Annotated in this window: 55 protein-coding genes and 1 pseudogene (2 of these 56 only partly in view); 26 read left to right on the top strand and 30 right to left on the bottom strand. The window is 59.9% G+C overall.

What is annotated here, in order from left to right; genetic code table 11:
* Positions 1-396, top strand: the 3' end of a protein-coding gene (locus ACR0LL_RS14025; protein ID WP_480587737.1) for a saccharopine dehydrogenase family protein. 747 nt of this gene lie to the left of the window's left edge; the window shows 396 of its 1143 coding nt (coding positions 748-1143); the start codon falls outside the window, past its left edge; it ends in the stop codon at positions 394-396.
* Positions 397-516: 120 nt separating this feature from the next.
* On the opposite strand, the gene fahA is transcribed toward ACR0LL_RS14025, so the two are convergent.
* From fahA to ACR0LL_RS14010, 3 genes and pseudogenes are all read right to left on the bottom strand, one after another.
* Complete coding sequence (gene fahA / locus ACR0LL_RS14020; protein ID WP_480587734.1) at positions 517-1776, bottom strand: fumarylacetoacetase; 1260 nt, start codon at positions 1774-1776, stop codon at positions 517-519.
* Positions 1777-1783: 7 nt separating this feature from the next.
* The gene (gene maiA, locus ACR0LL_RS14015) at positions 1784-2419 is read right to left on the bottom strand and encodes a maleylacetoacetate isomerase (RefSeq protein ID WP_480587732.1); all 636 of its coding nucleotides are present in this window, start codon (positions 2417-2419) and stop codon (positions 1784-1786) included.
* Positions 2419-2961, bottom strand: a pseudogene (locus tag ACR0LL_RS14010) (homogentisate 1,2-dioxygenase domain-containing protein); the annotation flags it as partial. The gene maiA and the pseudogene ACR0LL_RS14010, both read right to left, overlap by 1 nt.
* Between ACR0LL_RS14010 and ACR0LL_RS14005 the strand changes: the two are divergent.
* Positions 2927-3319 (top strand): hypothetical protein, encoded by a 393-nt coding sequence (locus tag ACR0LL_RS14005; protein WP_480587730.1) that lies wholly within the window; start codon positions 2927-2929, stop codon positions 3317-3319. The pseudogene ACR0LL_RS14010 and the gene ACR0LL_RS14005 overlap by 35 nt on opposite strands.
* Positions 3320-3507: 188 nt before the next feature.
* Here the strand turns inward: ACR0LL_RS14005 and ACR0LL_RS14000 are convergent, their stop codons facing one another.
* Positions 3508-4419: a PhzF family phenazine biosynthesis protein gene (locus tag ACR0LL_RS14000; RefSeq protein ID WP_480587728.1), complete on the bottom strand. Its 912-nt coding sequence runs from the start codon at positions 4417-4419 to the stop codon at positions 3508-3510.
* Between the two features lie 136 nt (positions 4420-4555).
* Between ACR0LL_RS14000 and ACR0LL_RS13995 the strand changes: the two genes are divergently transcribed.
* Complete coding sequence (locus ACR0LL_RS13995; protein ID WP_480587725.1) at positions 4556-5458, top strand: LysR family transcriptional regulator; 903 nt, start codon at positions 4556-4558, stop codon at positions 5456-5458.
* 337 nt (positions 5459-5795) lie between these two features.
* Here the strand turns inward: ACR0LL_RS13995 and ACR0LL_RS13990 are convergent, their stop codons facing one another.
* Together ACR0LL_RS13990 and ACR0LL_RS13985 are read right to left on the bottom strand one after the other, a co-directional pair.
* Complete coding sequence (locus ACR0LL_RS13990) at positions 5796-7451, bottom strand: FAD-binding oxidoreductase (protein WP_480587722.1); 1656 nt, start codon at positions 7449-7451, stop codon at positions 5796-5798.
* 69 nt (positions 7452-7520) lie between these two features.
* Positions 7521-8141 (bottom strand): glutathione S-transferase family protein, encoded by a 621-nt coding sequence (locus ACR0LL_RS13985; protein ID WP_480587718.1) that lies wholly within the window; start codon positions 8139-8141, stop codon positions 7521-7523.
* A 171-nt stretch (positions 8142-8312) separates the two neighbouring features.
* On the opposite strand from ACR0LL_RS13985, the gene ACR0LL_RS13980 reads away from it, so the two are divergent.
* Positions 8313-9200, top strand: a complete 888-nt coding sequence (locus ACR0LL_RS13980) for a LysR family transcriptional regulator (RefSeq protein ID WP_480587715.1) — start codon at positions 8313-8315, stop codon at positions 9198-9200.
* Positions 9201-9765: 565 nt separating this feature from the next.
* Here the strand turns inward: ACR0LL_RS13980 and ACR0LL_RS13975 are convergent.
* Positions 9766-10083: a DUF3775 domain-containing protein gene (locus tag ACR0LL_RS13975; RefSeq protein WP_209505065.1), complete on the bottom strand. Its 318-nt coding sequence runs from the start codon at positions 10081-10083 to the stop codon at positions 9766-9768.
* Between the two features lie 86 nt (positions 10084-10169).
* Positions 10170-10943 (bottom strand): DUF1365 domain-containing protein, encoded by a 774-nt coding sequence (locus ACR0LL_RS13970; protein WP_480587712.1) that lies wholly within the window; start codon positions 10941-10943, stop codon positions 10170-10172.
* 146 nt (positions 10944-11089) lie between these two features.
* Here ACR0LL_RS13970 and ACR0LL_RS13965 point away from each other — a divergent pair, with 146 nt between their 5' ends.
* Genes ACR0LL_RS13965 through ACR0LL_RS13955 form a run of 3 tightly spaced genes read left to right on the top strand, consistent with a single transcriptional unit; the run spans position 11090 to position 12857 of the window.
* A complete protein-coding gene (locus ACR0LL_RS13965) occupies positions 11090-11746 on the top strand; it encodes a sigma-70 family RNA polymerase sigma factor (RefSeq protein WP_480587753.1) in 657 nt (218 codons plus the stop codon).
* 10 nt (positions 11747-11756) lie between these two features.
* Complete coding sequence (locus tag ACR0LL_RS13960; RefSeq protein ID WP_480587709.1) at positions 11757-12407, top strand: ChrR family anti-sigma-E factor; 651 nt, start codon at positions 11757-11759, stop codon at positions 12405-12407.
* A gap of 45 nt (positions 12408-12452) precedes the next feature.
* On the top strand, positions 12453-12857 hold the full coding sequence (locus tag ACR0LL_RS13955) for a hypothetical protein (protein ID WP_480587706.1): 405 nt from the start codon (positions 12453-12455) through the stop codon (positions 12855-12857).
* Between the two features lie 3 nt (positions 12858-12860).
* Here the strand turns inward: ACR0LL_RS13955 and ACR0LL_RS13950 are convergent, their stop codons facing one another.
* The 6 genes from ACR0LL_RS13950 to ACR0LL_RS13925 form a co-directional block, all read right to left on the bottom strand.
* Complete coding sequence (locus ACR0LL_RS13950) at positions 12861-14090, bottom strand: DNA recombination protein RmuC (RefSeq protein WP_480587703.1); 1230 nt, start codon at positions 14088-14090, stop codon at positions 12861-12863.
* A gap of 52 nt (positions 14091-14142) precedes the next feature.
* Positions 14143-16005, bottom strand: coding sequence for a DNA mismatch repair endonuclease MutL (mutL, locus tag ACR0LL_RS13945; protein WP_480587700.1), 1863 nt, complete (start codon positions 16003-16005; stop codon positions 14143-14145).
* Between the two features lie 262 nt (positions 16006-16267).
* Positions 16268-17197, bottom strand: a complete 930-nt coding sequence (locus ACR0LL_RS13940; protein ID WP_267363489.1) for a metal ABC transporter permease — start codon at positions 17195-17197, stop codon at positions 16268-16270.
* A complete protein-coding gene (locus ACR0LL_RS13935; RefSeq protein WP_480587697.1) occupies positions 17194-18399 on the bottom strand; it encodes a metal ABC transporter permease in 1206 nt (401 codons plus the stop codon). Before ACR0LL_RS13935 ends, ACR0LL_RS13940 begins: the two co-directional genes overlap by 4 nt.
* 3 nt (positions 18400-18402) lie before the next feature.
* A complete protein-coding gene (locus ACR0LL_RS13930; RefSeq protein ID WP_480587694.1) occupies positions 18403-19206 on the bottom strand; it encodes a metal ABC transporter ATP-binding protein in 804 nt (267 codons plus the stop codon).
* Positions 19207-19209: 3 nt separating this feature from the next.
* Complete coding sequence (locus ACR0LL_RS13925; protein WP_480587691.1) at positions 19210-20163, bottom strand: metal ABC transporter solute-binding protein, Zn/Mn family; 954 nt, start codon at positions 20161-20163, stop codon at positions 19210-19212.
* 198 nt (positions 20164-20361) lie between these two features.
* On the opposite strand from ACR0LL_RS13925, the gene deoC reads away from it, so the two are divergent.
* The 3 genes from deoC to ACR0LL_RS13910 are packed head-to-tail and all read left to right on the top strand — an operon-like array spanning position 20362 to position 24587.
* On the top strand, positions 20362-21360 hold the full coding sequence (gene deoC / locus ACR0LL_RS13920) for a deoxyribose-phosphate aldolase (protein WP_480587688.1): 999 nt from the start codon (positions 20362-20364) through the stop codon (positions 21358-21360).
* 47 nt (positions 21361-21407) lie between these two features.
* The gene (locus ACR0LL_RS13915; RefSeq protein WP_267363494.1) at positions 21408-23741 is read left to right on the top strand and encodes an aldehyde dehydrogenase family protein; all 2334 of its coding nucleotides are present in this window, start codon (positions 21408-21410) and stop codon (positions 23739-23741) included.
* A 24-nt stretch (positions 23742-23765) separates the two neighbouring features.
* Complete coding sequence (locus tag ACR0LL_RS13910; RefSeq protein WP_480587685.1) at positions 23766-24587, top strand: SDR family oxidoreductase; 822 nt, start codon at positions 23766-23768, stop codon at positions 24585-24587.
* Positions 24588-24609: 22 nt separating this feature from the next.
* On the opposite strand, the gene ACR0LL_RS13905 is transcribed toward ACR0LL_RS13910, so the two are convergent.
* The 7 genes from ACR0LL_RS13905 to ACR0LL_RS13875 all read right to left on the bottom strand — a co-directional run bounded on the left by ACR0LL_RS13905 (position 24610) and on the right by ACR0LL_RS13875 (position 33081).
* A complete protein-coding gene (locus ACR0LL_RS13905) occupies positions 24610-25920 on the bottom strand; it encodes a M16 family metallopeptidase (protein WP_480587683.1) in 1311 nt (436 codons plus the stop codon).
* Positions 25917-27257, bottom strand: a complete 1341-nt coding sequence (locus ACR0LL_RS13900; RefSeq protein WP_480587680.1) for a M16 family metallopeptidase — start codon at positions 27255-27257, stop codon at positions 25917-25919. The genes ACR0LL_RS13905 and ACR0LL_RS13900 overlap by 4 nt, the downstream gene beginning before the upstream one ends.
* 81 nt (positions 27258-27338) lie before the next feature.
* Positions 27339-27854: a DUF3035 domain-containing protein gene (locus ACR0LL_RS13895; protein ID WP_480587677.1), complete on the bottom strand. Its 516-nt coding sequence runs from the start codon at positions 27852-27854 to the stop codon at positions 27339-27341.
* Positions 27855-27904: 50 nt separating this feature from the next.
* Positions 27905-28381 (bottom strand): signal peptidase II, encoded by a 477-nt coding sequence (gene lspA / locus ACR0LL_RS13890; RefSeq protein ID WP_267363500.1) that lies wholly within the window; start codon positions 28379-28381, stop codon positions 27905-27907.
* The gene (gene purH, locus ACR0LL_RS13885; RefSeq protein ID WP_480587674.1) at positions 28381-29970 is read right to left on the bottom strand and encodes a bifunctional phosphoribosylaminoimidazolecarboxamide formyltransferase/IMP cyclohydrolase; all 1590 of its coding nucleotides are present in this window, start codon (positions 29968-29970) and stop codon (positions 28381-28383) included. The genes lspA and purH overlap by 1 nt, the downstream gene beginning before the upstream one ends.
* A 22-nt stretch (positions 29971-29992) precedes the next feature.
* On the bottom strand, positions 29993-31732 hold the full coding sequence (locus ACR0LL_RS13880; RefSeq protein ID WP_480587672.1) for a heparinase II/III family protein: 1740 nt from the start codon (positions 31730-31732) through the stop codon (positions 29993-29995).
* 89 nt (positions 31733-31821) lie between these two features.
* The gene (locus ACR0LL_RS13875; protein WP_480587670.1) at positions 31822-33081 is read right to left on the bottom strand and encodes an RsmB/NOP family class I SAM-dependent RNA methyltransferase; all 1260 of its coding nucleotides are present in this window, start codon (positions 33079-33081) and stop codon (positions 31822-31824) included.
* A gap of 88 nt (positions 33082-33169) precedes the next feature.
* Here ACR0LL_RS13875 and ACR0LL_RS13870 point away from each other — a divergent pair, with 88 nt between their 5' ends.
* Complete coding sequence (locus ACR0LL_RS13870; protein WP_480587667.1) at positions 33170-33352, top strand: DUF1674 domain-containing protein; 183 nt, start codon at positions 33170-33172, stop codon at positions 33350-33352.
* Between the two features lie 4 nt (positions 33353-33356).
* On the opposite strand, the gene ACR0LL_RS13865 is transcribed toward ACR0LL_RS13870, so the two are convergent.
* Positions 33357-34211, bottom strand: a complete 855-nt coding sequence (locus ACR0LL_RS13865; protein ID WP_480587664.1) for a LysR family transcriptional regulator — start codon at positions 34209-34211, stop codon at positions 33357-33359.
* Between the two features lie 99 nt (positions 34212-34310).
* Here ACR0LL_RS13865 and tmpA point away from each other — a divergent pair, with 99 nt between their 5' ends.
* The 3 genes from tmpA to ACR0LL_RS13850 are packed head-to-tail and all read left to right on the top strand — an operon-like array spanning position 34311 to position 36699.
* On the top strand, positions 34311-35447 hold the full coding sequence (gene tmpA / locus ACR0LL_RS13860; RefSeq protein ID WP_480587662.1) for a 2-trimethylaminoethylphosphonate dioxygenase: 1137 nt from the start codon (positions 34311-34313) through the stop codon (positions 35445-35447).
* Positions 35444-36034, top strand: a complete 591-nt coding sequence (gene tmpB, locus ACR0LL_RS13855; RefSeq protein WP_480560513.1) for a (R)-1-hydroxy-2-trimethylaminoethylphosphonate oxygenase — start codon at positions 35444-35446, stop codon at positions 36032-36034. The genes tmpA and tmpB overlap by 4 nt, the downstream gene beginning before the upstream one ends.
* Positions 36031-36699, top strand: a complete 669-nt coding sequence (locus ACR0LL_RS13850) for an ureidoglycolate lyase (protein WP_267363508.1) — start codon at positions 36031-36033, stop codon at positions 36697-36699. Before tmpB ends, ACR0LL_RS13850 begins: the two co-directional genes overlap by 4 nt.
* Here the strand turns inward: ACR0LL_RS13850 and ACR0LL_RS13845 are convergent.
* Both ACR0LL_RS13845 and dapB read right to left on the bottom strand, forming a co-directional pair.
* A complete protein-coding gene (locus tag ACR0LL_RS13845) occupies positions 36686-37369 on the bottom strand; it encodes a DUF2306 domain-containing protein (RefSeq protein WP_480554406.1) in 684 nt (227 codons plus the stop codon). The two genes, ACR0LL_RS13850 and ACR0LL_RS13845, sit on opposite strands and share 14 nt — an antisense overlap.
* A 39-nt stretch (positions 37370-37408) precedes the next feature.
* Positions 37409-38218 carry a 4-hydroxy-tetrahydrodipicolinate reductase gene (gene dapB, locus ACR0LL_RS13840; protein WP_480554405.1) on the bottom strand — a complete coding sequence of 270 codons (810 nt, stop codon included), beginning with the start codon at positions 38216-38218 and terminating at the stop codon, positions 37409-37411.
* A gap of 91 nt (positions 38219-38309) precedes the next feature.
* Here dapB and rbfA point away from each other — a divergent pair, with 91 nt between their 5' ends.
* The 6 genes from rbfA to rpsO all read left to right on the top strand — a co-directional run bounded on the left by rbfA (position 38310) and on the right by rpsO (position 42474).
* Positions 38310-38705: a 30S ribosome-binding factor RbfA gene (rbfA, locus tag ACR0LL_RS13835; RefSeq protein WP_209505090.1), complete on the top strand. Its 396-nt coding sequence runs from the start codon at positions 38310-38312 to the stop codon at positions 38703-38705.
* Positions 38702-39445, top strand: coding sequence for a phosphodiester glycosidase family protein (locus ACR0LL_RS13830; RefSeq protein WP_480587658.1), 744 nt, complete (start codon positions 38702-38704; stop codon positions 39443-39445). The genes rbfA and ACR0LL_RS13830 overlap by 4 nt, the downstream gene beginning before the upstream one ends.
* A 54-nt stretch (positions 39446-39499) precedes the next feature.
* Positions 39500-40405 (top strand): tRNA pseudouridine(55) synthase TruB, encoded by a 906-nt coding sequence (gene truB, locus ACR0LL_RS13825; RefSeq protein WP_480587751.1) that lies wholly within the window; start codon positions 39500-39502, stop codon positions 40403-40405.
* Positions 40406-40426: 21 nt separating this feature from the next.
* A complete protein-coding gene (locus ACR0LL_RS13820; RefSeq protein WP_480587655.1) occupies positions 40427-40930 on the top strand; it encodes a DUF1643 domain-containing protein in 504 nt (167 codons plus the stop codon).
* A 95-nt stretch (positions 40931-41025) separates the two neighbouring features.
* On the top strand, positions 41026-42060 hold the full coding sequence (locus ACR0LL_RS13815) for a calcium-binding protein (RefSeq protein WP_480587653.1): 1035 nt from the start codon (positions 41026-41028) through the stop codon (positions 42058-42060).
* Positions 42061-42204: 144 nt separating this feature from the next.
* Complete coding sequence (rpsO, locus tag ACR0LL_RS13810) at positions 42205-42474, top strand: 30S ribosomal protein S15 (RefSeq protein ID WP_170329634.1); 270 nt, start codon at positions 42205-42207, stop codon at positions 42472-42474.
* 88 nt (positions 42475-42562) lie between these two features.
* On the opposite strand, the gene ACR0LL_RS13805 is transcribed toward rpsO, so the two are convergent.
* Both ACR0LL_RS13805 and ACR0LL_RS13800 read right to left on the bottom strand, forming a co-directional pair.
* Positions 42563-43462, bottom strand: a complete 900-nt coding sequence (locus ACR0LL_RS13805) for a hypothetical protein (protein ID WP_480587651.1) — start codon at positions 43460-43462, stop codon at positions 42563-42565.
* Positions 43463-43625: 163 nt separating this feature from the next.
* Positions 43626-45338, bottom strand: a complete 1713-nt coding sequence (locus ACR0LL_RS13800; RefSeq protein ID WP_480587648.1) for an adenylate/guanylate cyclase domain-containing protein — start codon at positions 45336-45338, stop codon at positions 43626-43628.
* 330 nt (positions 45339-45668) lie between these two features.
* Between ACR0LL_RS13800 and pnp the strand changes: the two genes are divergently transcribed.
* Positions 45669-47819 (top strand): polyribonucleotide nucleotidyltransferase, encoded by a 2151-nt coding sequence (gene pnp, locus ACR0LL_RS13795; RefSeq protein ID WP_209505097.1) that lies wholly within the window; start codon positions 45669-45671, stop codon positions 47817-47819.
* Positions 47820-47995: 176 nt separating this feature from the next.
* On the top strand, positions 47996-49000 hold the full coding sequence (locus ACR0LL_RS13790) for a Hint domain-containing protein (RefSeq protein WP_480587645.1): 1005 nt from the start codon (positions 47996-47998) through the stop codon (positions 48998-49000).
* Positions 49001-49012: 12 nt separating this feature from the next.
* On the opposite strand, the gene ACR0LL_RS13785 is transcribed toward ACR0LL_RS13790, so the two are convergent.
* Positions 49013-49648: a DUF1326 domain-containing protein gene (locus tag ACR0LL_RS13785; RefSeq protein ID WP_480587642.1), complete on the bottom strand. Its 636-nt coding sequence runs from the start codon at positions 49646-49648 to the stop codon at positions 49013-49015.
* 266 nt (positions 49649-49914) lie between these two features.
* On the opposite strand from ACR0LL_RS13785, the gene ACR0LL_RS13780 reads away from it, so the two are divergent.
* Entirely contained in the window at positions 49915-50604 is a 690-nt protein-coding gene (locus ACR0LL_RS13780; RefSeq protein ID WP_480587639.1) for an outer membrane protein, read from the top strand.
* 130 nt (positions 50605-50734) lie between these two features.
* Here ACR0LL_RS13780 and ACR0LL_RS13775 read toward each other — a convergent pair whose 3' ends face one another.
* Positions 50735-51385, bottom strand: coding sequence for a peroxiredoxin (locus ACR0LL_RS13775; protein ID WP_209598426.1), 651 nt, complete (start codon positions 51383-51385; stop codon positions 50735-50737).
* 214 nt (positions 51386-51599) lie between these two features.
* Here ACR0LL_RS13775 and ACR0LL_RS13770 point away from each other — a divergent pair, with 214 nt between their 5' ends.
* Positions 51600-53039, top strand: a complete 1440-nt coding sequence (locus tag ACR0LL_RS13770) for an aldehyde dehydrogenase family protein (protein WP_209505102.1) — start codon at positions 51600-51602, stop codon at positions 53037-53039.
* A gap of 54 nt (positions 53040-53093) precedes the next feature.
* Here ACR0LL_RS13770 and ACR0LL_RS13765 read toward each other — a convergent pair whose 3' ends face one another.
* The gene (locus tag ACR0LL_RS13765) at positions 53094-53975 is read right to left on the bottom strand and encodes a cation diffusion facilitator family transporter (protein WP_480587637.1); all 882 of its coding nucleotides are present in this window, start codon (positions 53973-53975) and stop codon (positions 53094-53096) included.
* A gap of 71 nt (positions 53976-54046) precedes the next feature.
* The gene (locus tag ACR0LL_RS13760; RefSeq protein WP_480587634.1) at positions 54047-54898 is read right to left on the bottom strand and encodes a bifunctional helix-turn-helix domain-containing protein/methylated-DNA--[protein]-cysteine S-methyltransferase; all 852 of its coding nucleotides are present in this window, start codon (positions 54896-54898) and stop codon (positions 54047-54049) included.
* 117 nt (positions 54899-55015) lie between these two features.
* Here ACR0LL_RS13760 and nth point away from each other — a divergent pair, with 117 nt between their 5' ends.
* Both nth and ACR0LL_RS13750 read left to right on the top strand, forming a co-directional pair.
* On the top strand, positions 55016-55660 hold the full coding sequence (nth, locus tag ACR0LL_RS13755) for an endonuclease III (RefSeq protein ID WP_209505105.1): 645 nt from the start codon (positions 55016-55018) through the stop codon (positions 55658-55660).
* Positions 55657-55927 carry the 5' portion of an adenosine kinase gene (locus tag ACR0LL_RS13750; protein WP_480587631.1) on the top strand. It continues 719 nt past the right edge of the window, so only the first 271 of its 990 coding nucleotides appear in the window; its start codon is at positions 55657-55659; the stop codon falls past the right edge of the window. The genes nth and ACR0LL_RS13750 overlap by 4 nt, the downstream gene beginning before the upstream one ends.

The following is a 55927-nucleotide window of genomic DNA, read 5'->3' as shown; positions in this document are numbered from 1 at the left end:
GATGCGTGGTCGGACGTGTTCCGTGAAATCGAAACCCTGTCGGGCCCGGAAGGGGATGCGCGTCTGAAAGAGATGTCCGACCAGTTCTGGAGCGAAAACGCCTATGACGAGGATGAGCCCGACCGCGTGGTGCTGTGTGTTGGATTGAAAGCCGAGAAAGACGGCGTTCCTGTCTGGCACAAGACCTATGTCATGGACGCCTGGGGCGACGAGCGCGGTACAGCAATGGCGCGCTTGGTATCGATCCCGGTTTCACTTGCCGTCGAGGCCGTTATGAACCGCGCCATCCCCGCAGGTGTTCACGCAGCCCCAAGCGACCCAAAACTGGTACAAGGCTGGATGGCCGAGATCGACCGGCTGGCCCAGCACTTGCAGATCGTGGATCATACGGCCTGATCGCACCCAAAAAGCCATTCCAGAGTTTCTGGAATGGCTTTTTTGAACAACATGATCGAGCAGGATCACAGGTTTTTCAAACGGCGGGTGCGGAACAACCGATGTTGCCCTGCTCGCCACTTACTTGGGCCAGTTAACAGCGGGCAGGATTTGCCCGACGCAATCGCCAAAGCCGATCTGGAAGCCTTCGCCCTTGGCCGCACCGCGCAGGGTCAGGGTGTCTCCGTCTTCGATGAAAGTCCGGGTTTCGCCGGTATCGAGCGTGAAGGGCTCGCGACCAGCCCAGCTCATCTCCATCAGAGAGCCGTATTCCGTCCTGGTTGGGCCTGAGATCGTGCCAGACCCCAGAAGGTCGCCCACATTCATCGCACAGCCGCCGATGGCGTGGTGGCAGAGCTGTTCGGCGGCCGAGTAATACATGCGGGAGTAGTTGGTTTCGCCAACGACGCTCGCCTTCTCGGCTCCATCAGGCTGCATCAGCACCTGAAGCTCAATGTCGTAAAGGCCGTCCTTTGAGCCGTCGAGGTAGGGCAGAAGCTTTCTCTCGCGTTCGGGCGTTGGCACACGGAACGTTTCCAACGCGGCGGCGGTCACGATCCAGGGGCTGATCGAGGTGCCAAACGCCTTGCCCTGAAACGGTCCAAGCGGCTGGTATTCCCAGCCTTGGATGTCGCGCGCGGACCAGTCGTTCAGCAGCACATAGCCGAAGATCATGTCGTCGGCTTCATCCACGGTGATCGGCTGACCAAACTCGGACGGCTTGCCAACAATGGCGCCCATTTCCAGCTCGATATCCAGACGCATCGAGGGGCCAAAGCTGGGCATCTCGGCGTCGGGCGCTTTGCGCTGACCGTTCGGGCGGTGGATCGGCGTACCCGAGATCACAACCGAGGACGCGCGACCATTATAACCGATCGGAATGTGCAGCCAGTTGGCCGGCAGTTCGGGCGAGCCGCGCAGGATCGCGCCCATGTTCGCGGCGTGCTGACGACCGGCATAAAAATCGGTGTATTCGGACACAAGGAACGGCATGTGCAGCTCCGCATCGGCTTGGGCGACCAACAGGGGCTCAACAGTGTCACGTTCGGTCGAAGCCTCGCCCAGCAGCTGTTCCAGACGGGCGCGCAGGGCGGCCCATGCGTCCGATCCCTGCTCCATCAATTCATTCCAGAAGGGCACGTCGAAAACGGGTTCATCACCAATCTCGATCAGGCCAGCTTCTTCGGCTGCGTGCATATCGAGGATCATATCCCCGATGGCCACGCCACAGCGCGGTGCGCTGTCTGAGGTCGAAAACACACCATAAGGCAGGTTGTTCAGGGGAAAGGGGGTCTCGGCAGAGTTCGCGCTGTCCACCCATGACTTTTTCAGTTGGCTCATGTGATCCTCACTCGGCATCCGGCTGTACCTCGGGTCGCGCATCGGCGAAGGCGGACAGGGCCAGACAGGTTTCTTCGATTTCGGTCAGACGCGCAAAGGGCGTCATGTCCACACCCCAGCGATGCCCGTTGTAAAGCTGCGATACAAGGCAGATATCCGCAAGCGATGGCATGTCGCCAAAGGCAAAGCGGGTGCCTTGGGGCAGCATAGCCTGAAACGCGGTCAGACCTTCGTTCATCCAGTGGACCATCCAGTCCACACTTTCCGCTTTGCTGTGCCCCATCCCGTCCAAATGTTGAACAACGCGCAGGTTGTTCACCGGATGGATGTCCAGCGCAATCACATGCGCCGCCGCCATCACCTTGGCCCGCGCAATCGGGTCGTCCGGCAGAAGCGCCGGGTCAGGATAGGCGCGGTCAAGATAATCAAGGATAGCCAGAGATTGGGTCAACTTGGTGCCATCCTCAAGCTCTAACACAGGGACGCCCTTGCCGGGGTTCATCGCTTGATAGGCTGCGCTTCTTTGCTCGCCTTTCACCAGATTGACCGGGCAGCTTTCGAACGGCACACCCTTCAGGTTTAATGCAATACGCACCCGATAGGATGTGGTCGATCTCAAATAGGTATATAACTTAAGACCCATCATTTCTTACCTGGTGTCCCGTCGAACTTCTTCTCAAGGCTGTCCCAGCAGTCGATGAAATTGTCCTGCAGCGGGGCTTCGTTCGCGGCGAAGGCTGTCAGGTGCTGCGGGAAGCGGGTCTCGAACATGAAGGACATGGTGTTGTCCAGCTTTTCAGGCCCAAGGTTCGAGTTCGAGGCACCCTCGAACGCGTCGCGGTCTGGCCCGTGCGGCAACATCATATTGTGCAGGCTGACGCCGCCGGGGATAAAGCCCTGCGGCTTGGCGTCATACTGGCCGTAAATGTTGCCCATTAGTTCGGACATGATGTTCTTGTGATACTACGGTGGGCGGAAGGTGTTCTCGGCCACTATCCAACGTTCACGGGACAGAACGAAGTCGATATTCACGGTGCCGGGCTGGCCCGAGGGCGCCGTCAGCGCAGCGAAGATCGAGGGATCCGGATAGTCAAACAGGATCGCACCAACCGGACAATATGTCGTCAGACCGTACTTATACGGCGCGTAGTTGCCGTGCCACGCGACCACATCCAGAGGCGACTGGCATCCCGTTCCTCCAGCGTTGGCGGATCATGACCTTCATGACCACAACCGACTAATTACTGCGGTCAGCATGAGCGCCGAGCAAAGGCGCGAGATGGCACGCACTATGTGCGCAAAACTTTCTGAAGCAACCGGCCCGACTGTTCTGCTTGTGCCGCTCAGAGGCGGTAACGAATGGGACAGGGCCGGGGCGATTTTGGAAGATGTAGGGGGACTTGCAGGATTCATCGAAGAGCTGAGCAAAAACTGTCCGGAAAACGTAACACTTGTGGAAATTGACAGCCACATCAACGATGTCGAGTTTTCAGACAAGACCTTGGAGATTCTGGATACCTGGCGCTCTGATCATGTGATCTGATTGGGTTGCCCGCCTATTCAACGTGAACGTCACAATCTGAACGAGCGCCCCAGCAAAAGCTGCGATATCCGCGCTCGGAGAGAGTTCGTTGTTTTGAAGGGGCGCGGCAAGATTTGCGTAAAACCGCTCTTCAACTTGCTCGACAAAGCTGCGCGCGATGTTACATGCCGCCCCAAACGCTGTTTTAGTCACACCGACAATTGAAAAGACCGCATGACTTTGCCTTGCCCGCCTGCCATTAGGCTGTCGATTGCGCCGTCACGAACTTCCAGTTCAACCTGAATCAAACTGGGCGAAGGGGTTTCCATGAACATGCCTTGTTCAATCAGAAACCCGTGCTGACGGCGGTGACCCAGGTCGTGCAGGACACAGGCCAGCGGCCCTGCGGCCATTCCCGTCGCGGCCTCTTCATCAATGGCATATCGGGGGGCGAACATGCGTGCAGTAGCGTCGCGCCCGTCCGAGCATTGGGCCGTTGTGAACACATAATATCCTATCAGGTCCAGACGGTCGCTGATCGTTTTGATCTGCTCGAAATCGGGTTTGATCGAAGCCAGAGTTTCCCTGTCGGCTACTCCGATCACGATAAAACTGTTGCCGGTATTGACCAGAGCGGGCGGCATTTCGTGATCCAGATTGCTCGGGGACAACCCCAAAGATCCCAAAACGTCCTGCAAACTGACACCCTGAGAGGTCCAATCTTCTGGCGTTTCATATCTAGGGGCCAACTGTTCCAAAAACGCGGCACCATCCTTGATCAGTATCCGGCGCGGGCCGTCCACAGTTTCTTTTGAAGTTTCAGGATCAGGAATACGGCCAAGTGCATCCAGATGGGAAAAAGCGGCAATGGTCGCATGGCCGCAATGCGCGATCCTGCGGTTCGGGGTGAAGAAGTCCAGTTTGAAACCCTCGGTCGCGGATTGCGAGACAAAAGCGGTTTCGGACAGGCCAACCTGTGACGCGATCTTCAGCATCTGCGCCTCGGTTAACCCGTCGGCATCCAGAACAACCCCAGCAGGGTTGCCCCCTAGCCCGTTGTCCACAAAACCGTGCACGATCTGGACAGTCACGTTTTGGCCGATGGCTTGGCTTACATTCACGGCATTTCTCCCATTTCCTGCGGGCGCTTTTGCCTTAGCGGAGTGATTGTGTCTTCGCCTGAGACATAGTGTGTTTCAATTGTTGGCAGAATAATATTAAACTTGAATTTATTATTCACTATTTTGGAATAATTACATGGACAAGTTTCGCGCGCTTCTGGTCTTTTCGAAGGTGGCCGACCTGGGTGGCTTTGCTGCTGCTGCGCGCAACCTGAACATGTCGCCACCGGCTGTGACGCGCACCATTTCGGTACTGGAGGGCGAGTTGGGCGCCCGTTTATTCGTAAGAACGACACGATCTGTCATGTTGACCGAGAGCGGGCGCAGATTTCTGGAAGATGCCAAGCGCATTCTCGTTGATCTGGAACTGGCAGAAAACGCTGCGGTCGGGACCTATGCGGAACCCAAAGGATTGCTCAACCTCACTTCGTCTGTGTTGTTTGGCAGATTGTTCATCACACCAATTCTTGCTGATTTTCTGGGGCACTATCCCAAAATCGAGGCGCGAACGCTGTACGTGGACCGGATCGTGAATTTAATAGACGAAGGTGTGGATGTTGGCGTCAGGATAGGTCCGCTTGCGGATTCCAGTCTTATGGCCGTGCGTTGCGGTTCTGTCAGACAGGTTGTTTTTGCAGCACCCGAATACCTTGAACAAGCAGGCGAACCCGAAAGCCCGGATGACCTGAACAGACATGTCCTGATCAATTCCCTAGCCCTGTCGCCGTCAGGCCAGTGGCAGTTTGACCACCTGGGCAACCCGAAACTTGTGCGTGTTCATCCACGGATCAGCATGAATACCAACGATGCTGTAATCGAAATGGCACTTCGCGGTCAGGGTCTGGCCCGGCTTTTATCCTATCAAGTCGCACCATATCTGGCGGACGGACGGCTAAAGGCTGTGTTATCTGATTATGAACCGGCTCGTGCACCGGTTCACATCGTGCACCACGAAGGGCGGATGGTGTCCGCAAAGATTCGCGCATTTGTCGATTTTGCCGCAAGCCGCCTGAAACGTGAGGCAGCACTGGAATACTGAAGCGTCGAACTTCGACCTGCCACTTTTACTGCAGCTTGGGGAGGTTTCTGTGTCGGCAGGCGGCCGAGTGCGTCGCACTTTTCCTAAGACGTATATGCAATCGTAGGAACGACTTAGGAATAAAAGCGAGAGGAACTGAGGAGTTGGTGTCTGACGCCTAAAAACTCGAACTACTCAAATACAAGCCGGTGAGTGTCGATTGAAAGCTGGAATGGCGAAATCATTCCGGCCGGTGAACGCTATCCCAACAACACAATGCAAACGAAACGAACCAAAGGCACGTATGTCCTTGCTCTGGTGGTTTGAGCTTCATTTGCCCACGCAGGATCACGTCAAATCACCCAGTGGGGCCAAAACTTTCGGTGTGAATATGTTCCGGAGAGATGCCGCGGCGTTCCAGATCGGCCTTGATCTCGGCCATGAAACTGACAGGGCCGCACAGAAAGTAATGCGCGCTGGCATCGTTGATCAGTTGCGCCAGAAGCGCCCCATCGACACGGCCATGCGAGTCATAGTCCATTCCGAACTCATCCTCTGACGTTGGTTGGCTATAGGCCACATGCGTCGTGATCCCCGGCCGTCTGGCGGCCAGATCGTGAACTTCACCGGCCATTGGATGGTGCTGACCGTCCCGAGCGCCGTGGATGAACCAGACAGGGCGGTTGCCGCGCTCGCCTGCGACCTTATTCAGAATGCTCAACATCGGTGTGATACCAACACCTGCGCTGACCAGAACCAATGGGCACCGGTCGCAAGTCATTGTGAAATCACCCGCAGGTCGACGGCTGTTGATGATTGCGCCTGGCTCCAAATGATCGTGCAGAAACTGCGATGCGATCCCTTTTGGCTCACGCTTGACCGTAATCCGATAGCGATGCTTGGTCGGTCCGTTGCTGAGCGAGTAGGTCCGGCGCACCGGTTCGGCGATCCCCGGAATTTCAAGCTCGATTGGCAGGTATTGCCCGGGCTCGAACCCAGCCAAGTGGCCACCGTCGCGGGCTTCGAATACAAACGAGGTGACATCGACGCTTTCACGGATCTTTTCGATCAGGCGGAGCGACCGGACAGAATCTGCATCCGAAGTCCATCTGAGGCTGACTGCCGCGCGGATTTCCACGACCTCGTCAATCTCCAGTGCCACCAGCCGCCGCGCCCCGGGGAAATTTGTGATCTCATCGCTGGCCCAGTCGATCGAGGCGACGCCGGTCAGTTGCAGCACGCTGCCGCTTTCGAAATCGACGAACAGAAATCCCGCCCTTGGGTCGAGCAACAGGTTGCCGATAGTGTTGAAGTGGTTATTGCCGGCATAGTCGGGAAACCGCAGCCGCCGGTTGTCCAGAACCTGCACGAAACCACGGTCGCCACCGCGATGGGACGCATCCATCCCGTAAGTCGGGCTTTCGCCCTCTTCGCGATAGCCGCTGGCGATAAAGAAAGTATCGGCTGTTTCGATCCACCGGACCTGATCCGGCGTCAAGTATTGGCCGAGTGTCATTGGTCCGGGCCTCGAGTCATCAACCCGGTGCCACGCGCGTTCACGGATATACTGCGGGCAGTTGCCAAAGGTCTGGTCAACATGAAAATCAAAACCGGTCGGAGTGACGCGTCCGGCGCGGCCATTGATACGGTTGCGCCGACGCGTGGCCAGTTCAATACCAAGGATGCCAACATCGCTTTTGGGGTGAAGGGCACCGTGCAATGCATCGCCTTGGGCTGGCAAGGCAGTAATGGAAAGCGTTTTGTTATCTGGTGCAGAGACGAACCCGTCTGGCCCTTCCAATAACGTAACCCAGGGCCGACCTTGCGCATCGCGCGCGGCCATCACAAAAAACGGCAGGGCGGTATGAAAATCCCGATGCTGTTCGGGCATGTGGTCGCGGACAACTTTCCGTGCCCAGTGTTCAATGTCGCGGACACCCAGCCGCGCCTGCGCCATGTGTTCACCCCGATGAAAAGGGGAAGTGCTGCTGTCGCTGGGTTCGATGGAAATCATGGGGTCTCTCCTGGGGCGGCACGGTTTGGACGCATGCGCCCGGTCCTGACGGCCGGGCGCGCTCTGGTGTCAGGCGGCGAGGCCGACCTTGGTGCTTTGCATGGCCACAAAGCCGGGCAACGCCTCAATCCGGGCCAGCAGGGCGCGGATGTTGGGATAATCATCCAATGAAACGTTTCCCTCAGGCGCATGGGCCGTATAGCTGTAGATCGCGACATCAGCGATGGATGGGCTGGTTCCGACCAGCCAGTCGCGTCCGTTCAAATGCGCCTCAAGCCGGTCAAAGGCGGATTTGGCGATGGCCTTGGTACGTTCTGCATCCAGTTGAGCGCCAAAAACGGTGATCAATCGCGCTGCCGCAGGGCCGTGGGCGATGTCGCCGGCGGCCAGCGACAAGAACTTCTGAACTTCCGCCTCGCGCACCGGATCAGTCGGCAGCCAATCAGGCGCGTATTTCCGCGCAAGGTACACGAGGATAGAGTTGGAGTCGGCGATCGCGATTTCACCGTCCTCAATCACCGGCACCTGCCCGGCAGGGTTCAGGGAAAGAAACGGCTCTTTCTTGTGTTCGCCAGACAGCAGGTCGACATCGATCAGCTCGTGATTGATGCCGCCAAGCTTGGCGAATAGTTCCACCCGGTGTGAATGCCCGGACAAGGGATGACGGTGGATACGGATGGCGTTTGGCATGTCAGTTTCCTTTCGGAGGAGTTTCTTGGGAGCGAGCTGGCGATGTTCGTCAGCGGTCACTGGCTAGAACATGGCAAAACCTTTTTTAGTTATAATCCTGCGTTTTATTCAGTAACTATGAACAAATTGGGTATAATTGACCAAACACCAACCTGACGAAGGAGCGCTGCGTTGGATACAATTGACACGATGCGGGCATTTATGGCGGTTGCCCATGAGGGCTCGTTCACTGCCGCGGGGCGGCGGCTGGGCCTGTCTACCAAACTGGTCAGCAAGTATGTTGCCCAGTTGGAGGCCAAGCTATCGACGCAACTGTTCAACCGGACAACCAGAAGCGTTTCACTGACGGACGTCGGCATCGCGTACCTTGAACGCTGCCGCCCGATCGTGGAACAAATCGACGAGCTGGAAGACCTTGTTCAGGAGCGGCAATCGGCACTGGCCGGGCCGATCCGAGTAACCGCACCAACCGGGTTCGGCAGCATCAACCTGACTCAGGCTTTGGCTTCGTTTCTGCGGGCGCATCCGAAGGTCGATATCGACCTTAAACTGTCGGACTCGCGCGTGGCGCTTGTTGAAGAGGGGTTCGATCTTGCCATACGGATCGGGGTGTTGCGGGATTCGACCCTGATTGCGCGGAAGCTGTCCGATATGCCGCTGATCGTCTGCGCGTCGCCTGATTATCTAGCGGAAAGGGGGCGTCCGGGTGATCCGATGGCACTGGCCACACATAACTGCCTGATTGACGAAAATCCGGCCGACGCAACAGCATGGAGGTTTCGAACCGGGACAAGGGATATTGTGGTCAAGGTGGCGGGAATGTTTCATGCCAATGCCCCGGCGGCGATTGCCAACATGGCGATTGCCGGGCTGGGTATTGCGCGTTGCCCGCACTATGTGATTGCCCGCAGTCTGGAAGAGGGTACCCTGGAGCACCTGTTTCAGGACTATGAAACGGAAAACTTCGGCCTTTATGCGCTCTATCCACCCAATCGTCACCTGACGGCCCGGGTGCGCGCGTTGATTGATTTTCTGGCGCAGCATTTTCGATCAGGCTGACATCCAGCAGCTGAAACGGATCCACAGTCCAGCCACAACCGCGGTGGTTGTTCCGCAAAGTCTTGAGAAAGTTAGGCAGAGCTTTCGTTTTGGTGCATGAGATGAAGAGTATTTCCGGCTTTGTCTAAAGCGCGGTAGAGATCCTTCCATTCTCCATGCACACGGACCTATGTGGCGTCCATGCGCCAAGAATTCAGTGTAGGACGCTTCATCGATTGCGCGCGCTGCGATCACCGGCGAAAACCGCGTGACCCACATGTTCTATGTAGCATGATCTACGCGCAATCCCCGTTCAGCCATGACTTCCTCAAGGCCGCGACAGAAAACAGTCTACCTCAGTAGAAATACACCGCGTACAAAGCCACACCTTTGGGAAAATGGTGGCTTTTCAAGAAGATCACATAGAAACCCATTCGCGGCGGCTTCGAAGGCAAAGAGAAACCGAATACAGACTTTCACCAACTTCGATCGAAAGCTTGACACCCCCGTCGCTGTTAGTCTGCCTTGGCGGGCAATATCCGGCGCCGCCAGACGCAGGCACCGGGCAGCGATGATGTCGCGCGGTCTACATCAGATCGTTTTCCACGTCTTCCGCAGATATTCCCAATGCATCCAGACCATTCTCAAGGTGGTCAGACATATGCGGTGTTCCGATCAGGTAGTCTGCACAAGGGGTCGATGCCTCGGACTTGGCGGTGGCGATGGCCTCGGCCAGATCTTCCGCAAAAAAGCTCTCGCGCCCGATCCACATGATGGCGACCAGTTCGGCCTGCTCGTCTTCGCTCATGCGGTCGATGAACGCCCGCAATTCGCCCTCGGCCCGGTTCAGTTCGCGGCCCATCATGGCGACCTGGGCAACTTTTCTTGCCGAGATTTCCAACATTTCTTCGACTCCTCGTGTTCGCGGTTGTTACGCCATCACAACCACCGACGGGGGCCCGCGTCTTTGATCTTGAACAAACAGGCTGGTCACTGCCCCACACGCGTTACTGAGTGATCAGGCACCGGTTCCCTGCGAAACGGACGGAAGGTGGCTTTTTTCAGCCACAACCTGAAGGCCTGCCAGAGGATCAGCGCAAAAATGCGACGCGAACCGAAAGGGCGACGCAGAAAAGACCAAAGGATCACCCTGCTGGTCAATGGCTGGCGCGGTCCGGTCAGTGTCGCGATCAACCCGCCATCCGCGCGCGTGTAATCGATCCACACACCGACCCGATCCGGGCTGTAGTCGAAGCGGAACGTATAACTGCCTTCAATCTTCTGGAAGGGCGAGACATGCATCACCTTTTCGGCCGCCAATCGGTCGGTTGGTCTGATGGTCGAAAAATCCGGCTTATGGCACAGATAACTGTGGCGCGTTCCAAAGGTGTTCGTCACCTCGGCCACCACGGCGTAAAGCTGATCATCGCGGTCAAAGCAGAACCAGAAACTGACGGGATTAAATACGTGGCCCAGCACCCTAGGCTGGGTCAGCAGCATGACCTGCGCGGGTTGCGGAATGTCCATCTCGGCAAATCGCGCACGCAACCAAGCGGCGCCATAGCCTTGACCCGGCTTTCCGCCGTGATCGCGGATGCGCCAGTTGGTAACATTCGTCCGGTTCATGGAAAACAGAAAAGGCGTGGCCAACCGGGCTTCGGGATCAAACAGGATGTAATCGACAGAATACCGGAAGGCGTTGTCGATTGCCCCCTTGCGCCCGTGATAAGTGTGGCCTGCAACATGATCTATCGTTTTTGCCATCCGGTGTCTTCTGGTCCTTGCACAACCGCCAGAGCAGTCGCGATTTCATTTTTGCCGCTGGAGTTCATATTACGAGACTTGGCCGGGAGCGGATCAAAATGTTCCGATAAAGTGATCCGGCTTGGGACATGCGCCGTAATGTGGTTATGTTTACCGAGACCAATACAGCGACCTTGGACGGACCAGCGGTTGAAACAGCCGCCCCTCAACCTTGGCGCGTCCACAAACGCATCAAGGGTAGGCGGGTGAACGAAATCAACAGCAAGCGCGAGACCAGGGCCGAATGGGTGAACCACGTCAGACGCATCCGGGATGCGCAGGATCAAGCGGCATTTGCCGAGCTGTTCCAGCACTTCGCGCCGCGTATCAAGGCGTTCCTGATGAAGTCAGGGGCTGATGCCGCCATGGCAGAAGAATGCGCGCAAGAGGTGATGGCGACCTTGTGGCACAAGGCGCACCTTTTCGACCCGACGCGTGCCACCGTGGCCACATGGGTGTTCACCATCGCTCGGAACAAGCGCATTGACGTGCTGCGCAAGCAACGCCGCCCTGAACCCGAAGATCTTGGTTGGGGGCCCGAGGCTGAGCCCGATCAGGATGACGTCATCGCGCTGCAACAGGAAACCGCGCAACTGCGCTCCGCCTTGAAAGCGTTGCCGGATGCACAGCGGGACCTGATTGAGAAGGCATATTTCGGCGACCTGAGTCACCGGGAAATTGCGTCACAAACCGGGTTACCGCTGGGAACGATCAAATCACGGATACGGCTGGCGCTGGACCGCTTGCGCCACGCGATGAACTGAGATGAGTAAAATGAGCAAGTTGATCAAACATCACCTGACAGATGACCTGCTGATGGCTTATGCCGCAGGCAGCCTGCCCGAAGCCTTCAACCTGATGGTCGCCACGCATTTGTCCCTGTGTGACCACTGCCGCGCGCGCGCAGAAAGCTATGACGCCGTTGGCGGGCAAGTTCTGGACGAGCAGAGTGAGGGTGTCAGCATGAGTGAGACTTCACTGGCGGCCACGATGGCTTTGATCGCCCAGGGCGCACCAGCGCCCAAGCCCGTTCGCCCGAGATGTGCAGTTCTGCCAACCCCGTTGCAGGATTACGTGGGCGGAACAGTCAAGGACATCCGCTGGAGGTCGATAGGTATGGGTGTCAAACAGGTGATCCTGCCGACCACCAAAGACGCCACCGCCCGCTTGCTGTTCATTCCGGCCGGTGCTGCCGTGCCGGATCATGGCCACAACGGCATGGAGCTGACAATGGTTCTTCAAGGGGCTTTCTCGGACGAGGTTGACCGTTTTGCCCGTGGCGATGTTGAAATCGCTGACGAGGATCTGGAACACACACCCGTCGCGGATATCTCGGAAGACTGCATATGCCTGGCGGTTACGGATGCGCCGCTGAAATTCAACAAGCTGATGCCGCGCCTTTTCCAGCCCTTTCTGCGTATCTGAACGTTTGGCGACTGCAGCGTTACACTTGTTTTGAAAGGAAAGATCATGCTGGGAAGATTGCTTTTGACTACCCTTCTGCTTTCAGTTCCACCCGTCGCATCTGCCCAGAAGACTGCCGAGGTTCAGTTTCAGGCCGGCAATTATGGCACCATGGTCAGCGGGAACGTCTCAGGAGATGAATATTTCGACTATAGGCTGGGTGCAAAAGCCGGGCAGGAGATGTTCGCCGACCTTCAGGTCAGCGATACCAATGGAAACGGCGTGATCTACTTCAACATCCTGCCGCCGGGCAGCACCGGGGTCGCAATTTATAACGGGTCGATCGACGGTAACACGGCCCGGATCAAACTTCTGGAAGACGGAGAGTACACGATTCGCGTCTATCTGATGGGAAATGACAGAGATACCGGTAAAACCGTGGGGTACAATCTTGATTTGTCGATTCAGTAGATCTCAGCCTTCGTGACGTGCCAGCGGCACAACCTCTGTTTCAGTATCGGGCGCGATTTCTTCGAAGTCGAAATTATCCAGCCGCTGCGCCCGGCGGCCGGCCTTTTCGGCACTGATCTTGATTTCCGAGATATCCTTGGCCGCCTGACCGAAGTGACGATCGAGGTTTGATACGCGGTCGCCCAGACGGTCCACGTCCTTGTGCAGCAATCCCAGTTCTTTTCGGATCGCACCGGCCTGTTCACGCATGCGCGCATCTTTCAGGATCGCCCGCATCGTGTTCAGCGTGGCCATACAGGTGGTGGGCGAGACGATCCAGACCCGGGCAGCGAACCCTTCGCGCACCACATCGGGCAGGCGGGCGTGCAGCTCGGCATAGATCGCTTCGGACGGGACGAACATCAGGGCACCGTCAGCGGTTTCCCCGTCGAGGATGTATTTCTCGGAAATCGCCTTGATATGCACTTTCACGGCGGCGCCAAAAGCCCGCAGGCATCTTTCAACATCTGCCTTGCTCTGCGCGGCGGCAAGTGCTTCGAAATCCTCAAGCGGGAATTTCGCGTCAATTACGATCGGGCCGGGCGGGTTCGGCAGATGCACGAGGCAATCTGCACGCCTGCCGTTCGACAAGGTGGCTTGCAGCGAATAGCTGTCTGCGGGCAGTGCCTTGGACACGATATCGTTCAGCTGAATCTCACCAAACATCCCGCGCCGCTGCTTGTTTGACAGGATATCCTGAAGGCTGAGAACATCGCCCGAAAGTTTTGTGATGTTGTCCTGCGCCTTGTCGATGGCGGCCAGACGCTCCTGCAACTGCGTCAGTGATGTCGCCGTCTGCTTTGACGAACCGTGCAGGGTTTCCTTCATCCTCTCCTGCATTTCGGCCAGCGCGCGCGCCGATTTCATCGCGTTGTCCGCCAGCCGGTCATTCATCTGCTGCTGGACCGAGGACAAGCGCGCCTCGACCGTCTGGATCACCTGTACCTGCGTGTTGGCCTGCGTGTCCGAGACATGCTGCAAGCCGCCGCGCAGCTGTTCCTGCCCCTGCCCCAGCTGCTGCACATGCTGACCCAGAAGCGCCATCTGCCGCGCCAGCGGTTCCGCCATCCGGGCCGAGCGATTGGCAGCGCGCAACGACAGGAACAGCAGCAGCAGGATCAGCGCGACTGTTCCGCCCACGATAAGAACAACCGGGTCATCCAGTGCATATTCTGTTCCTGCAATCTTGATCATGTCGCCTCGGATGTTCTTGTTTTATTCTTACTAACCTGCAGTGGCCAATGGATCAACTGCGCCCGAACAGGCGTTTGATATCGCTTAGCTTCAGTTCCACATATGTTGGTCGCCCGTGATTGCACTGCCCGGAATGCGGCGTCGCCTCCATCTCGCGCAGCAGGGCGTTCATTTCCTCGGCCCGCATCCGGCGGCCGGACCGGACCGAGCCGTGGCAGGCAACCAGGCTGAGGATCGCCTCGATCCTTGCCTGCACCATCTGGGTTTCGCCCTGATCGGCCAGTTCGTCGAGGATATCCAGGATCATCGCGCGCGCATCGACCTCGCCCAGAACGGCCGGGGTTTCGCGCACGGCAATGGCGCCTCCGCCAAAGGGTTCGATGGTCAGTCCCAAACGGGACAGATCATCACAGACCGCCATCAGACGGGCGCAGTCGCCTTCGGACAACTCAACAATCTCGGGAATCAAAAGCGCCTGCGCCGCGACGCCCGTCTCGGCCATCTGCGTTTTCAGCTTTTCATAGACTAGCCGTTCATGCGCGGCGTGCTGATCAACGATCACCATTCCATCGGCAGTCTGGGCGATGATGTAGTTTTCATGCACCTGCCCGCGCGCAGCGCCCAGCGGAAGGTTTTGCGCATCAGGCTCTTGACCCTGTGATACGGGTGCAACCGGGATCGGATCGACAATGCTGCCGCTGTAATCATGCGCCAGTTCCGCAAAACCCGGAGCCTGCGCCCGGTACGCGGCCTGGCGCGCTGCGGGCGACGGGCGATCCATCTGATAGACCCGCGCTGGTGCAGACTGCGCGGGCTCCGGTCTCATTGCACCCAGGGTCGCATTGGCCACGGTCGATGACGCGCGATGCCCTGCCTCGGCCAAAGCGTGGCGCAGGCTGGACACGATAAGCCCGCGCGCAACGCCGGGATCGCGGAACCGGACCTCGGACTTGGCAGGGTGAACGTTCACGTCAACCAATGTCGGGTCGCAGTCGATGAACAATGCCGCCGCCGGGTGACGGTCCCGGCTGAGGAAATCGAAATAAGCCGCCCGCAAAGCACCGGTCAGCATCTTGTCCCGCACGGGACGCCCGTTGACAAAAAGGTACTGCGCCACCGCAGCGCCACGGGAATAGGTCGGCAGGGCCGCATAGCCAAAAAGCCTGAGACCTTCGCGCGTGGCATCGATCCGCAGCGCATTCTCGGCGAATTCGCGCCCGATCACACGGGCAAGACGGGCGTGCAGGGCGTCAAACAGGTCGCCATTCTCGCGATCCGCGCGGAAGATCACGCGGCCTTCGCCACCGCCCGAGACATCGCGCAGGGTAAATGTGACGGATGGTTCGGCCATCGCCAGCCGTTTCACCATGTCCGTGATCGCCTGTGCCTCGGCCCGGTCGGTGCGCATGAATTTCAGTCGGGCGGGGGTGGCGAAGAACAGATCGCGCAGCTCGACCACCGTGCCCGCGCGCAGGGCGGCAGGCTTGACCGACCCCAACTTGCCACCTGCAACATGGATCTGCGCCGCATCCAGACCCGGCGCTCGGCTGGTTATGGTCAGGCGACCGACAGCGCCCAACGAGGGCAGGGCTTCGCCTCGAAATCCGAAGGTGTGGATATTCAGCAGATCCGATCCATCAATCTTTGACGTGGCGTGGCGCGACAGGGCAAGCGGCAAATCTTCGGCCGGAATGCCGCAGCCATCGTCGGTCACGCGGATCAGTGTCTTTCCCCCGTCGGCGATTTCGACGGCTATACGCGTAGCCCCGGCATCCAGTGCATTCTCGACCAGTTCCTTGACCGCCGAGGCCGGGCGTTCCACAACTTCACCCGCCGCAATACGGTTGATCGCAGCATCGTCAAGCTGTCTGATCACGGGGCGATTTTCGCTGATATTGGGGTTTGTCTGCGCCATACCCCTAGACCTAGCACAACCGCGCACGATTCTGCCACCGGTTTGAGCATGTCTTCTGATCGGAAAGGGGCGCCCGGATGGCCGTGAATGAATCCCCATTCCGTACTATCCGGGCGTACCAAAGTGAGTGGTGTGTTCAGCTAATCAATGGGCAGCCGTCTAGCACGAGACTTCCCAAAAATCTGCTTAAGATTAACCTTAACGGCATCTGGGCAGAGTTTGGCCGATGACGCATAGGCATCTGCGGCAGGAAAATGCCGTCTCAGGCTGACGTCTGAACACCAATGCGTGTGCGGCATGGGCCAAACATGGCTGCCAGCGCCAGGATCAGCCCGGACATCGTTGCGATCATCCCTGCCGCACTGACCGCATCCGCCGCGCCCAGCCACAGGGGCCCGTAGCCTGCCAGCACATACCCCGTTACGGCAGAGGTTACGGCGATCACGACACTCCAGCCGATCTGTGCCTCAAGCCGGTTGGTCAACATCCGCGCAGCTGCCGGAGGGCAGATAAACATCGCGATCACGATGATCGAGCCCACAGCGTCAAAAGCGGCAACCGCCGCGATGGCCGCAGTGATGACGAGCGCCATGCCCAGAAGCCCCGTGCGAATACCAATCGTGCGGGCGAAACCTTCGTCAAAGGTGGATATTTTCAGCGGCCGCCAGAACAGCCATGTAAACAGCATCACTCCCACCAGTGTCAGTGCAATACGGGGCAGTTCCGGGGGCAATCCGGCAAGGGCCTGAGCGTCCAGCAACGAGGACCACCCGGTCGCGTCCAGCCAGATCAGGCTTTCGAGATTGCCGTAAAGCGCATGTTCCACATCCAGATGCACGGTTGACGTATCCGTCTGCTCAAGCAGCAGGACGCCTGCTGCGAACATGGTGGTAAAGACCACGCCCATGGCGGCCCCGGGTTCGATCTGCCCCAGTCGGCGAATGGCCTCGATCAGGACAACAGCCAGAACCGCGGCCCCTGCCGCACCCAACATCATCGGCCAGGTGGATATGGCCCCTGTCAACAGAAACGCAACAACGATACCCGGCAGCACTACATGGCTGATCGCATCGCCGATCAGCGCCTGTTTTCGCAACACAAGAAAGTTGCCGGGCAAGGCACAAGCGATGGCCGCAAATGTTCCGATCAGCAGCGGCGTCAGAGAAAGCGGAACGAATTCTTCACCACTCATGCCGGTATCCCCTGCGGTCCGCCAATCTGGCGGTCGATCTCATCAATCTGGTCGCGTGTCAGAACGGTTTCGATATCGCGCAATCCGTCGTAGAGCGCAGCTGTCGCCTCGTGCGCCTGATCGGCGCGCACGATTTCCCATCGCTTTTCATCCCGCAGGGCCTTGGCCGCGCGGGCCTTGCCGGTGTCCGTCGCCACGCCATCCGCCCGGACCAGCCCGGCACGCCGCAGCAAACGCAGAGTCAGGGGTTCATAGATCTTCTGCCCTTGTGCCAGCGCCAGAAGTCCCTGACGAATATGCACCCGGCGCTGAAACCGCAGATGCCGCAGCACCGCCGCCAGAACGCCACGCATCGGGGCGAAGAAGAGGGATGCAAGGAAAAAGGCAAAGCTGACCAGTACGATGATCGGGCCGGTTGGAAGATTGGGCGCAGATGCGGATATGGCAGCGCCGATATATCCGGCGAGTCCACCTGCCAACCCGGCCAGCAGAACAACGCGTTCCGAGCGGTCAGACCAGAACCGGGCGGTCACCGCCGGAATGATCAGCAACGCCACGATCAGGATCAGGCCGACGATTTTCAGACCGACCACGGTCACGGCCATGACCAGCCCCATCATGGCCAGGTCGATACGATGCACTGGCAACCCGCGCGCCGCTGCGTATTCGGGATCGAATGCGACAAGGGTCATCGGACGGCGGATGATCAGCACCAGAGCCAAGGTCAAAGCGCCACCAAGTGCGATGATCACCGCATCGGCCCACAGCATTCCGGCGGTCGAACCCAACAGGAAACCTTCCAGCCCGGCCTGGCGGCCAACCCCCATGGTTTGGATGACCGTCAGCAGCACGATCCCAAAGCCGAAGAACACGGACAGAACCGCACCGATCGCGGCGTCCTCGGCCAAGCGGGTGCGCCGTGTCAGCCAATTCATGCACAACAGACCAACCCAGGCGGAAATAGCGGACCCTACCAAAAGGCCCGGCAGGTTGCGCCCGTCCCCACCCAGCGCGACCAGCACCATGAAAGCGATACAGACGCCCGGCAAGGTTGCATGGCTGATTGCGTCGCTGACCAGAGCACGCTTGCGCAGAAACAGGAATGTCCCCGTCACGCCCGCCGACACGCCCAGCAATGTCGCACCGATGGCAACCAGCGTGGCGTTATAGCCAAGCTGAAGGATCAGAGCATCCCAAAGCATGAACTATCCCAGCGCGCGTGAAATCTGATCGATCTGTGCCGTCGCCAACCTGCCACCATAGGCCGATTGCAGCGAATCCGCCGTGAACGCCTCGGCCACCGGCCCCTCGGCCACCTTGCGGGTATTGATCAAGAAAACGTGGTCGAAATAGTCGGTCACGGTGGCCAGATCGTGATGCACGACAACAACTGTCTTACCGGCCTCTTTCAGGGATTTCAGCACCGCGATGATGGCTTTTTCGGTGGCGGCGTCGACACCGGCAAACGGCTCGTCCAGCAGGTACAGATCAGCATCCTGAGCCAGAGCACGCGCCAGAAACACACGCTGTTGCTGGCCACCGGACAGCTGGCCAATCTGGCGATCCGCGAAATCGCGCATTCCGACACGGTTCAGGCAATCCATCGCACGGGCCTTGTGGCGCGCGTGCAAGCGGCCCAACAGGCCCAGTTCACGCGACAGACCCATCAGAACCACGTCGATCACCCGTGTCGGGAAATCCCAGTCCACACTGGCACGCTGGGGAACATAGGCAACACGCGCGCGCTGCGAATTCAGCGGCTGACCAAACACGGTCACCTGCCCCGACAAAGGCGTAACGATGCCAAGCGCCGCCTTGAGCAGCGTTGACTTTCCAGCGCCGTTTGGCCCGATAATGGCGGTCATCGCGCCGGGCTCAACCGTCATATCAACCGAAAAGACCGCTGGCTTCTGCCCGTAGGAAACCGTCAGGCCCCGCACAGCCAGAGGGCTGTCATCCAGATTTTGTTCCTGGATCGTCACACCTTCGTTGCTGATCAGCCCCAGCATCTTTCAGAACCCCGCTGACAGTTTGCCGTCCATGCCGCGATCGGGAACATCCCCGCCCAATGCGCCTGCGATGACGGTGATATTGTGATCCAGCATCCCGATATAAGTGCCTTCATAGGTGCCATCCTCGCCCATGGCGTCCGAGAACAACTCGCCCCCGACCTTCACCTCGTGCCCTTTGGCTGCGGCCCCTTCGATCAGCGCGCGGATCGACCGGTCAGAAACCGAGCTTTCGACGAAGACCGCCGTGATCCGGCTATCAACCAACAGGTCAACCAGCTCTCCGATCCGGTTCAGGCCCGCCTCGGATTGGGTCGAGATGCCCTGAATGCCCAGAACCTCGAACCCGAAACTTTCACCGAAATAGCCGAAGGCGTCGTGGGCTGTGACCAGAACCTTGTTGTGGTCCGGTACCGAAGACAGGGTTTTCTCGGCATAGGCCGTCAGACGGTCTATGTCGGCCAGATGGGCTTGTGCATTCGCGGCAAAAACCTCGGCTGCTTCGGGGCGCACCTCGATCAAAGCGCGCTGCACTTCCAGAACAACCTCGCGCCACAACGCGGGTGTCATCCAGACATGCGGATCATACTTGTCGGCATAATCATCATGCGCACGCAGCATGGACTGATCTACGCCTTCTGCAACCGCAATGACGGTCCGTTTCCGCAAGAGGTCATGAAAAAAGTCTTCCATTTGCGCTTCGAGATACAGGCCGTGCCACAGAACCAGGTCTGCCCGTGTCATCGCAACAATATCGCTGCGCGTCTGGCGATAGGCGTGGGGATCAACGCCGGGGCCCATAAGCCCTCTGACCTCAACCAGATCACCACCGACCTGACGGGCCGCATCTGCAATCATGCCCGTCGTGGCCACCACTTTCAGCGGTGCCCCGGCAAAAGCCATGGCTGGCACCGAAAGGGCCAGAGCCAAAAATGCAAGGCAATGCCGACGAATCATTTCCAACCTCGATTTGGATACGTGTTGGATCAAATATGAGAACCATTCGCAACTAAGTCAACGCTAATGAGAATTATTCGCAAGAAAACCTCCATAATTTGTCCAAATGGTCAAAAATATTCAATCATTGCGCCGGAACACCTTCCATTCCCGGGCCACCCGTGCGATTTTGTCGCAAACCTCCCAAAGGACGTAACCATGGATACGCAGAGCTCAGAAAGCCCCGTGCGCACCGCGCATCTGCCGCAAGTGACCGAACCCCGGAACCCAGGAATGGAACTGTATCTGGACTGGGTGCGCGCCGTTCAGGCCAATACTTCCGCGATTGAACGCCGTGCGGCCACATTGCCGGGCCGCCGTTCGGTCAAGAAGGAATATCAGGCTGCGTGGCTGCTGAAAGCCATCACGATGATCGACCTGACCACGCTGTCGGGCGATGATACGGTGGGCCGTGTGCGCCGCCTGTGTGCAAAGGCCCGTCAGCCGGTTGCGCCTTCGGTCCTTCAGGCGCTGGACATGCCGCCGATCACGACCGGGGCGGTTTGTGTCTATCACGACATGATCGAAACCGCCGTGGACGCCCTGAAAGGCACTGGCATTCCGGTCGCTGCCGTGTCCACCGGCTTTCCCGCAGGCCTGTCCCCGTTCCATCTGCGCGTGGCCGAGATCGAGGAAAGCGTGAAGGCCGGGGCCGAGGAAATCGACATCGTAATCTCGCGCCGTCACGTGCTGTCGGGGGACTGGCAGGCCCTGTATGATGAGATGAAGGCGTTCCGCGTGGCTTGTGGCGATGCCCATGTCAAAGCCATTCTTGCGACCGGAGAATTGGGTAGCCTGCGCAATGTCGCGCGCGCCTCGCTGGTGTGCATGATGGCCGGGGCGGATTTCATCAAGACCTCGACCGGCAAGGAAAGCGTCAACGCCACCCTGCCCGTGTCGCTGGTGATGATCCGCGCAATCCGCGATTACTATGACCGCACCGGATATCGGGTCGGCTACAAGCCTGCAGGTGGTATTTCGAAAGCCAAGGACGCGCTGGTTTATCTGTCGCTGATCAAGGACGAGCTGGGCGACCGCTGGCTGGAACCGGATCTGTTCCGCTTTGGCGCCTCATCGTTGCTGGGCGATATCGAGCGGCAGTTGGAACACTATGTCACCGGGGCTTACTCGGCTGGTTATAGACACTCGATGGGCTGAGCCCGCGGATATGTCTGGACAGTGAGTATTTGGGAAAAGATGAAGTCATGACAGTCAAAGAGATTTTTGAGACCATGGAATACGGCCCCGCCCCCGAAAGCGCCGCCGAGGCACTGGCCTGGCTGGTCGATCAGGGCGACAAGTTCGGACACTATATCGACGGTGCTTTCACCAAGCCGGGCAAAGGGTTTGACAGCCGCAACCCGGCGACCGGGGAGGTTCTGGCCAAGCTGACGCAGGCCAAGCAGGCCGACGTGGACGCCGCTGTTGCCGCCGCGCGCAAGGCTCAGCCGAAATGGGAGAAACTGGGCGGCGCGGGCCGTGCGCGGTATCTCTATGCAATTGCGCGACTGCTGCAAAAGCACTCGCGTCTGTTTGCGGTGCTGGAAAGCCTCGACAACGGCAAACCGATCCGGGAATCGCGTGACATCGATATTCCGCTGGCGCAGCGGCATTTCTATTACCACGCCGGTATGGCGCAGCTGATGGAAAGCGAGCTGCCCGACGCTGAAGCGTTGGGTGTGTGCGGTCAGATCATTCCGTGGAACTTCCCCCTGCTGATGTTGGCGTGGAAGATCGCGCCTGCGCTGGCAATGGGAAATACGGTGGTTATGAAACCCGCTGAATATACCTCGCTGACGGCGCTGTTATTTGCCGATATCTGCACACAGGCCGGTCTGCCGAAAGGTGTCGTCAACATCGTCACCGGAGACGGTGCCGTGGGCGAGATGATCGTGGCCTCGGACGTGGACAAGATTGCCTTTACCGGCTCGACTGTTGTGGGCCGCCGCATCCGTGAGGCCACTGCCGGATCTGGCAAGGAACTGACATTGGAGTTGGGCGGCAAATCCGCGTACATCGTCTTTGATGACGCCGATATCGACTCGGCCATCGAAGGGCTGGTGGATGCGATCTGGTTCAATCAGGGTCAGGTCTGCTGTGCAGGTTCGCGCCTGCTGGTGCAGGAAGGCATCGCCGACCGTTTCCACGACAAGCTGCGCGCCCGGATGGACACGCTGCGTGTCGGCAATCCGCTGGACAAATGTATCGACGTGGGCGCGGTTGTGGACCCGGTTCAGTTGCAGACCATCAAAGGAATGGTCGAAAGCAACACAGCGGGCCATGTGCATCAAGCTGCCTGCGATCTTCCCGCAAACGGCTGCTACTACCCGCCGACACTGATCTCGGGGCTCGAGACCTCGGACCCGTTGATGCAGGAAGAGATCTTTGGTCCGGTGCTGGTGTCTTCGACTTTCCGCACACCGGAAGAGGCCGTCGAGTTGGCCAACAACACCCGGTATGGTCTGGCGGCGACCGTCTGGACCGAGAATGTGAACCTTGCGCTGGATATCGCGCCCAAGCTGGTTGCGGGCGTCGTCTGGGTGAATGCCACCAATCTGTTTGACGCTGCTGCCGGGTTCGGTGGGGTCCGCGAAAGCGGCTTTGGCCGCGAAGGTGGTTGGGAAGGGCTGACCGCCTATACCAGACCCAAGGGTAAGGCCAAGCCGCTGGCAAAGGTCGAGGCAGCCATGGGCGAAGGGGCACCGGTCGACCCGATCGACCGCACTGCCAAGTTGTATGTCGGCGGCAAGCAGGCGCGGCCCGATGGTGGATATTCGAAACCGGTTTGGGGCAAGTCCGGCCTGCTGGGCCATGTGGGTCTTGCCAACCGCAAGGACGTGCGCAACGCGGTCGAGGCTGCGGCAGGTGCCAAAAGCTGGTCCAGAACCACCGGCCATCTGCGGGCCCAGATCCTGTATTACATCGGCGAAAACCTATCGGCCCGCGCCGGTGAATTCGCAGCGCGGATCGACGCCATGACCGGTAGGAAAGACGGCGCGAAAGAAGTTGAGGCTTCGATCCAACGCCTGTTCACCGCCGCCGCCTGGGCCGACAAGTATGACGGCCAGGTCCATGGTGTTCCGATCCGGGGCGTGGCCATCGCCATGAAGGAACCCGTTGGCGTGATCGGTGCGCTTTGCGCGGATGAGGCACCGCTGCTGGGTCTGGTCTCGGCCATGGCGCCTGCGATTGCGATGGGTAACCGGACGGTTCTGGTGGCTTCTGAACCCTACCCGCTGGCGGCGACGGATTTCTACCAGATCCTTGAGACTTCGGACGTCCCTGCCGGTGTGGTCAACATCCTGACCGGCAGCCATGCTGAACTGGCGAAACCGCTGGCCTCGCATCTGAACGTCGACGCGGTCTGGTCGTTCTCGTCCACCGACCTGTCGAAAGAGATCGAGGTCGTTTCAGCCGGGAACCTGAAACGGACCTGGGTCAATAACGCGACGGCATTTGATTGGAGCATGGACCATTCCCGCCGCTTCCTTCAGGCTGCAACCGAAGTGAAAAACATCTGGGTGCCCTACGGCGAGTAGGGCTCCCTGCCAAGGGAGGCCTACATGGATTTAACCGGCGATTTTTCAGGAAAAACCGTCATCATCATTGGCGGAACCAGCGGTATCAATCGAGGCATTGCCGAGGCTTTTGCGGCCTCGGGTGCCAAACTGGCCGTGGCCAGCCGGTCGCAGGAAAAGGTCGATGACACCATCGCCGCGCTGAAAGCCGCAGGCGCACAGGATGCGATTGGGGCTGCGTTTGATGTGCGTGATGCCGACGCTGTGGCGGCGGGACTGAAGCATTTCCATGACGCCTTTGGGGATTTCGATGTGCTGATCTCGGGCGCGGCGGGCAACTTCCCGGCGCTGGCGTCCGAGATGTCGGTCAACGCGTTCAAGACCGTGATCGATATCGACCTGATGGGCACGATCCACGTGATGAAGGGGGCGTATCCGTTCCTCAAACGCCCCGGTGCCAGCATCATCAATATCTCGGCCCCGCAGTCCTACCTGCCGTACGAAGGCCAGTCGCATGTTTGCGCCGCCAAGGCGGGGGTGGATCAGATCACCCGCACGCTGTCGATGGAATGGGGTGTCGAAGGGATCAGGGTGAATTCGGTTGTGCCGGGGTTCATCGAAGGCACCGAGGGTGCGAAACGCCTTGCGCCCACCAAAAACGCCCACGAAGAACTGCGCCGCGACGTGCCGTTGGGCCGCTGGGGCCAGCCGCAGGACGTGGCCAATGCCTGCCTGTTCCTCAGCTCGGATCTGGCCAGCTATATCAGCGGCACGGTTCTGGCCGTGGATGGGGCACTTTATCAGCGCGGATCGGGCAAGTTCGGCCAGATGATGGGCGATATGCTGCGGAGTATGAAAAAGGGGTGAGCCGCAACTCACCCCTTGCAGTTCAGTTGGTAGTTTCCAGCCCAACCGGCTTTCCAACGACAGTGAAATGCAGGCCGTCCGGGTCCAACAGTTCGGATGCAACGCGGTTCACGTCTTCCAGTGTGACCGCGTTCACCTTGTCATTGCGGGTGGCGATATAATCGATGGGCAATCCTTCCATCTGCATCCCCACCATGATCCCTGCAATCTGCCCGTTGCCATCAAAGCGCAGCGGATAAGCGCCAGTCAGATAGGTCTTGGCATCGTCCAGTTCCTTCTGCGTCACCCCTTCGGTGGCAGCATGCGCCCATTCGTTGCGAATAACCTCTATCGCCTCGGCAATGCGGTCATTGGCCGATGACACCGACCCCAGGTAAACCGAGGCCAGATCCTTGGGCACAAGATAGGTTCCAACCCCATAGGTCAGGCCACGCTTTTCACGCACCTCCTGCATTAGACGGCTTTCGAACCCGCCACCGCCAAGGATGTGGTTCAGGATATAGGCGGCAAAGAAATCAGGATCGTCCCGATCTATTCCGGCATGGCCAAACAGCGCCACGGATTGCGGGGTGTCAAACTCGACAACACTGATCCCGCCGGGGATGGTCACGTTGGCCTTGCCCGGGATGGGCTTGCCCGTTTCCGGCAGGTCGGCGAGCAATGTGTCAAGCAATGCGCCCAGTTCTTCGGCCGTGATATCGCCGACGGCCCCCACATAAAGTCGATCCTTGGCAAAAACGCTTTCATACGCCGCTACCACATCATCCCGTGTCAGCGCCGAGACGCTTTCGATCGTGCCCTTGCCTTCGGAACCATAAGGGTGATCGCCATAGGCCATCTGGGCAAAGCTGCGGCCTGCAATCTCGTTCGGGTCGGATTGATCTGATCGCAGCCCGGACAGGATTTGCGCGCGCACACGGTCAACCGCGTCCTGATCAAAGCGCGGTTCGTGAATCGTCTCACGCAGCAGGTCGGCAACCTCATCCCGGTTTTCGGTCAGAAAACGTGCAGAAATCGAAACCGTGTCGTCACCGGCGTTATAGCGGAACGATGCGGCCAGCGCCTCAAGCTCGCGCGCATAGGTCCGCGCGTCCATTTCGCCGGACCCTTCCTCGATCAGCCCGCTCATCAGATAGACGGCGCCACGCTTGTCCGGGTCGTCCAGCGACGTACCGCCACGAAAGCGCAGCTCGAGCGCGGTGAAAGGGATCGAGTGATCCTCGACCAGCCATGCGGTGATCCCGCCGGGCGAGGTCACTTCTTCAATCTCGATCTCGGCCAAGGCAGGAAGAGCAACCAGACAGGCAATCAGCGTTGCGAGAAACCGTTTCATTGCGTCACCTCATCATCGCGCATCAGCCAGCCGGTGACCGAGGCCTCGGGTTGCAGAACGTCGCGGGCGGCGGCGATGATTTCGTCGCCGGTCACAGCCTGAAGAATATCAGGCCATGCCTGCACGTCCTGTATTGTCAGGCCGCTGGTCAGGGCGCGCCCATAGCGGTTGCCGATCCCGTCCACATTGTCGCGCGCATAGGTCTGCGCAGCCCGCAACTGCATCTTGATGCGGTTCAGATCGTCCTCGTCGACACCTTCGGCAATGAAATCGGCCACGGCCTGGTCCATGGCATCTTCGGCCTCTTGCAGGGAAACCCCTTCGGCGGGAACCACCAGCAGGTCGAATGTTGTGTCATCCAGCGAGACGTCACGATAGAACGCCCCGGTATAAACAGCCATTTTCTGATCGAATTGCAGCTTTTCGTTCAGGTAAGAGGTCGTGCTGCCCCCCAGCAGTTCCGCCAACAGAAACAGGGCTGCTGCCTTTTCCTGATCGCCCGGATCGCGTTCGGGCGCCAGGTAACTGCGCTGGACATAGGGCTGCGCCACGCGAGGGTCCTTGAAAGTCAGACGGCGTTCGGCGGTTTGCGGGGGCTCCTGCGACCGGACCCGTTCCGGCAAATCCGCATTGGCCGGGATCACACCGTAATACTGATCGGCCAGAGTGCGGACCTCGGCGGGGTCAACGTCTCCGGTGACAACCAGAATAGCGTTATTGGGCGCATAGTGGCTCTGGTAGAAAGACAACGCGTCTTCCAGTTCCAGTTCTTCCATCTCGTGCTTCCAGCCGATGATCGGCACGCCATAACGGTGATTGAGGTATTGTGCCGCGCTCATCTGTTCGCCGAACAGGGCGCGCGGGTTGTTTTCGGTGCGCTGGTTGCGTTCCTCAAGGATCACATCGCGCTCGGTCACGATATCCTCATCGCTCAGGCGTATGTTCCGCATACGGTCCGATTCCATGCGCATCATCAACTCAAGCCGGTCGGCGGCGACGCGCTGGAAATAGGCAGTGTAATCATACGAGGTGAACGCGTTATCGTTGCCGCCATTGGCCGCGACGGTGGCCGAGAATTCACCTGGCGCCAAAGTATCTGTGCCCTTGAACAGCAGGTGTTCAAGAAAATGCGCGACACCCGACGATCCGATCGGCTCATCCGCAGATCCGGCGCGGTACCAGACCATGTGCTGCACGACAGGCGCGCGGTGATCTTCGACCACGACGACATCCATGCCGTTGTCCAAAGTGAATGTGGTGACCGCTTCTTTCCCGCCCCCGGCAAAAGCCGGGGTGGTGGCGATCAGGGCAGCCGACAAGGCAAGGGCCCGAACCATGGGGCATCCTCCGTTTCGTTTCTGTCATTCAAACTACGGTGGTGCGGCCCGGGTTCAAGCCCGATGACGGAAAGTTAAGAATTATTCATTCGGGGGCGAGGTCGGGGTTTCGACCCCGGCCCGGCGGGCGGCATCGGTTTCCGAATACGGATCAATCGACTGGCGTTCGTAGACCTGATTATAGCGGTCGACGGGGAACAGGCGCAGACCGGTCCAGCGGCCCCGGCGTTTGCGGAACGCGGCATCCTCGGCTTCGACCACTTGCCGTGCATCGGCTGGCACGCCATAACGGCTGGACGCTGTCACAAGCGCTGCATCCGACGACGGCACACCGGCATTGGGGTTCAGGGCGGCGGCATTACCGCCCAGCGCGATCACCGCATCGGCCTGAGGGGTCGGGTCTGTCAGATTTCCACCACCCGGCGTCGGTGCCGGCAGGAACGCGTAATCCTGAGGCTGGGTCAGCGGCTTGACCGGCAATACCGAAAACTCATCCGGACCCTGTCCGGGAGGCGCCAGATCCCGCAGTCCGGGATTCGAACATGCCGCAACCGCAGCGACAACTGTCAGAACAAATATGGCGCGCGGCATCCGCATTGGTGTCTCCAGCCTGTTTCAGGCGCTTTTATCGCATATCATTCCGCGCGTCACGAGGGCTTTTTGCCGTCAAACAAAACCAGCCCCAGCGCTCCGGCGAATATGAACACATCCGCCAAGTTGAACACAAACGGGTTGTTGATGCCACAGCAGGACATGTTCAGGAAATCCAGAACAAACCCATAAAGAAGCCGGTCGACCACATTCCCAAGCGCTCCGCCGATCAGCAGGCCGCCACAGAACAACATGAATTTCGAACGCGTCGAACGACCAAGCCAGACAAGAACACCGATGCAGATCACCACGGACACACCGATCAAAAACCAGCGCGCAGCCTCAGAGTCGCCCTGAAACAGGCCGAAATTGATGCCCCGATTCTCGCCGTATTTGAACACCAGCAGCGGTGGCAGAACATCGATACCGTCGGGCCGTTCAGCCACGCGCAGGACGTGAACGACCAGATATTTGCTGATCTGGTCGATCGCGAAGGCGGCCAAGGCCGCCCAGAGAAGCAGGCGTGACCGCATCAGTGACGGAAATGACGCATGCCGGTGAAGACCATCGCCAGACCAGCCTCATCGGCTGCGGCGATCACTTCATCGTCGCGCATGGACCCGCCCGGCTGAATGACGCAGGTCGCGCCCGCTTCGGCGGCTTCCATCAACCCGTCGGGGAAGGGGAAAAACGCATCCGATGCCACGGCGGAACCGATGGTCAGCGGTTGCGGCAAGCCCAGCGTTTCGGCCATACGTTCGGCTTTCTTGGCCGCGATCAGGGCCGAATCCACTCGGCTCATCTGCCCCGCGCCAACACCCACGGTTGCGCCATCCTTGACGTAGACGATGGCGTTGGATTTGACGTGCTTGGCCACTTTCCACGCGAACAGCAGGTCACGCATCTGCGCGTCGGTCGGGGCTTTCTTGGTCACGACCTTGAGGTCGTCCATGCCGATAAACCCGTTATCCTTATCCTGCACCAACAGCCCACCAGCCACCTGACGGACGGTTTTGCCACCTTCGGTTACATCCGGCAGCGCCTCGGTCGTCAGCAGGCGCAGGTTTTTCTTGGCGGCAAAAATCGCCTTGGCCTCGTCCGAGGCACCGGGGGCGATTACAACCTCGGTGAAGATGCCGGTAATCTCTTGTGCTGTTTCTGCATCCAGCGGCTGGTTCAGCGCAACAATGCCGCCAAAGGCCGAGGTGCGGTCGCAGTCAAATGCCGCCTTGTACGTCTCAAGAAGGGTTGCACCTGTGGCTACACCGCAAGGGTTGGCGTGCTTGATGATGGCGCAAGCCGCGCCTTTCGCCGGATCAAACTCGGCCACCAGCTCAAAGGCCGCGTCCGTGTCGTTGATGTTGTTATAGCTCAGTTCCTTGCCCTGATGTTGAACGGCGGTGGCGACGCCGGGGCGGTTGGTGCCGTCCGTATAGAACGCTGCCTGCTGATGGCTGTTTTCGCCATACCGCAGGGTCTGCTTCAACTCACCGGCAAATGCGCGGCGCTTTGGGGCGTCCAGTTGCAGCGCATCGGCCATCCAGTTCGACACGGCGGCGTCATAAGCCGCTGTTCGTGCATAGGCCTTTTGCGCCAGCCACTGGCGGAAGCCATAGGATGTCTTGCCGTAGTTTTCTTCCAGCTGATCCAGCAGGGAGGAATAATCCTCGACATCCACCACCACGTTCACGAAGGCATGGTTTTTGGAGGCCGCGCGGATCATCGCCGGGCCACCGATGTCGATATTCTCGATACATTCGTCATAACCCGCGCCCTTGGCGACGGTTGCCTCGAACGGATAGAGATTTACGACCAGCAGGTCGATGGCACCGATGCCATGTTCCTTCATCGCCGCGACGTGGGTGTCATTGTCGCGCAGCGCAAGCAACCCGCCATGCACCATCGGGTGCAGCGTCTTGACCCGGCCATCCATCATCTCGGGGAACCCGGTAATTTCGCTGACATCGCGCACCTCAAGCCCTGCATCGCGCAGCGCCTTGGCAGTGCCGCCAGTCGACAGCAATTCGATCCCGCGCTCGGACAGCGCCTTGCCCAGCTCGATCAGCCCGGTCTTGTCGGAAACGGAAAGCAACGCGCGGCGCACGGGGTGAAGGTCGGTCATGGGTCCAAAGGTCCTTTTGGCGTCAGTCAAACTTGGGCTCGTCCCGGTGCGTATCGCGCACGGCATAGGCTGTATCCTGCGCCTTGCTCAGCGTCCACCGGATGCGCGTCGCATACTCCATTGCGCGGCCAGATAGAACGATCTGTTTTGTCGCGCGTGGCTTTAAACGGCCTTTTTCAAGGTAAACACTTGGTTCGACAGATAATTTTCCCACACCATCATGGCGGAAAACCCAGATCTCGCCGCTTTTGAGCGCCATCGACACTGCCGCCCCGCCCAGATCCAGCGCAGCATCAACGTCAGGATGCAGATGAAAACGGATGTCATAGCCAATGCCCTTGAGGCCCGAGGCGTCCATCGCCCTGTCGAACTGACGCTTGGCCTTGTCGGTTGCGGTCAGCAGAATATCCTCGACCGTCAGCTCACGCCCGTCAAAACGCAATTCGAATGTGCGCGCGTGGGTCAGCCCGAAGACTTTGACATACCCATCATGCCCGGCCATGAAACGGATGCCTTCGAACGCATCTTCAAAATCGACCGGAACGTCCCGCGGCGCGTCGACCAGCGCCTGACTTTCGCGGCCCGGCAACGGGTTGGCCAACCGCGCGCTCGAGAACCCGTCCAGACACAGGGTTGAGTGAGAAGGCGTCGCACGCCCGGCACGGCGCCAATCCAGCCCAAAACTGGCCCCCGATCCACAATTCACGATCAAAGGGCGGCGCCCCGAGGTCAGCTCGAACGCCAGCGTGGATGCGTGCGCGTTGAATGAAGCCGCTCCGGACGGCGGCGCGCTGGCATCCACGATCACTGTGGTGCGCGCTGCGGACAGGCGGGCATAGCCCATTGGCAGTTCGGTCGCCGCCTTGTGCTTGACGCCACTTTGCGCAAGCGCCTGTTCCAGCCGCCCTTCGACCCCGCGCCCGCCACCGTGAAACCGCGCCAGCGCGCCATCCGCATGGCGCAGACTGCGCAAGGTCGGTGCGATCCGCTTGATCGCCTTGGCCTGCGCAACGGGTGTGCCGCGTCCAAGGTCGCTGAGCGCCGCCGACGTCCAGCTGAGCAGCATGAACACTTCAAGCAGCTCTTCCGGGTTGCGTGTTGGAATACCGCCCTGTGCGTCCACCTGCCGGTCACACTCGCCAGCCAAAGCCCGCAGGGCCGGATCGGCCATCTGCTCCAACCCCTCCAGCGCCAATCCGGCTTGCACAAGACCGGCCAGCGCCTCGAAACGCGGCAACCCGGGTGTCGCGGCCTGCCAGCGTTTGGACAGGAACCATGTTTGCTGCGCCAAAGACCGAAAGAACAGCTTGCTTTGCTTTTCATCTGCCCCGCGCAGCAGAAAGAGTGCATGGTTGATCCAGCGCATCACTCGCCGCCCGGTCAGGTCAGGCACCCAGCCGGGGCCCTGCCCGCGGCCATGCGCCTCGATCCAGCCCCAGACCCAGCGCTGCGCTTTTTCCCGTGCGCGCATATCACCGACGGCGGCCAGATCATCCAGCCATGCAAAACCATGGCGTTCCTCGTCAAAGCCGGCGCTGGGGGCAATGACATCCCACAACGCTGTATCGTCTGCCTCGACCAAATAGCCGGCGAACAAGAGATTCCCCGCAACCAGCTGCCGCCCGCGCGCAAACGAACCAACGGTGCGCGGCTGGGGCTGCGCAACAAACCCCGTAGCTGCCTTTTGCCGTTGGCTGAGACGCGCGTAGAAACGGTTCTGCAACCGCATCCACCGACTGGCCATGGTGTCCGAATTTGACATGCGCGTGTTACTCTGCCCCTTGCGCTCTGCTGGCGCTTGAGACCCAACGATAGACCGCGCCGATCGTCAAGTCATCGAAAAGCGTGCACTCAGGCGGATTTGTTCAGGCAGGCGACATAGAACCCGTCCATACCCCCGCGATCGGGCCAGTAGTCGGGCCGTAGACGCAGGCCGCCTTCCTCGGTGATCCAGTTGTCTTCGATGCCGGAGAGCTTCAGTGCCTCGCGATCAACACGCATGTCCGGATAAATGCCCAGCGCGTCTTCGATCTGAACCTCGCCCTCATCCGGCAAAAGCGAACAGGTGCAATAGACCAGCCGCCCACCGGGTTTCAGCAGCGTCCATGCGTGGGCCAGCATCTGCGCCTGCAATTCGATCAATCCGCCAAATTCCGAGCCATCCTTGGCAAAGGGCAAGTCAGGATGTCTGCGGATCGTACCCGTGGCCGAGCAGGGCGCGTCCAGCAAAATCGCGTCGTACTGACCCTGATGGTCCAGCGCGTCACCCACGATGACTTCTGCCGTCAATCCGGTTCGCGCTAGGTTTTCGCGCACGCGTTCTGTGCGCGCCGCGGATACATCCAGCGCCGTCACATCCGAGCCCGCCGCAGCCAGTTGCATGGTTTTACCGCCCGGTGCCGCGCAAAGGTCCAACACCTTCTCGCCCGCCTTCGGTGCCAGAACACGCACCGGCAGCGCGGCTGCCGCGTCCTGCACCCACCAATCCCCAGCCTTGTATCCCGGCAAGGCCGAGACCTGACCCGCACCCAGAATACGCACAGACCCGGTAGGCAGCTTTTCGCCCGGGGGGCTTTCCGCCCCCGGCTTCAGGGTAAGGTCCAGTGGTGCGCCCGCGAAATGCGCCTGTTCCATTCCGGCAACTGCTTCGGCACCCCACGCCGCGATCAGCGGGTCTCGCAACCACTCCGGCAGGCGCGGGACACGCATTTTCGGCCATGCTTCGGGCCCCTCGGACGCGACCTTGCGTAAAACGGCATTCACCAAGCCTTTCAGACGCCCGTGCTTGCGCGAGCGGCTGATGATTTCAACCATGGAGTTCACCACCCCATGCGCGGCTTCCCCGCTGCACAGTTCGACCGCGCCCAGCCGCAGCGCGTTGTGTACGGTCAGGGCGGGTGTTCGGTTCAGGTGGTTGTCCAGCAGACGGTCGGCGCGCTCCAGCCCGCGCAGGGTTTCCGAGGCCAGCCGCTGGGCGCGCGCGCGATCCTCTGGCCCCAACCGATCCAAAGCGCCCGCAGCGAGGCATTCAGACAACAGGCGGCCTTCGCCCAGAACCTGATCCAACAGATAGATTGCGCTGCGCCGTGCTGCTGTCGCGCTGTTTGTCATGGTACCGCCTTCATGTGACCTGTGCCCGCATTGCCATTGGCGGACGCGGGCGTATATCAAGGCTATGCACGGAAAGGAACCCGATGTCATGAGTGACGACCGCAAAGACCTGCCCCCCGCCGCCCAACGCGCGCTGGCCGAAGCGGAAGAACGCCGCCAAAAAGCCCGGGCCGAAGCCAAGGAAATGCCCAAGGAACTGGGCGGGCGCGATGGGCTGGACCCCGCCCGTTACGGTGATTGGGAAAAGAAAGGCATCGCCATCGATTTCTAGGCCCTCAGCCGCGCAGCGCCTTAAGAAAATCATCGATCAGGGCGCGCTGTTTTCTGGACTGCACCCGATCTTCGGGCCATGTCAGCCAATATCCGTCCTTGGTCTGCAGCTCTGGCAGCTCTAACCTGCGCAACCGGCCATCCTTTAGATCACCGGACGCCAGCGGAACCGAGCCCAGCACAATCCCCATTCCGCGCCTTGCCGCCGAAACAGCATGTTCCATCGAATCGAAACTGACATGTGATGGCGCGACGTCCCCGTGCCCGTATTTCCGGTTCCACTCGCGCCAGCCCGGACGCTCGCCGCGCAGATCGATCAGGGGGGCACCCCATTCAACGCCCGGCGCGGCCATCGGCACCAGCACCTCATGCGCGATCAACGCCGCGTCGCGCCCGGCCCACACGCCGCGACCATAGCGGATTTGCAGCCAGGTGCGTTCCTCATCCAGCGACGACCGGCGCGCAACCGAGTCGGTCATCACCCGCACCTCGGGGCGCAGATTTCGGAACACAGGCAGGGCTGGTACAACAAGGGCGTGGATGTTTGATGACAACCCGGCGACCCTGAGTTCGCGTGGCGATTTTCCAAACAGATCCTCAGTGTTGCGTTCCAACGCCAGCAGGCTGTCCTGCACCAGCGGCAGATAGCTTTCGCCTTCGACCGTCAGTGACACGCCGCGCGCCTCGCGCACAAACAGGGACCGGCCCAGCCACGCTTCAAGATTGCCGATCCTTTGGCTGACGGCGGCCTGCGTCAACCCGAACTCTTTCGCAGCCGCCGAAAACCCGCCAAGCCGCCCAGCGGCTTCGAACACGCGCAACCAATCCAGCGGCGGTAATCCGGTCTTATTTGTAGCCATTAGTTTTTCCAAGCCTCAGCCGAAATAAGGATTAATTGTCGTAATGCCACGAACGGCGTATCTGCTCAACCAAAGCTCGCGCCGAACAGGAGACCCCCAATGCTGCGCACCGCCACCCACGACACCTCGATTGTTACAGTCGCGTTCGACACCGGGGCCAAGGCCCGTTTCCACGCCATCTGGCTGCGCGACAACGCGCTGGACGCTGATACCCGAGCGCCGGGCAACGGTCAGCGCCTGATCACCATCGGCGATATTCCTGCCGACATCTCGGTCAGTTCAGCCGAAGTGGTCGCGGACGACCTGCAAGTCACGTTCCAGCCTGAGGGCAAAACCGTCACCTTCCCGGCGGACTGGTTGGCCGAAAACAGCTACGACCGCGATCATGACATTGCGCTGGGTCGCATCGCCCCCGGCATCACGACCTGGGAAAGTGGCATCGCCGCGCCCAGCGGCGATTGGAACGAGGTCCATGCCAGCCCGGCGGCCAAGCGCAATTGGCTGGCCGCTGTGGCCGAGTTCGGCTTTGCCAAGCTGACCGGCGGCCCGACCGAGCCTGAATCATTGCTGAAGGTCGCTGACCTGTTCGGCTATGTCCGCGAAACCAATTATGGCCCCTATTTCGAGGTGCGGACCGAAGTGAACCCGACAAACCTTGCCTATACCGGGCTTGGCCTTCAGGCGCATACCGACAACCCCTATCGCGACCCGGTGCCGACCTTGCAAATCCTCTATTGTCTGGAAAACTCGGCTGAAGGCGGGGAGTCCATCGTTGTTGACGGCTTCCGCGCCATCGAAAAACTGCGTGACGCAAACCGCGAAGGCTTTGCCCTGCTGGCTGGATATCCGGCGCGGTTCGAGTACAAGGGCTCGGACGGGGTCTGCCTGCGGTCGCGCCGCCCGATGATCGAGTTGTCGCCGGATGGTGAGTTGATCGGCATCCGCTTCAACAACCGCTCTTCCGCCCCCTTTGTGGATGTGCCGTTTGACAAGATGGAGGCTTATTACGCCGCCTATCGCCAACTGGGAGATATCATCGACGATCCGGCGATGGGCGTGTCGTTCAAACTGGAACCGGGGGAAAGCTTTATCGTCGACAACACCCGCGTCCTGCACGCGCGGCTTGGCTATTCCGGGGCCGGATCGCGCTGGTTGCAGGGATGTTACGCCGACAAGGACGGGTTGCTGTCCACACTGGCGGCGATGGAGATGGCGCAACCGGAGGCGGCGGAATGAAACCTGATTTCTCGACCCTGAACCGGGACAATATCGTCGCCTTCATCGGCGACATCTTTGCGCGCCGCGGCGGTGAAGAATATCTGGGCGAGCCTGTCACCATGGCCCAGCACATGCTGCAAGGTGCAACCATTGCCGAGCAGAACGGGTTGCCCGAGGAAATTATCGTGGGCGCCTTGCTGCACGACATCGGCCATTTCACATCCGAGTTCGGCACCTACCACCCCGACGACACCGAAGACCGTCATCATGAGGACGCGGGCGCCGAGGTGCTGGAGCAGTTCTTCCCCTCGGTCATCACCGATTGCTGCCGCTATCACGTGGCAGCCAAGCGGTATCTTTGTGCCACCAAACCCGAGTATTTCAATCGCCTGTCCGCGGCGTCGGTTCACACGTTGGAACTGCAAGGTGGTCCGATGAGCGCCGAAGAAGTTGCCGCGTTCGAAGCCAACCCGAACCTGAAAGAGATCATTCAGGTCCGCTATCTGGATGAGGCCGGCAAACGCGCGGATATGGAAACCCCGGACTTTGCACATTTTGCGCCGATGGTGCAGCGTATGGTCGACAAGCACATGGAGGCCGCATGAACGCCCCGGAATACATCTTTGAAGCCAGCACCAAACCCTCGCTGCCCTGGCACGAGGTTCCCCTGATCCGCGCGACGGACGCCTCGGTCAAAGGCTATGGGTGTCTGGTCGATGATCCCGAAGGGTTCGAGATCGAGATCACCCGCTGGCCACAACAGGGGTGGCGGCCGATCGACGAAGGCACCGGCGACGAAGGCGGCTGGGTCGAAGGTACCTTTCGTGGTGAGTGGAAGGGCGACGTGCTTTACGGCGAGAACGAAGCGGTCAATGGTCACTATGTCCTCGGCTGGTCCACCGATCCGCAGCAGGCACAGACAAGCCGCCAAACAGCGCCCCGCGATCAGGTGCTGCTGTGGCACATGAACTACCACCCGGATGGCGGGCAGATGTTCTGGCCGCTCGACAATAAGCCCTTCATCATTCCTGCCGCGTTGCCCGGCGACAACCTGACACCAGAAAAGGTGGTGGCGTTCTGGTGCGACGGTTCGCGCGGGCTGTATATCCATCCCGGTATCTGGCACGAGGGGATATTCCCGGTTGAAGACAACCAGCGGTTCCTCGATCGGCAGGGTGCGGTGCACGCCCGCGTCAGCGCTGATATCGGTCAGGAATTTGGCGTCTACCTCGCCTGCCCGCTGCGCGCCGACAAGATCAGGGATTTGTGATCAGAGCCCCCCGATGAGCAGATCGGCTACGCGCGATCCAAATCTGCGTAGCCAGCAGGTACGGTACGAAGAATGCGAAGTTCTGAACCAAATCGAAAGGGCCTGAGAAATCAGGCTCTGACCCCAACCCGCCGGTCAACAGATACCAAACCGTATAATGCACACGGTAGAGCCACGACCCCAGCGCCAGCCAGAACAGCCGCAGACCCCATGCCCAATGGCCAGCACGATCCGCGAATATAGCCATGCGCGCCACCATCAGAGCTGCAGTGAACAGGCAGAGCCCATACAAGAAAAACGCTGCAGACATCATCGGTCCACCGATCGTTCCCCGCAGGGGGATATAGGTCATTCCTGCCAGTCCGGTGATCAAAGCCGACGCAATCAGAGCCACACCCAAGCCGCGGTGAAACCGATTGTATTTCAGCCGAAGCCCTTTCAGCAGTTGCAGCGGCACAAGAGCCACCAACACCGTTCCGGCAAGGATATGCAACATCATCGCCGCATTAGCGACACTCTGGTCATAGGCAAACAAGTAGCTTTTCTGTGCCGCGCTCTCAGACAGCCCGACGCCGATCATGTCAAACCCCTGCGCGACGAAGGGCAGCAGGGTCAGATAGAACAGGACCAGCACCAATCCGGTCATCACACGTGATGTCAGGTTCCGCATACGCCCGAGTGTAACGCCGTCGAGCGGCCCGTCTATGGCTTACAGCCCAAGCACATCCACCATGTCATATTGACCGGGGGATTTGCCCTGCCCCCACAGCGCCGCTTTCAACGCGCCGCGGGCAAAGATGGCGCGGTCGGTGGCCAGATGGCGCAGGACGATGCGTTCTCCAGGGGCGGCGAACAGGACATCATGTTCCCCCACGATGTCGCCGCCGCGAATAGCGTGAAAACCGATATCTCCACGCTTGCGCGCACCGGTGATGCCGTCCCGACCCCGGTCGGACACGTCCGACAACTCAACGCCACGCCCTTCGGCTGCGGCCTCTCCCAGCATCAAGGCGGTGCCCGAAGGTGCATCTACCTTGTGATGGTGGTGACCTTCGATGATCTCGATATCGAAATCCTCATCCAGCGCAGCTGCGACCTTTTTGGTCAATTGCACCAGAAGGTTGACGCCAAGGCTCATGTTTCCGGCTCGTACGATCACCGCATGGCGCGACGCGGGTTCCAGTGCTGCGATCTGTTCGTCGGACATGCCGGTGGTGCCGATCACATGCACGCAGCGCGCCTGCGCGGCCAGCGCGGCGAAGTCCAGTGTCGCCTCGGGCGCGGTGAAGTCGATCACTGCCTGCGCCTGCGCAAAGGCTTCCAGCGGATCGTCGGTGACGGTGACGCCCAGTGCCTGCCCGCCCATGACCGTGCCCACATCCTGACCGATCCAGTCATGGTCCTTGCGTTCGACCACGCCGACCAGACGCGCCTGATCGCTGTCCGTCACGGTCTTGATCAGCATCTGTCCCATACGGCCCGAAGCCCCTGTGATGACGATCCCCGGAATATGGGTCATTGCGCTGGTCCTTTTCGTTAAGTCGGCTCAAAGCCTCCTACCCGGTTCGCGCCCGCTTGGCAAAGCCCCGCTTTGCGCTTAGATCGGGATTATGGCAAAGAACAAATTCCACGATGGCCCCGGCCCGTCCCAACGGCAGCTGCGTGTCGGCGAACTGATCCGCCGCACCCTGTCCGAAGTTCTGGCGCGCGGAGATGTCCACGACCCCGACCTGAATCGCATGTCGATCACCGTGGGTGAGGTGCGTACCTCGCCCGATCTGAAGATCGCCACCGCCTATGTGCTGCCCCTTGGCGGCAGAGGGCAGGAGGACGTGATCGAACTTCTGGCCCGCAACAAGGGTGAGCTGCGGCGCATGGTCGGCAAGAAAGTCGGCCTGAAATTCGCGCCCGATCTGCGCTTTCGGCTGGATGACACGTTCGACCGTCTGGACGACACCCGCCGCATGTTCGAACAGGACGCGGTGCGCCGCGATCTGGACGAGTGATCCGCACGTTTGTCACATTGGCGACGCTTCTTTGGGCCGCGCAGGCAGGCGCGGTCACTTGTGAAAAGCTGACCCATGAGGACAAACGTTATACGGTTTGCAACGTCGATGCCGCCAATGAAGACCTGAGGCTTTTTCTGAACGGTGAAGACGGTCAGGTATTGGGGCATTTTTCGGCGGTCAACGAAGTGCTGGCCCCGGAAGGCAAACGGCTGGCTTTTGCAATGAACGCTGGCATGTATCACGACGACCGTTCACCCGTTGGCCATTATGTCGAGGACGGCCAGGAGCAGATGCGTGTGATCACCAACCCCGGCCCCGGCAATTTCGGGTTGCTGCCCAATGGCGTGTTCTGCATCCGTGAGGGCCGGTCGGATGTGTTTGAAACGCTTGATTACGTGGATCAGGCCCCCACCTGCCGCTTTGCCACCCAATCCGGCCCCATGCTTGTGATCGACGGAGAACTGCACCCGCGTTTCCTGCCCGATTCGACCTCGCTTTATGTTCGAAATGGGGTCGGCACCAGTTCCGATGGTACACGGGCGGTGTTTGCGATCTCGGAAGATTATGTCACCTTCCACGAGTTCGGACGTCTGTTCCGCGATGTGCTTGGCACACCAAACGCGCTGTTTTTCGACGGCAATATCTCGCGAATGTATGAGCGGGCCAGCAACCGCTCGGATCTGGGATTCTCGCTGGGGCCGATTGTCGGCGTGGTCGAAGAAACGCCCGCAAATTGACAGCGGCAGAGTGATCCGCTAACTCGCGCGCCTTAGCAAGATTCAAGGTGCATGATGGGACGCAAACGCAAGGGTCGCGACATTTCCGGCTGGCTGGTGGTGGACAAGCCCGCGGGCATGACCTCGACCGCCGTGGTCAACAAGGTGCGTTGGGCGATGGATGCCAAAAAGGCGGGCCATGCGGGCACGCTGGATCCCGAGGCGACCGGCGTTCTGGCAATTGCCTTGGGCGAGGCGACCAAGACCGTTCCCTATATCACCGATGCATTGAAAGCCTATACCTTTACCGTGCGCCTGGGGCAGGCCACCAACACGGACGATGCCGAGGGCGAAGTGATCGCGCAAAGCGATGCGCGCCCCTCGGATGACGATATCAAACAGGCGCTGACCCCGTTTCTGGGTGACATCATGCAGGTGCCGCCCAAATTCTCGGCGGTTAAGATCGACGGCCAACGCGCCTATAAACTGGCCCGCGATGGGGAAGATGTGGAGCTGACCGCCCGCCCCCTCTGGGTCGAGGAACTGATCCTTGTCGACCGCCCCGACGAAGACCATGTGGTGCTGGAGATGACCTGCGGCAAAGGCGGCTATGTCCGTTCGATTGCCCGCGATCTGGGCGAGGCGCTGGGCTGTCACGGCCACGTCAAGGAACTGCGCCGCATCTGGTCCGGCCCGTTCGAGGCCGAGGACGGGTTGAGCATCGAACAGATCGACGAAATGGCGAAAACAGCCGCGTTGGACGAATATCTGCACCCGTTGGAAACCGGCCTGTCCGACCTGCCCGAGCTGAAATGCACCGCCGAGGGGGCAACCCGTCTACGCAATGGCAATCCGGGCATGGTGCTGGCCTCAGACATTGAATACGGCGACGAGGCCTGGGCATCATTCGACGGCAAGGCCGTGGCCGTTGGCATCTATAAATCCGGTGAATTGCACCCCAGCCGGGTGTTCGTCGACTGAGAGCCGTGTTAGGCGAAGGGCATGATCACCCGTTCCCATACCAAGGGCGACGCGCCCTCGACCGCCATCTATTCCGATTGCGAGAAATACCGCTATAGCCTGACCCGCATCTGGGACCCTGAAGGTCGCAAGGCGCTGTTTGTAATGCTGAACCCGTCAACCGCGACCGAGGTGCAGAACGATCCGACGGTGGAACGCTGTGAACGGCGCGCACGCGCGCTTGGGTTCGGCGCGTTTCAGGTCACGAACATCTTTGCGTGGCGCGACACCGACCCGCGCAAGATGCGGGCTGCCACCGATCCGGTCGGGCCTGAGAATGACGCGGCCATTCTGGACGGTGTGCAATGGGCCGATCAGGTCATCGCGGCCTGGGGCACGCATGGCGCGCATCTGGGGCGCGGCCTTGCGGTGGAAACCCTGTTGCGCGGCACCGGCCAATCGCTGTTCCATCTGGGCCTGACCAAGGACGGCCACCCCAAACATCCGCTTTATATCGCCTATACGCAGCAGCCTGAGCTCTGGTGACAAAGGGTTAACCATTTCAAAGGTTTACCTTTGACCCGGTGGCGGGCGATATGGGATATTCCACCCTCGGAGCATCATGCTTTCGGAGGGGTTCCATGTTTCTGGCCGGATTGCTTGGACTGGCCGCCATTGGCGGCGCTGCTTACGCGATGAGCGATTTTCTGATCGAAGAGGACGACACGCCGGATGAAAACCCCGAAGGTGAACCATCAGCCGAGGTTGATACTGGTGAGTTTCTGGTCATCGGCGAGGGTGTCGAAGATCCGGAAAGCACCGACACCGAACCTTCGCCGGACAGTGACGAGGCACCCTCCACCGGGACTGTGATCTCGGAGTTTGAAGGCGATCTCGTGATTGCCGGTGACGATGGTTCGGACGTGATTACCGGGCAGGACGGTGTCGATCAGATCAACGGCTATGGCGGGGACGACACGATAAGCGGTGCCAAGGGCAACGACGTTCTGCACGGGGGCGACGGCGCGGATGAGATATCGGGCGGGCAGGGAAATGACATCCTGCACGGTGAGGCGGATGACGACCTCTTGTTCGGAGATGACGGGGATGACGCCCTTTACGGTCACTTTGGTGACGACACACTGGATGGCGGTGCGGGTGAGGACGAACTGTTTGGCGGTCAGGGCGACGACAGGCTGGACGGTGGCGCAGGGGATGATGCGTTGCAGGGCGGGTTCGGGGACGATGTTCTGAACGGGGGCGAAGGTGAGGATACCGTCTTTGGCGGGGATGGAGACGACTTTGTTTTCGGGATCGAAGAGGGGGCCGCCGAAAGGGATTTCCTGAACGGCGGTGCGGGTGACGATACCATTCTGGCAGGCGGCAAAGACGTGGTAACGGGCGGAGACGGGGCCGATGATATCGTGTTGAACCCAGGCGACGATCAGGTGACCGTGATGGGGTTTCAACCCGGCGAAGACAAGCTGCTGGTGACGTGGGAGGATGAGACCGACCCGGCAATCGAGGTTGAGGCCGACGCCGAAAACGCCAACCTGACAAGGGTTTTCATCGATGGTCAGGAAGTTGCGCAGGTATATGGTGCCGAAGGGATGACAGCGGCCGATATTCAGTTGATCACCGAAGCCCAGCTGGCACAATACGGGCAGATGGTCTGAGCCCGCAGAAACCCTTTGCCATTTGGGTCAAATGCGCTTATACGCGCCCATCCGCATCGGAATCGGTGCGGTTTTCTCCATGGGCCTGCGCTGGACGACATCCCGGCCTGCGCCATCAACTCTAACCTTTTAAAGGAGACCCCGATGTCGATCACTGCCGCTGAAAAAGCACGCGTCATGCAAGAATTCGCAACCAAAGAAGGCGACACCGGTTCGCCTGAAGTACAGGTTGCTATCCTGACCTCGCGCATCAACACCCTGACCGAGCACTTCAAGACCCACAAGAAAGACAACCACGGTCGTCGTGGTCTGCTGAAAATGGTTGCTCAGCGCCGTAAGCTGCTGGACTACCTGAAGGGCAAGGAAGAGGCGCGTTACCAGGACCTGATCAAAAAGCTGGGCATCCGCCGCTAAACGTATTTGTTACGTTTTGTACCGGTTCTGAACCCCGGTCTGTAAGATTTGTACGCCCGCCCAATTGGCGGGCGTCTTTGATTCCGGGTCAGATCGCCTGCCACTTTTTGTAGGTATCGACCGCCAAGGCGGTGTCGATCACGAACATCGCAACTGCGGTTACCATCGCCAGCATCGACACCCAGAAAGACCCGCTTACCGAGGCGACGGCCAGCGTCATGCCGCCGACGCAGGTGGCAATCGCGGCGGCTTTTTCCAGGCCACTCATGTCGGTCAGAACGATGCCCGCAAGTTTGGTGAACCCGACAGACGCCTTGGCGACGCCCAGCATGGCCTTCATCATGGCCAGATCGCTGCCCGCCGTTCCGGCCTTGGCGATTGCGCCGGCATGGCGGCTGATCGGGCCGCTGCATTTGACGGCAATCCCGGCCCCGGCGCGCGTGACCGTCTTGGTTCCGAGCGCCTGATAAACCCCCAGCGCCGCCATGGCCATCGTGATGATATCGGCAAAGGCCTTGGCGGCAGCCCCGATAAAGGTGTTCAGCGCGGCCTTCTTGCGCTTTTTCCTGCTGGTGCCCAGCGGTGCCCCCAAAAGCGGTGTGTCCCCCTGCATCAGGATCAGGCTGTCCGCGGTTTCCTGCACCGAAAACGGCGCGGCATCGACAGGAACCGTGGCGGCTTCGGTCTCGGGTATCGGGTCGGGGCACAGGAACCGCGCCTTGATCTGCGCCTGCTGGTCGGCCGGTAGCGCCCGGATATCGGCCCCTTCCTCCGAGGCATAAAGCTCTTGCCATGCGCTTTCCATGATCGCGGCCACGTCCGCCGCACTTGGTTCGGCGGCGGGGGCTGTCATCAGCGGCATCTTCGGGCCTGCATCAAGGTCGATGTCCTCGACCGCGTCCTCGGGGAGCTTGTCGAGCATCTCGATGAATGACTCGTCGAACACATCAGGGTTGAATGAAATGCCAGAGGCGGAATGGAGCTTCATGGGTAAACCTACTTTCATTAACTTTGACACAATAAGCCTGCACAATAGACGAGTTTTGAATTCTCTCTGTGGTGAACATCACACTTGAACATCCGGACGCCGCCAGCCGGGGCGCGCGCGGAGTTTCGTGACAGCAGCTGAACGCGTACCTGTAGATCAGCCGTTATTCGGGAAGACCGGCCTTTTTCCACCCTTCGCGCCAGCTTTCCGCACAGGCCGGAACGGTAAAGACCGGCAGTCTGGTCTGATCCGAGGAAGCGGTGATATCGGGGCGCAATGCTTGCAGGTCGCTTATCGCCGCCTGCGCCGCTGCGGCATCGGACATCTGGCCCAAGGCGGCAATAAGCATCAGGTGGCTCATGACAAATCCGGACCGAACGGCCAGAGCGTCACGCGCGGCGGCGGCGGCCTCGTCATACCGGCGCAGCTGAAAAAGCGCACTTGCCCGGGCGATATGTGCCGCATGGCGCATCGGGTCTTTCGGGCTGAGTTCAATGGCATGTGTTGCGTGTTCCAATGCCTCGTCCGACCGGTTCAACATGCACAGGTTGATGGAGGCGAGCATGTGAACACTTGCAGCATTGGGGTTTTCGGCCAGAGCCTGTTTGAACGCCGCCCGCGCGCGCGGCAGGTCGCGGGCCAGCATCGAGATTGAATGCGCTGCATAAGCCATGGCAATGCCGTCGGCGCGGTCGCTCATGAGAACGCGTTCTGCGGCGCTGATGGCGGCCCTGGGCCCTTCGCCGATGGGGTCGAGCCCCTGCACAAGGCGCTGAATGTGCAGCCAGGCCAGCAGCCCTGCGGCAGCGGCGTAATCCGGGTCGCGGTCCAGCGCCAGCGTCGTCAGCCGGATGGCTTCGCGATTGGCGTCATCTGTCAGCAGATGAAAATGCGACAGCGCCTGAAGATAGAGCTCATAGGCTTCGAGGTTTTCGGTCGGCTTGGCGCGGGACCGGTTCGTTTCGGCGTGGCGCAGCGAAGGTTCGATCGCCGTGACGACCTCTTGCGTGACCTTGTCCTGAAGCTCGAAGATATCGTCCAGTACCCCGTCAAAGCGATCGGCCCACAGGTGGCTGCCATTTTCCGCATCGATCAACTGACCGGTGATCCGGACACGCTGTCCGGCGCGGCGGACGGACCCTTCCAGCACATACCGAACCCCGAGCGTCAGGCCGACCTGGCGGATATCTGTCGTTTTTCCCTTGAAGATGAAGGACGAGTTGCGGGCCACGACCATCAGCCAGCGAAAGCGCGACAGTTCCGTGATGATGTCTTCGGTTATGCCGTCGGCAAAGAACTCTTGCTCGGGGTCGCCGGACATGTTGTCGAAAGGCAGGACGGCGATCCCCGGGCGGGTGTCGGCGGGTTTTGCAAGATTGGCGGTTGAGCCCTTTGGCCAGCACCAGAGACCAACGCGGCGCGTGATGTTCTTCAACTCGGCCTGCCCGCCGCCGTCGAACAGGGCTGCATCGCCCCGGTCGAGACTGTGATGCGCCGTGTCCGAGATCAGGATCTGGTCGGGTTTGGCCAGAGCTTCGAGCCGGGCAGCGACATTGATGCCATCACCGAAGATGTCCTCGCCTTCTGTAATGACCTCACCCGTGTGAATACCGATGCGCAGCCGCAGCCCTTCGGGCTTGTCGCAGGATTGCAGGGCAATCGCAAAATCCGACGCGTCGGACGTTGACTGGAATTCGGCGATCCAGCCATCCCCCATGCTTTTGATTAATGTGCCGTTGTGGGATTTCAGCAGGGCAGTGAGCGTGTCGTCACGGAACGATTTCAGCGCTGCAAGTGTACCCTGCCGGTCCTGATCCATAAGCGCAGAGTACCCGACAACGTCAGCCGCCAGTACTGTCGTAAGCCGTCTTTTCATTCGCACCCCCGATGAAAGTTAGGTTAGCGCAGTGATCCGGTTCTGTCAGGCCATTTCCCGGACGGGGGTAATGGCACGCCGCACACCATCATGCGGCCCTTGTGCCTTGTGTCGCGCTGCGAGGGGTCAGGGCCTGCCTCAGCATGATCCGGCCAGCTTTTTCGGTTTCGCTTTCCTTCCAACGCATTCTCATGTATGCGCGCGGTATCTGAGACGTTGTGCCCTGACCCCGGCACTCGAACGGAAGATAAATGGGGTCGGCGGCAATGGGGCCGCCATGCAAAACCGGAGACCCGCAGGGGCGGGAGTGCTCCGTTCTAGGATACGCATATGTTTGATGTAACGAAGAAATCGATGCAGTGGGGCGAGGAGACGCTGACACTGGAAACCGGCAAGGTTGCCCGTCAGGCCGACGGCACCGTGATTGCCACGCTGGGCGAAACCAGCGTCATGGCCAACGTGACCTTTGCCAAGAGCCAAAAACCCGGTCAGGACTTTTTCCCGCTGACCGTACATTACCAAGAGAAATATTATGCCGCCGGTAAGGTTCCGGGTGGCTTCTTCAAGCGCGAAGCGCGCCCGACCGAGAAAGAAACGCTGACCGCGCGTCTGATCGACCGTCCGATCCGCCCGCTGTTCGTTGACGGTTTCAAAAACGAAGTTCTGGTGATGTGCACCGTGCTGAGCCACGATCTGGTCAATGATCCCGACATCGTCGCGATGATCGCCGCGTCGGCTGCGCTGACCATTTCCGGCGCGCCGTTCATGGGCCCGATCGCCGGTGCCCGCGTTGGATTCGTGGATGGCGAATACGTCCTGAACCCGACCGTGGATGACATGCAGGACCTGCGCCTGAACCCTGAACAGCGTCTGGATCTGGTTGTTGCCGGTACCAAAGACGCCGTGATGATGGTGGAATCGGAAGCCTATGAGCTGTCCGAGGCCGAAATGCTGGGTGCCGTGACCTTTGCGCATGCACAGATCCAGCCGGTCATCGACCTGATCATTTCGCTGGCCGAAGACGCCGCGAAAGAGCCGTTTGAATTCGTCGCACCCGATTACTCGGAGCTTTACGCCGCTGTTTCGGCTGCCGGTGAAGAGCAGATGCGCGCCGCGTTCGCGATCACCGACAAGCAGGAGCGCACCGCCGCTGTTGCCGCTGCCCGTGAAGCGATCAAGGAAGCGCTGACCGAGGAACAGCTGGAAGACGCCAACCTTGGTTCGGCGATGAAAAAGCTGGAAGCCGGTATTCTGCGCGGTGACGTCGTCAAGGGCGGCAAGCGCATCGACGGTCGTTCGACCACCGATGTGCGTGCCATCGAAGCCGAAACCTCGCTGCTGCCGCGCACACACGGCTCTGCCCTGTTCACCCGCGGTGAAACTCAGGCGCTGGCCGTGACCACGCTGGGCACCGGCGACGATGAGCAGTTCATCGACGCGCTGCACGGCAACTTCAAATCGAACTTCCTGCTGCATTACAACTTCCCCCCCTATTCGGTTGGTGAAGTGGGCCGCGTGGGTTCGCCCGGCCGTCGCGAGATCGGCCACGGCAAGCTGGCATGGCGCGCGCTGCAGGCGGTTCTGCCTGCGCCGACCGACTTCCCCTATACCATCCGCGTGGTGTCCGAGATCACTGAATCCAACGGCTCCAGCTCGATGGCGTCTGTCTGCGGCGGTTCGCTGTCGATGATGGATGCGGGTGTTCCGCTGAAAGCTCCGGTTGCCGGTGTGGCCATGGGTCTGATCCTGGAAGATGACGGGTCTTACGCGGTTCTGACCGACATTCTGGGTGACGAAGACCACCTGGGCGACATGGACTTCAAGGTTGCGGGTACTGCAAACGGCATCACCTCGCTTCAGATGGACATCAAGGTCGCGGGCATCACGCCTCAGATCATGGAAACCGCCCTGGCACAGGCCAAGGACGGCCGGATGCACATCCTGGGCGAGATGGGCAAAGCCCTGTCCGAGACCAACGAGTTCTCGGTCCACGCGCCGCGCATCGAGACCATGAACATCCCGACCGACAAGATCCGTGAAGTGATCGGTTCGGGCGGCAAGGTCATCCGCGAGATCGTCGAGGTTTCGGGTGCCAAGGTCGACATCAACGACGATGGCGTCATCAAGATCGCATCGCCCGATGGGGAATCGATCAAGAAAGCCTATGACATGATCTGGTCGATCGTGGCCGAGCCGGAAGAAGGTCAGGTCTATACCGGCAAGGTAGTCAAGATCGTCGATTTCGGTGCCTTCGTGAACTTCTTTGGCAAGCGCGACGGTCTGGTCCACGTGTCCCAGATCGAAAACCGCCGCCTGAACCATCCGTCGGATGTTCTGAAGGAAGGTCAGGAAGTGAAGGTCAAGCTGCTGGGCTTTGACGATCGCGGCAAGGTTCGCCTGTCGATGAAAGTGGTCGATCAGGAAACCGGCGAAGAGATCGTTCCCGAGAAGAAAGAAAAGAAAGAGGAAAGCGCAGAGTAATCTGCCCACCCTCTGATTGAATGCGAAAGGCCCCGGTTTCGACCGGGGCTTTTTTTGTCGGCGCGGTCAGGAGTGTCGGGCGTCCCGTGGCTTGGTAAATCAATTATTAACACTTCATGCGTGTATTTACTCAACCATAAGGATGATCATGTTGCATTCAGGGATGCTTTTCGACCGTGGCCTCGATAACCGTTTTCGAAATCAGCGCAGACCCCTACAGCAATAAAAGCGTCGATATTACTGCCGCTTATTCCGTTGATATCACCGACAATGACGCCCTGTTGCAGAATCCCGACCCTGACAGCGCGCAGCTTGATCTGTCGGCCCTGCCCGGTTTTTCCGGGACAAGCCAAAATTTCAGCACCTTCGAAAGCTATTCGGGAACGGTGATCGGGGCGCCTGTCACCTTCATTCTGGTTCAGTTCTCGAACCCGCGCTACATCATCGTCACCTCGGGTCAGGCGCAGCTGAACGATACGATCACGGGGACCAGCTTTGGCGGGACGGCAGCGCCAACTACTTATCAGACCCTGCCGTCTTTCGTGTGTTTTACCGCCGGGTCCCTGATCCGGACACCCGCCGGGCTGCGCCGGGTCGAAACCCTGAACCCCGGCGACCCGGTTGTCACTGCCAAGGGCCATATCCGCCCGGTGCGCTGGATCGGCAGGCGTCGCTTGTCAGCGCAGGAGTTGCAACAGGACCCTCATCTCTGTCCGGTTCGGATCATGGCGGGATGTTTCGGGCCAAACAGCCCCAGCCGTGATCTGGTCGTCTCGCCACAACACCGGATCGCCGTCACCTCGGCGATGATGGAGCTGATGCATTGCGAGACCGCAATGCTGGCCCCGGCCAAGGGATTGATCAACGGGCGGACAATCGTTCAGGAACTGCCCGCGCAAGGGGTCGAGTATGTCCATATCCTTTTTGACCGGCATGAGTTGGTGAATGTCGAAGGGGTCTGGTCCGAATCCTTCTATCCCGGCGACACGACACTGGGCGCGATGGCTCCCGCCACAAGGCGCGAGCTGTTCACCCTGTTCCCGGATCTGGCCTGCGGTGCCGGTGGCTATGGGTCAACCGCGTTGCCGGTGCTGAAACCCTTTGAGGTTCGGGTGCTGAAGGCGGATCTGACGCTGCCCTGCTGGTCATCGGTCCCGAACACATCTGCGCACGCCGCCTGACAGGGGTGCCGATCAGTGGGTAACCCCGCCGGGCCCATGTTTCAGAAGATGCCACTGGCCATAGCTGTCCTTCAGGTCCAGCTTTATCGCGGCATCAGAGCGGGTCGAGGCGCTGCCAATCTCGGCAATGGAAAACTCGATCCCGCCCGGGATATCGATGCGGACCCGATGCGCGCCGCCACCATGCGGGGCCTGAATCGGCTGTCCGGTGGATTTCAGAATATCACCAACGGTAACGCTGGCCGTGCGCTCTTCGAGGTCCATCCCGAACTCGATCGGCAGGTAGAGCGTGTCATGAACCGTCTCGCACATCGCCCTGAACACATACCAATGCGTCGCCATCTCTTCGGTTTCTTCACCGTGAAAGACCTTTTCCAGCGCGTCGCGCTGTGCCGGGGTTGCTGCGGGATCAACGATCACCTGCATCTCACCGCCGCCTTCAAAGATCGGCCCCGGCCAGGCATAGATCAGCGCGGCTTTGGTCCCGCTGAGGTCGGTGTCGCCGAAATGCCCTTTGGTCACCTCCAGCACTTCGAAGCCTCGGCAATCGCCATGGGTCGGCAACTCTTCGAACTGGCAGGGGCAGGCATAGCCGCAGTTGCAGTTCCCGAAACTCTCTCCTTCAACATACCAATCTGTAAAAGCCATGTTCTTCTCCTGCTTTGAACAGTCCGAAAGCCCGAGGTGATTGGTCGCATGCCTGAGTTTTGCCCCTAAGCACCCTATCACAATTCGGCGCGAACCAGAACCTGAGGGGCCCGAAGAAGCCGATGAACAGCGCTGCCCCAGCCCCAATTCTATTCATTCACGCGCGTCCAAAACCCTGTGAGGCGAAGTGATAACCCCGCGCCTTTCCTTTCCTTCAAACCCGCCCACATCGAGGCCAAGCAGAGTTTGGAGCAACGGAGACAATCATGTTCAAGCACATTTTACTTACCTCAACGGCCCTCGCCGCCAGCGCGACGGCGCTTGCCGCGCAGAGCCTTGGCGACGGCACCTATGTTCAGGGTTTTGTCGGGTACAGCCAGCTGCAGGACAGCGATTTCGCAGGCACGATCGGCGGCGCGCCCCAATCCGTCGACACAGAGTTCGACGCGGGATTCGGCCTGGGCGTGGCCATCGGCAAGGAAATCCCGCAATGGTCCAATGACAGGTTCGGCACACGGATTGAGCTGGAGCTGTCTTACCGCGACAGCGACGTGGATGGTGTGAACTTCTCGGGCAACGGGCCGGGTGCCGAGGGCAATATTTCGGGCGATGTCACTCAGACCTCATTGTTTGCCAATGTGCTGTTCGATTTCAAACAGGCGGGTGCGCTGACGCCCTATGCCGGGTTTGGTCTGGGGGCCACCTATTCGGATCTGGATTTTGCCTATGGGCCCGGTGTGGCGCTGGATGACAGCGACACCGCCTTTGCCGCGCAGCTGATCGCCGGTGTGGCTTACCAGATCAACCCGTCAACCGCCTTTACCGTCGACGCCCGCTATGCCCGCGCCTTTGACGTCTCGTCGCGGCGACTGGCCCCGAACGGCGCGTTGACCGGGACCGTCGAAGACGATCTGGATACGTTCAGTGTCAATTTCGGGCTTCGGTACAAGTTCTGAGGTCCAGGGGCAGGTCTCCCTTCGGTTACCCTGCCCCCGCCTGCTTCATCTGGCCCCAAATATCCTCGGGGGGAAATCGTGCCGGCAGGCACGATGGGGGGCAGACAGCCCCCCTGACCCGGCAACCGGCTTAAGACGGCGCTTTGGTCTTGCGCAGATAGGGAAAGATCGTCTCGAACGCGCCGAATTTGGCTTTGGCGTCTTCGTTCGACACAGAGGGCGGGATGATCACGTCTTCACCCGGCACCCAGTTGGCAGGCGTTGCGACACCCTTCGACGACATCTGCAACCCGTCCAGCGCACGCAGGATTTCCGCAAAGTTGCGGCCCACGGTCATCGGATAGGTCATCGACAGCTTCAGCTGCTTGTCCGGGCCGATGATAAAGACCGACCGCACGGTGGCGCTGTCAGCAGGGGTGCGGCCATCGGGCAGGTAGGCTTCGGCTGGCAGCATGTCGAAGGCTTTCGACACCGCCAGACCCTCATCAGCGATGATCGGGAAACCGGGATTGGCCTTGCCGTATTCCTCGATATCCTTCTTCCACTTCTTGTGGTCTTCGACACCGTCAACCGACACGCCGATCACCTTGGTGTTGCGCGCGGCCCATTCGTCGTTCAGCTGCGCGACGGCCGAGAATTCGGTGGTGCAGACAGGCGTGAAATCCTTGGGGTGCGAGAACAGAATAGCCCAGCTGTCGCCAATCCAGTCGTGAAACTGAACGGTGCCCTGATCTGTTTCTGCGGTGAAGTTCGGGACCGTATCGTTGATGCGCAAACCCATGGCTACTTCCTTTCCTGTTGAAAATCCGAGTCGATTGCCTGAAACCTAATCACTTTGTGCAAAGGTTAAACCTTTCATCGTGGTCGCGGCCAAGGAATTCGCCGGTTTCACCGGAAAAATAATTTGATCAAATTTTCTATTGCCCCCTGTTCGCTTGGGTGACAGAGTGTCGGCGAACAGCCGGATTCTAGCTGGACCGACAGGAGGGCTCAGGATGATCGAAAAGCGGAATTTCTATATCAATGGTCAATGGGTCGCGCCGTCGCAACCCAATGATTTCGAGGTCATCAACCCCTCGACCGAGGAGCCGTGCGCGGTGATCTCACTGGGTGGGCAGGCCGACACGGATGCGGCAGTTGCCGCCGCCAAGGCCGCCCTGCCGGGCTGGATGGCAACGCCGGTAGAGGCCCGCATCGCACTGGTCGAGAAGCTGATCGACATCTACCAGACCCGCGCGGAAGATCTGGCGCAGGCCATGTCGCTGGAAATGGGCGCGCCGATTGACATGTCGCGCAGCCAGCAAGTTGGTGCAGGCACATGGCATTTGCAGAACTTCATCCGCGCCGCCAAGGCGTTTCAGTTTGAACGCCCTCTGGGGGATCACGCCCCGAATGACCGGATCATCTATGAGGCGGTTGGCGTGGCCGCATTGATCACGCCCTGGAACTGGCCGATGAATCAGGTCACGCTCAAGGTCGGTGCAGCAGCGATTGCGGGCTGCACGATGGTTCTGAAACCCTCCGAGCAAAGCCCGCTGAATGCGATGATCTTTGCCGAGATGATGGACGAGGCAGGGTTCCCGCCCGGTGTGTTCAATCTGGTGAACGGCGATGGCGCGGGCGTTGGCTCGCAGCTGTCGGGTCATCCCGATGTGGATATGGTCAGCTTTACCGGCTCGACCCGTGCGGGTACGGCGATTTCGAAGAACGCGGCGGAAACGCTCAAGAAAGTGCATCTGGAACTGGGCGGAAAAGGCGCCAATGTGGTCTTTGCCGATGCCGATGAAAAGGCTGTCAAACGCGGCGTGCTGCATATGATGAACAACACCGGCCAGAGCTGTAACGCGCCGAGCCGGATGCTGGTGCAGCGCCCGATCTATGATCAGGCCGTTGAGATCGCGGCCGAGGTCGCCAGCAAGGTCACCGTGGGCAGTGCAGCAGAAGAGGGCCGCCATATCGGACCCGTCGTGAATGAGGTTCAGTGGACCAAGATTCAGGACCTGATCCAGAAAGGTATCGACGAAGGGGCGCGGCTGGTCGCGGGCGGCACCGGACGCCCCGAGGGGCTGAACAAGGGCTATTATGTCCGCCCGACGGTCTTTGCCGATGCCAACAACCAGATGACCATCGCCCGCGAGGAAATCTTTGGCCCGGTTCTGACCATGATCCCCTTCGACACCGAGGAAGAGGCTGTCGAGATCGCCAATGACACACCTTATGGCCTGACCAATTATGTGCAGACGCAGGACAAGGCGCGCGCCAACCGCATGGCACGGGTTCTGCGGTCGGGCATGGTCGAGATGAACGGCCAGTCGCGCAGTGCGGGCTCTCCGTTTGGTGGGATGAAGCAATCCGGCAACGGGCGCGAAGGCGGCGTTTGGGGGCTGGAGGACTTTCTGGAAGTCAAATCCGTCGGCGGCTGGGCGGCTGAGTAATACACCCAGCGCAATGCGAGATGAGAGGGCGGGGCAACGCGGTTGCCTCGCTCTTTATGCTTTTACAGCGAGATTGCCTTCCACTTCGGTGTCCGGCTCGAGGTGAATTACAAAAACCGAGCCGGGGAAATTCGCGGTCAGGGCTGCCTCGATATCATCACAGATTTCATGCGCGGCTGAGACCGACATTGCACCATCGACAACCAGATGGAACTCGACAAAGACGATATTCGCCGATCTGCGACCGCGAAGATCGTGATATTCCAGCGCGGGTCCAAGATGGGCTTCGATTGTACTGCGGATAACGTTCAAATCCGGCTCGGAAAGGGTCACGTCCATCAACCCATTGACCGAGTTTCGGATGACCTTCCATCCTTCCCACAGAATGTTCAGCGCGACCAGGATCGCCATGATCGGGTCCAGGATCAGCCAGCCTGTCGCCAGCGCAAGCAGAATACCCGCCAACACCCCAACGGAGGTAACAACATCTGTGAAGATGTGTTTCGCACTGGCCACCAACGCCGGTGATACGTGCCGCCGACCGACCCGCAGCAGGATCAACGCCCAGACACCGTTCAGCCCTGTGGCCAAGACATTGACCGCAACGCCGCGCATCGGCGCCTGTTCCAGATGCGGGGATGGCAAGGCAAGAATAGCTTCGCGGATGATCAGCAATGCGGCCAGAACGATCAGCGTGCCTTCGACAACGGCCGACAGATACTCTACCTTCTTGTGACCGAACGGATGCTTTTCGTCAGGCGGCTTTCGGGCAATTGAAACCGCGAAGAAGGCTAACAGCGCCGCGATCACGTTGACCACCGACTCCATTGCATCGGACAGAAGGGCGACAGACCCCGTCAGCCACCATGCCAGGAGTTTCAGTGCCAACACCGCGATGGAAACTGGGATCGACCAAAGAGCAAACTTTTGGATCATCAAACCGGATTCTTGCTGCCTCGGCGCAGGTCTAACACTTTGCCCGACGGGCGAGTACCTATAAAATCCGGTCAGGCGTCGGCCTTTGCCGCCTCATAGGCCAGCATGGCCCGTTTGACCGGCAGACCCCAATGATAGCCGCCCAACCCCCCGGATTTGCGCAGGGCGCGGTGACACGGGATCAGCCAGCTGACCGGGTTGCGCCCGACGGCCGTGCCCACCGCGCGCACGGCCTGCGGCGAACCCACGCGCTGCGCGATCTCGGAATAGGTCGTCACCTGCCCCGACGGGATGTGCATCAGTGCTTCCCATACCTTGATCTGCAAGGGTGAGCCGATCAGGTAGAGCGGTGTCGGCTCTGACCGGTCGCTGGCCGTGCTGAATGCGCTGAGAACCCAGGGGCGCAGGCGCATCGGATCTTCGACATAATCCGCGTTGGGCCAGCGCGAGACCATATCCTCCATCGCCGCCTTCTCTCCGGTTTCGGCCCCGAAGGCGATGCCGCAGATGCCCTTGTCGGTGCCCATGACCAGCGCGGGGCCAAAGGGGCATTCGAACCAGCCCCAATAGATCGTCAGACCCGCGCCCCTGCGAGCATATTCGCCGGGGCTCATGGATTCCCATTTCAGGAACAGATCATGCAGGCGGCCGCTGCCGGACAGGCCGACATTATGGGCAGTTTCAAGCGTGGTGAACCGTTCTCGCAGCAGCGCCTTGGCATGGCCCAGCGTCAGGTATTGCTGGTACCGTTTTGGCGACACTCCGGTCCAGCGCGAAAACAGGCGCTGGAAATGGGCCGGGCTCATGTCCATCTGGCGGGCCAACTCATCAAGGCTCAGGCCCTCGCCGCCCTGATCGATCAGCTCGATTGCCCGGCGCATGACGTTGTAGTGGTATCCGCTTTCGGGGGTCTGGACGTTCATGGTTGCACCTCATTGTCTGGCACAAACCATAGCGCGCGCGACACGCTGCCGCGACCCGGAACTTGCGCATTGGCTTTGGGCTTGTGTCGCGGCCCCTCGGGCGGCATTAAGGCCCGGATGGCAAAGCAACTCGACTATCATACGATCCGCGAGATCTTTACGCGCTTTCAGGAGGCCGACCCCGAACCCAAGGGTGAGCTTGAGCATGTGAATGTCTACACGCTGGTCGTGGCCGTGGCGCTGTCGGCGCAGGCAACCGATGCGGGGGTCAACAAGGCCACGCGCGAGTTGTTCAAGATCGCCGATACGCCGCAAAAGATGCTGGATCTGGGCGAAGAGGGCCTGATCGAGCATATCAAGACCATCGGCCTGTTCCGCCAGAAGGCCAAGAACGTCATCAAGCTGAGCCGTATTTTGGTCGAAGACTATGGCGGTGAAGTCCCAAATTCCCGCGCAGCGCTGCAATCGTTGCCGGGTGTCGGACGCAAGACCGCCAACGTTGTGCTGAACATGTGGTGGCGGCAGCCGGCGCAGGCTGTGGACACGCACATCTTTCGCGTCGGCAATCGCACCGGTATCTGCCCCGGCAAGGACGTGGACGCGGTCGAGCGCGCCATCGAAGACAATATCCCCGCCGATTTTCAACTCCATGCGCATCACTGGCTGATCCTGCATGGCCGGTACCATTGCAAGGCGCGCAAGCCGCAATGCCCGACCTGCATCATCCGTGATCTCTGTCAATTCGAGGACAAGACATTATGAAAACCTACCAGCTGACCGGTATCGGAAATGCCGTTGTGGACGTGATCTCGCAGGCCGATGACAGTTTCCTGGAACTGATGGGCATTGAAAAAGGCATCATGCAGCTGATCGAGCAGGAGCGCGGTGAGCTGCTGTATGCCTCGATGGAGGGTCGGGTACAGACACCGGGCGGGTCTGTTGCCAACACGATTGCGGGCGCAGGTGCGTTGGGGCTGGATGCTGCCTTTATCGGGCGGGTGCATGACGATGCGCTGGGCCGGTTCTATG

This window comes from Ruegeria sp. AI2 (assembly GCF_056541275.1).
This window is presented reverse-complemented; position numbering and strand designations above follow the sequence as displayed.

What these genes read in the sequence shown, in the direction of transcription:
- fahA (WP_480587734.1), bottom strand. Translation starts at nt 1,776, where the DNA reads ATGAGCCAACTGAAAAAGTCATGGGTGGACAGCGCGAACTCTGCCGAG.
- maiA (WP_480587732.1), bottom strand. Translation starts at nt 2,419, where the DNA reads ATGGGTCTTAAGTTATATACCTATTTGAGATCGACCACATCCTATCGG.
- ACR0LL_RS13995 (WP_480587725.1), top strand. Translation starts at nt 4,556, where the DNA reads ATGGACAAGTTTCGCGCGCTTCTGGTCTTTTCGAAGGTGGCCGACCTG.
- ACR0LL_RS13990 (WP_480587722.1), bottom strand. Translation starts at nt 7,451, where the DNA reads ATGATTTCCATCGAACCCAGCGACAGCAGCACTTCCCCTTTTCATCGG.
- ACR0LL_RS13985 (WP_480587718.1), bottom strand. Translation starts at nt 8,141, where the DNA reads ATGCCAAACGCCATCCGTATCCACCGTCATCCCTTGTCCGGGCATTCA.
- ACR0LL_RS13975 (WP_209505065.1), bottom strand. Translation starts at nt 10,083, where the DNA reads ATGTTGGAAATCTCGGCAAGAAAAGTTGCCCAGGTCGCCATGATGGGC.
- ACR0LL_RS13970 (WP_480587712.1), bottom strand. Translation starts at nt 10,943, where the DNA reads ATGGCAAAAACGATAGATCATGTTGCAGGCCACACTTATCACGGGCGC.
- ACR0LL_RS13965 (WP_480587753.1), top strand. Translation starts at nt 11,090, where the DNA reads ATGTTTACCGAGACCAATACAGCGACCTTGGACGGACCAGCGGTTGAA.
- ACR0LL_RS13960 (WP_480587709.1), top strand. Translation starts at nt 11,757, where the DNA reads ATGAGCAAGTTGATCAAACATCACCTGACAGATGACCTGCTGATGGCT.
- ACR0LL_RS13955 (WP_480587706.1), top strand. Translation starts at nt 12,453, where the DNA reads ATGCTGGGAAGATTGCTTTTGACTACCCTTCTGCTTTCAGTTCCACCC.
- ACR0LL_RS13950 (WP_480587703.1), bottom strand. Translation starts at nt 14,090, where the DNA reads ATGATCAAGATTGCAGGAACAGAATATGCACTGGATGACCCGGTTGTT.
- mutL (WP_480587700.1), bottom strand. Translation starts at nt 16,005, where the DNA reads ATGGCGCAGACAAACCCCAATATCAGCGAAAATCGCCCCGTGATCAGA.
- ACR0LL_RS13940 (WP_267363489.1), bottom strand. Translation starts at nt 17,197, where the DNA reads ATGAGTGGTGAAGAATTCGTTCCGCTTTCTCTGACGCCGCTGCTGATC.
- ACR0LL_RS13935 (WP_480587697.1), bottom strand. Translation starts at nt 18,399, where the DNA reads ATGCTTTGGGATGCTCTGATCCTTCAGCTTGGCTATAACGCCACGCTG.
- ACR0LL_RS13930 (WP_480587694.1), bottom strand. Translation starts at nt 19,206, where the DNA reads ATGCTGGGGCTGATCAGCAACGAAGGTGTGACGATCCAGGAACAAAAT.
- ACR0LL_RS13925 (WP_480587691.1), bottom strand. Translation starts at nt 20,163, where the DNA reads ATGATTCGTCGGCATTGCCTTGCATTTTTGGCTCTGGCCCTTTCGGTG.
- deoC (WP_480587688.1), top strand. Translation starts at nt 20,362, where the DNA reads ATGGATACGCAGAGCTCAGAAAGCCCCGTGCGCACCGCGCATCTGCCG.
- ACR0LL_RS13915 (WP_267363494.1), top strand. Translation starts at nt 21,408, where the DNA reads ATGACAGTCAAAGAGATTTTTGAGACCATGGAATACGGCCCCGCCCCC.
- ACR0LL_RS13910 (WP_480587685.1), top strand. Translation starts at nt 23,766, where the DNA reads ATGGATTTAACCGGCGATTTTTCAGGAAAAACCGTCATCATCATTGGC.
- ACR0LL_RS13905 (WP_480587683.1), bottom strand. Translation starts at nt 25,920, where the DNA reads ATGAAACGGTTTCTCGCAACGCTGATTGCCTGTCTGGTTGCTCTTCCT.
- ACR0LL_RS13900 (WP_480587680.1), bottom strand. Translation starts at nt 27,257, where the DNA reads ATGGTTCGGGCCCTTGCCTTGTCGGCTGCCCTGATCGCCACCACCCCG.
- ACR0LL_RS13895 (WP_480587677.1), bottom strand. Translation starts at nt 27,854, where the DNA reads ATGCGGATGCCGCGCGCCATATTTGTTCTGACAGTTGTCGCTGCGGTT.
- lspA (WP_267363500.1), bottom strand. Translation starts at nt 28,381, where the DNA reads ATGCGGTCACGCCTGCTTCTCTGGGCGGCCTTGGCCGCCTTCGCGATC.
- purH (WP_480587674.1), bottom strand. Translation starts at nt 29,970, where the DNA reads ATGACCGACCTTCACCCCGTGCGCCGCGCGTTGCTTTCCGTTTCCGAC.
- ACR0LL_RS13880 (WP_480587672.1), bottom strand. Translation starts at nt 31,732, where the DNA reads ATGTCAAATTCGGACACCATGGCCAGTCGGTGGATGCGGTTGCAGAAC.
- ACR0LL_RS13875 (WP_480587670.1), bottom strand. Translation starts at nt 33,081, where the DNA reads ATGACAAACAGCGCGACAGCAGCACGGCGCAGCGCAATCTATCTGTTG.
- ACR0LL_RS13870 (WP_480587667.1), top strand. Translation starts at nt 33,170, where the DNA reads ATGAGTGACGACCGCAAAGACCTGCCCCCCGCCGCCCAACGCGCGCTG.
- ACR0LL_RS13865 (WP_480587664.1), bottom strand. Translation starts at nt 34,211, where the DNA reads ATGGCTACAAATAAGACCGGATTACCGCCGCTGGATTGGTTGCGCGTG.
- tmpA (WP_480587662.1), top strand. Translation starts at nt 34,311, where the DNA reads ATGCTGCGCACCGCCACCCACGACACCTCGATTGTTACAGTCGCGTTC.
- tmpB (WP_480560513.1), top strand. Translation starts at nt 35,444, where the DNA reads ATGAAACCTGATTTCTCGACCCTGAACCGGGACAATATCGTCGCCTTC.
- ACR0LL_RS13850 (WP_267363508.1), top strand. Translation starts at nt 36,031, where the DNA reads ATGAACGCCCCGGAATACATCTTTGAAGCCAGCACCAAACCCTCGCTG.
- ACR0LL_RS13845 (WP_480554406.1), bottom strand. Translation starts at nt 37,369, where the DNA reads ATGCGGAACCTGACATCACGTGTGATGACCGGATTGGTGCTGGTCCTG.
- dapB (WP_480554405.1), bottom strand. Translation starts at nt 38,218, where the DNA reads ATGACCCATATTCCGGGGATCGTCATCACAGGGGCTTCGGGCCGTATG.
- rbfA (WP_209505090.1), top strand. Translation starts at nt 38,310, where the DNA reads ATGGCAAAGAACAAATTCCACGATGGCCCCGGCCCGTCCCAACGGCAG.
- truB (WP_480587751.1), top strand. Translation starts at nt 39,500, where the DNA reads ATGGGACGCAAACGCAAGGGTCGCGACATTTCCGGCTGGCTGGTGGTG.
- ACR0LL_RS13820 (WP_480587655.1), top strand. Translation starts at nt 40,427, where the DNA reads ATGATCACCCGTTCCCATACCAAGGGCGACGCGCCCTCGACCGCCATC.
- ACR0LL_RS13815 (WP_480587653.1), top strand. Translation starts at nt 41,026, where the DNA reads ATGTTTCTGGCCGGATTGCTTGGACTGGCCGCCATTGGCGGCGCTGCT.
- rpsO (WP_170329634.1), top strand. Translation starts at nt 42,205, where the DNA reads ATGTCGATCACTGCCGCTGAAAAAGCACGCGTCATGCAAGAATTCGCA.
- ACR0LL_RS13805 (WP_480587651.1), bottom strand. Translation starts at nt 43,462, where the DNA reads ATGAAGCTCCATTCCGCCTCTGGCATTTCATTCAACCCTGATGTGTTC.
- ACR0LL_RS13800 (WP_480587648.1), bottom strand. Translation starts at nt 45,338, where the DNA reads ATGAAAAGACGGCTTACGACAGTACTGGCGGCTGACGTTGTCGGGTAC.
- pnp (WP_209505097.1), top strand. Translation starts at nt 45,669, where the DNA reads ATGTTTGATGTAACGAAGAAATCGATGCAGTGGGGCGAGGAGACGCTG.
- ACR0LL_RS13785 (WP_480587642.1), bottom strand. Translation starts at nt 49,648, where the DNA reads ATGGCTTTTACAGATTGGTATGTTGAAGGAGAGAGTTTCGGGAACTGC.
- ACR0LL_RS13780 (WP_480587639.1), top strand. Translation starts at nt 49,915, where the DNA reads ATGTTCAAGCACATTTTACTTACCTCAACGGCCCTCGCCGCCAGCGCG.
- ACR0LL_RS13775 (WP_209598426.1), bottom strand. Translation starts at nt 51,385, where the DNA reads ATGGGTTTGCGCATCAACGATACGGTCCCGAACTTCACCGCAGAAACA.
- ACR0LL_RS13770 (WP_209505102.1), top strand. Translation starts at nt 51,600, where the DNA reads ATGATCGAAAAGCGGAATTTCTATATCAATGGTCAATGGGTCGCGCCG.
- ACR0LL_RS13765 (WP_480587637.1), bottom strand. Translation starts at nt 53,975, where the DNA reads ATGATCCAAAAGTTTGCTCTTTGGTCGATCCCAGTTTCCATCGCGGTG.
- ACR0LL_RS13760 (WP_480587634.1), bottom strand. Translation starts at nt 54,898, where the DNA reads ATGAACGTCCAGACCCCCGAAAGCGGATACCACTACAACGTCATGCGC.
- nth (WP_209505105.1), top strand. Translation starts at nt 55,016, where the DNA reads ATGGCAAAGCAACTCGACTATCATACGATCCGCGAGATCTTTACGCGC.